The sequence below is a fragment of the Thermopirellula anaerolimosa genome (assembly GCF_054657335.1).
On record NZ_BAAHYX010000006.1, the window covers coordinates 1,787,817 to 1,845,487 of the forward strand.

General features: G+C 62.0%; 43 protein-coding genes and 2 tRNA genes (2 of these 45 cut by a window edge). 27 read left to right on the forward strand and 18 right to left on the reverse strand.

Annotated features, from left to right (window positions below; genetic code table 11):
- From ACYQ6J_RS12525 to ACYQ6J_RS12545, 5 genes are all read left to right on the forward strand, one after another.
- Positions 1 to 634, forward strand: the 3' portion of a protein-coding gene (locus ACYQ6J_RS12525; RefSeq protein WP_460184520.1) for a C45 family autoproteolytic acyltransferase/hydrolase. The gene continues 536 nt to the left of window position 1, outside the view; 634 of the gene's 1,170 nt are visible here — the last part of the coding sequence; the start codon falls outside the window, past its left edge; it ends in the stop codon at positions 632 to 634.
- Positions 635 to 698: 64 nt separating this feature from the next.
- A complete protein-coding gene (locus ACYQ6J_RS12530; protein WP_460184521.1) occupies positions 699 to 1,604 on the forward strand; it encodes a tetratricopeptide repeat protein in 906 nt (301 codons plus the stop codon).
- 229 nt (positions 1,605 to 1,833) lie between these two features.
- The gene (locus ACYQ6J_RS12535; RefSeq protein ID WP_460184522.1) at positions 1,834 to 2,952 is read left to right on the forward strand and encodes a glycoside hydrolase family 172 protein; all 1,119 of its coding nucleotides are present in this window, start codon (positions 1,834 to 1,836) and stop codon (positions 2,950 to 2,952) included.
- 247 nt (positions 2,953 to 3,199) lie between these two features.
- Entirely contained in the window at positions 3,200 to 3,952 is a 753-nt protein-coding gene (locus tag ACYQ6J_RS12540; protein ID WP_460184523.1) for an NfeD family protein, read from the forward strand.
- Positions 3,942 to 5,558 carry a flotillin family protein gene (locus ACYQ6J_RS12545; protein WP_460184524.1) on the forward strand — a complete coding sequence of 539 codons (1,617 nt, stop codon included), beginning with the start codon at positions 3,942 to 3,944 and terminating at the stop codon, positions 5,556 to 5,558. The genes ACYQ6J_RS12540 and ACYQ6J_RS12545 overlap by 11 nt, the downstream gene beginning before the upstream one ends.
- A 413-nt stretch (positions 5,559 to 5,971) precedes the next feature.
- Here ACYQ6J_RS12545 and ACYQ6J_RS12550 read toward each other — a convergent pair whose 3' ends face one another.
- Positions 5,972 to 7,408, reverse strand: a complete 1,437-nt coding sequence (locus ACYQ6J_RS12550; protein WP_460182922.1) for a transposase — start codon at positions 7,406 to 7,408, stop codon at positions 5,972 to 5,974.
- A 461-nt stretch (positions 7,409 to 7,869) separates the two neighbouring features.
- On the opposite strand from ACYQ6J_RS12550, the gene ACYQ6J_RS12555 reads away from it, so the two are divergent.
- Positions 7,870 to 7,942, forward strand: a tRNA-Ala gene (locus ACYQ6J_RS12555).
- A 633-nt stretch (positions 7,943 to 8,575) separates the two neighbouring features.
- Here the strand turns inward: ACYQ6J_RS12555 and ACYQ6J_RS12560 are convergent.
- Entirely contained in the window at positions 8,576 to 10,012 is a 1,437-nt protein-coding gene (locus tag ACYQ6J_RS12560; protein ID WP_460182927.1) for a transposase, read from the reverse strand.
- Positions 10,013 to 10,566: 554 nt separating this feature from the next.
- Between ACYQ6J_RS12560 and ACYQ6J_RS12565 the strand changes: the two genes are divergently transcribed.
- Both ACYQ6J_RS12565 and ACYQ6J_RS12570 read left to right on the forward strand, forming a co-directional pair.
- Positions 10,567 to 11,799 (forward strand): LL-diaminopimelate aminotransferase, encoded by a 1,233-nt coding sequence (locus ACYQ6J_RS12565; RefSeq protein ID WP_460184525.1) that lies wholly within the window; start codon positions 10,567 to 10,569, stop codon positions 11,797 to 11,799.
- Positions 11,800 to 11,842: 43 nt separating this feature from the next.
- The gene (locus ACYQ6J_RS12570) at positions 11,843 to 12,667 is read left to right on the forward strand and encodes a 3'-5' exonuclease (protein WP_460184526.1); all 825 of its coding nucleotides are present in this window, start codon (positions 11,843 to 11,845) and stop codon (positions 12,665 to 12,667) included.
- Positions 12,668 to 12,743: 76 nt separating this feature from the next.
- On the opposite strand, the gene ACYQ6J_RS12575 is transcribed toward ACYQ6J_RS12570, so the two are convergent.
- From ACYQ6J_RS12575 to ACYQ6J_RS12585, 3 genes are all read right to left on the reverse strand, one after another.
- Positions 12,744 to 13,409 (reverse strand): class I SAM-dependent methyltransferase, encoded by a 666-nt coding sequence (locus ACYQ6J_RS12575; protein ID WP_460184527.1) that lies wholly within the window; start codon positions 13,407 to 13,409, stop codon positions 12,744 to 12,746.
- Positions 13,410 to 13,754: 345 nt separating this feature from the next.
- On the reverse strand, positions 13,755 to 15,029 hold the full coding sequence (locus ACYQ6J_RS12580; protein WP_460184528.1) for a DUF6786 family protein: 1,275 nt from the start codon (positions 15,027 to 15,029) through the stop codon (positions 13,755 to 13,757).
- A gap of 38 nt (positions 15,030 to 15,067) precedes the next feature.
- The gene (locus ACYQ6J_RS12585) at positions 15,068 to 15,421 is read right to left on the reverse strand and encodes a 4Fe-4S binding protein (protein WP_460184529.1); all 354 of its coding nucleotides are present in this window, start codon (positions 15,419 to 15,421) and stop codon (positions 15,068 to 15,070) included.
- Positions 15,422 to 15,821: 400 nt separating this feature from the next.
- On the opposite strand from ACYQ6J_RS12585, the gene ACYQ6J_RS12590 reads away from it, so the two are divergent.
- The 3 genes from ACYQ6J_RS12590 (at position 15,822) to aroA (ending at position 19,788) form a co-directional block, all read left to right on the forward strand.
- The gene (locus ACYQ6J_RS12590; RefSeq protein WP_460184530.1) at positions 15,822 to 16,997 is read left to right on the forward strand and encodes a hypothetical protein; all 1,176 of its coding nucleotides are present in this window, start codon (positions 15,822 to 15,824) and stop codon (positions 16,995 to 16,997) included.
- 60 nt (positions 16,998 to 17,057) lie between these two features.
- Positions 17,058 to 18,338 (forward strand): outer membrane protein assembly factor BamB family protein, encoded by a 1,281-nt coding sequence (locus ACYQ6J_RS12595; RefSeq protein WP_460184531.1) that lies wholly within the window; start codon positions 17,058 to 17,060, stop codon positions 18,336 to 18,338.
- 145 nt (positions 18,339 to 18,483) lie between these two features.
- A complete protein-coding gene (gene aroA, locus ACYQ6J_RS12600; RefSeq protein ID WP_460184532.1) occupies positions 18,484 to 19,788 on the forward strand; it encodes a 3-phosphoshikimate 1-carboxyvinyltransferase in 1,305 nt (434 codons plus the stop codon).
- A gap of 216 nt (positions 19,789 to 20,004) precedes the next feature.
- On the opposite strand, the gene ACYQ6J_RS12605 is transcribed toward aroA, so the two are convergent.
- Positions 20,005 to 20,253, reverse strand: a complete 249-nt coding sequence (locus tag ACYQ6J_RS12605; protein ID WP_460184533.1) for a hypothetical protein — start codon at positions 20,251 to 20,253, stop codon at positions 20,005 to 20,007.
- A 976-nt stretch (positions 20,254 to 21,229) separates the two neighbouring features.
- On the opposite strand from ACYQ6J_RS12605, the gene ACYQ6J_RS12610 reads away from it, so the two are divergent.
- The 4 genes from ACYQ6J_RS12610 (at position 21,230) to ACYQ6J_RS12625 (ending at position 28,218) form a co-directional block, all read left to right on the forward strand.
- Positions 21,230 to 22,426, forward strand: a complete 1,197-nt coding sequence (locus ACYQ6J_RS12610; RefSeq protein WP_460184534.1) for a metallophosphoesterase family protein — start codon at positions 21,230 to 21,232, stop codon at positions 22,424 to 22,426.
- Complete coding sequence (locus ACYQ6J_RS12615) at positions 22,423 to 25,011, forward strand: hypothetical protein (protein WP_460184535.1); 2,589 nt, start codon at positions 22,423 to 22,425, stop codon at positions 25,009 to 25,011. The genes ACYQ6J_RS12610 and ACYQ6J_RS12615 overlap by 4 nt, the downstream gene beginning before the upstream one ends.
- A gap of 276 nt (positions 25,012 to 25,287) precedes the next feature.
- Complete coding sequence (locus ACYQ6J_RS12620; protein ID WP_460184536.1) at positions 25,288 to 26,295, forward strand: amidohydrolase family protein; 1,008 nt, start codon at positions 25,288 to 25,290, stop codon at positions 26,293 to 26,295.
- 75 nt (positions 26,296 to 26,370) lie between these two features.
- The gene (locus ACYQ6J_RS12625; RefSeq protein WP_460184537.1) at positions 26,371 to 28,218 is read left to right on the forward strand and encodes a beta-L-arabinofuranosidase domain-containing protein; all 1,848 of its coding nucleotides are present in this window, start codon (positions 26,371 to 26,373) and stop codon (positions 28,216 to 28,218) included.
- Between the two features lie 45 nt (positions 28,219 to 28,263).
- On the opposite strand, the gene ACYQ6J_RS12630 is transcribed toward ACYQ6J_RS12625, so the two are convergent.
- Positions 28,264 to 28,647 (reverse strand): hypothetical protein, encoded by a 384-nt coding sequence (locus ACYQ6J_RS12630; protein WP_460184538.1) that lies wholly within the window; start codon positions 28,645 to 28,647, stop codon positions 28,264 to 28,266.
- A 252-nt stretch (positions 28,648 to 28,899) separates the two neighbouring features.
- Between ACYQ6J_RS12630 and phoU the strand changes: the two genes are divergently transcribed.
- Entirely contained in the window at positions 28,900 to 29,565 is a 666-nt protein-coding gene (gene phoU / locus ACYQ6J_RS12635) for a phosphate signaling complex protein PhoU (RefSeq protein WP_460184539.1), read from the forward strand.
- A 52-nt stretch (positions 29,566 to 29,617) separates the two neighbouring features.
- Here the strand turns inward: phoU and ACYQ6J_RS12640 are convergent, their stop codons facing one another.
- Positions 29,618 to 31,777 carry a glycoside hydrolase family 2 protein gene (locus tag ACYQ6J_RS12640; protein WP_460184540.1) on the reverse strand — a complete coding sequence of 720 codons (2,160 nt, stop codon included), beginning with the start codon at positions 31,775 to 31,777 and terminating at the stop codon, positions 29,618 to 29,620.
- A gap of 252 nt (positions 31,778 to 32,029) precedes the next feature.
- Here ACYQ6J_RS12640 and ACYQ6J_RS12645 point away from each other — a divergent pair, with 252 nt between their 5' ends.
- Complete coding sequence (locus ACYQ6J_RS12645; RefSeq protein WP_460184541.1) at positions 32,030 to 33,076, forward strand: hypothetical protein; 1,047 nt, start codon at positions 32,030 to 32,032, stop codon at positions 33,074 to 33,076.
- A 38-nt stretch (positions 33,077 to 33,114) separates the two neighbouring features.
- Here the strand turns inward: ACYQ6J_RS12645 and ACYQ6J_RS12650 are convergent, their stop codons facing one another.
- From ACYQ6J_RS12650 to ACYQ6J_RS12670, 5 genes are all read right to left on the reverse strand, one after another.
- Positions 33,115 to 35,358, reverse strand: coding sequence for a BatA domain-containing protein (locus ACYQ6J_RS12650; RefSeq protein ID WP_460184542.1), 2,244 nt, complete (start codon positions 35,356 to 35,358; stop codon positions 33,115 to 33,117).
- A complete protein-coding gene (locus ACYQ6J_RS12655) occupies positions 35,355 to 36,254 on the reverse strand; it encodes a DUF58 domain-containing protein (RefSeq protein ID WP_460184543.1) in 900 nt (299 codons plus the stop codon). Before ACYQ6J_RS12655 ends, ACYQ6J_RS12650 begins: the two co-directional genes overlap by 4 nt.
- The gene (locus tag ACYQ6J_RS12660; protein WP_460184544.1) at positions 36,251 to 38,497 is read right to left on the reverse strand and encodes a glutamine amidotransferase; all 2,247 of its coding nucleotides are present in this window, start codon (positions 38,495 to 38,497) and stop codon (positions 36,251 to 36,253) included. Before ACYQ6J_RS12660 ends, ACYQ6J_RS12655 begins: the two co-directional genes overlap by 4 nt.
- A gap of 170 nt (positions 38,498 to 38,667) precedes the next feature.
- A complete protein-coding gene (locus ACYQ6J_RS12665) occupies positions 38,668 to 39,378 on the reverse strand; it encodes a hypothetical protein (protein WP_460184545.1) in 711 nt (236 codons plus the stop codon).
- A 417-nt stretch (positions 39,379 to 39,795) separates the two neighbouring features.
- On the reverse strand, positions 39,796 to 40,365 hold the full coding sequence (locus tag ACYQ6J_RS12670) for a hypothetical protein (RefSeq protein WP_460184546.1): 570 nt from the start codon (positions 40,363 to 40,365) through the stop codon (positions 39,796 to 39,798).
- A gap of 508 nt (positions 40,366 to 40,873) precedes the next feature.
- On the opposite strand from ACYQ6J_RS12670, the gene ribB reads away from it, so the two are divergent.
- Positions 40,874 to 42,085: a 3,4-dihydroxy-2-butanone-4-phosphate synthase gene (gene ribB, locus ACYQ6J_RS12675; RefSeq protein ID WP_460184547.1), complete on the forward strand. Its 1,212-nt coding sequence runs from the start codon at positions 40,874 to 40,876 to the stop codon at positions 42,083 to 42,085.
- Between the two features lie 309 nt (positions 42,086 to 42,394).
- On the opposite strand, the gene ACYQ6J_RS12680 is transcribed toward ribB, so the two are convergent.
- Positions 42,395 to 42,468, reverse strand: a tRNA-His gene (locus tag ACYQ6J_RS12680).
- Between the two features lie 331 nt (positions 42,469 to 42,799).
- On the opposite strand from ACYQ6J_RS12680, the gene ACYQ6J_RS12685 reads away from it, so the two are divergent.
- The 7 genes from ACYQ6J_RS12685 (at position 42,800) to rlmN (ending at position 50,349) form a co-directional block, all read left to right on the forward strand.
- Positions 42,800 to 43,795 carry a DNA-methyltransferase gene (locus tag ACYQ6J_RS12685; protein ID WP_460184548.1) on the forward strand — a complete coding sequence of 332 codons (996 nt, stop codon included), beginning with the start codon at positions 42,800 to 42,802 and terminating at the stop codon, positions 43,793 to 43,795.
- Positions 43,782 to 44,510: a PaeR7I family type II restriction endonuclease gene (locus tag ACYQ6J_RS12690; RefSeq protein WP_460184549.1), complete on the forward strand. Its 729-nt coding sequence runs from the start codon at positions 43,782 to 43,784 to the stop codon at positions 44,508 to 44,510. The genes ACYQ6J_RS12685 and ACYQ6J_RS12690 overlap by 14 nt, the downstream gene beginning before the upstream one ends.
- Before the next feature lie 433 nt (positions 44,511 to 44,943).
- On the forward strand, positions 44,944 to 46,260 hold the full coding sequence (locus ACYQ6J_RS12695; protein WP_460184550.1) for an ISKra4 family transposase: 1,317 nt from the start codon (positions 44,944 to 44,946) through the stop codon (positions 46,258 to 46,260).
- Between the two features lie 164 nt (positions 46,261 to 46,424).
- Complete coding sequence (locus ACYQ6J_RS12700; protein WP_460184551.1) at positions 46,425 to 47,549, forward strand: DUF1559 domain-containing protein; 1,125 nt, start codon at positions 46,425 to 46,427, stop codon at positions 47,547 to 47,549.
- Positions 47,550 to 47,695: 146 nt separating this feature from the next.
- Positions 47,696 to 48,187, forward strand: a complete 492-nt coding sequence (locus tag ACYQ6J_RS12705) for a hypothetical protein (protein ID WP_460184552.1) — start codon at positions 47,696 to 47,698, stop codon at positions 48,185 to 48,187.
- Positions 48,188 to 48,715: 528 nt separating this feature from the next.
- Positions 48,716 to 49,090 (forward strand): TraR/DksA family transcriptional regulator, encoded by a 375-nt coding sequence (locus ACYQ6J_RS12710; protein WP_460184553.1) that lies wholly within the window; start codon positions 48,716 to 48,718, stop codon positions 49,088 to 49,090.
- Positions 49,091 to 49,284: 194 nt separating this feature from the next.
- Positions 49,285 to 50,349 (forward strand): dual-specificity RNA methyltransferase RlmN, encoded by a 1,065-nt coding sequence (rlmN, locus tag ACYQ6J_RS12715; RefSeq protein ID WP_460184554.1) that lies wholly within the window; start codon positions 49,285 to 49,287, stop codon positions 50,347 to 50,349.
- A 209-nt stretch (positions 50,350 to 50,558) separates the two neighbouring features.
- Here rlmN and ACYQ6J_RS12720 read toward each other — a convergent pair whose 3' ends face one another.
- From ACYQ6J_RS12720 to ACYQ6J_RS12730, 3 genes are all read right to left on the reverse strand, one after another.
- On the reverse strand, positions 50,559 to 51,062 hold the full coding sequence (locus ACYQ6J_RS12720) for a hypothetical protein (RefSeq protein ID WP_460184555.1): 504 nt from the start codon (positions 51,060 to 51,062) through the stop codon (positions 50,559 to 50,561).
- Positions 51,063 to 51,389: 327 nt separating this feature from the next.
- Complete coding sequence (gene mtaB / locus ACYQ6J_RS12725) at positions 51,390 to 52,682, reverse strand: tRNA (N(6)-L-threonylcarbamoyladenosine(37)-C(2))-methylthiotransferase MtaB (protein WP_460184556.1); 1,293 nt, start codon at positions 52,680 to 52,682, stop codon at positions 51,390 to 51,392.
- 201 nt (positions 52,683 to 52,883) lie between these two features.
- Positions 52,884 to 53,240, reverse strand: a complete 357-nt coding sequence (locus ACYQ6J_RS12730) for an ATP-dependent Clp protease adaptor ClpS (RefSeq protein ID WP_460184557.1) — start codon at positions 53,238 to 53,240, stop codon at positions 52,884 to 52,886.
- Between the two features lie 291 nt (positions 53,241 to 53,531).
- Between ACYQ6J_RS12730 and ACYQ6J_RS12735 the strand changes: the two genes are divergently transcribed.
- Entirely contained in the window at positions 53,532 to 54,926 is a 1,395-nt protein-coding gene (locus ACYQ6J_RS12735; RefSeq protein ID WP_460184558.1) for a dipeptidase, read from the forward strand.
- Positions 54,927 to 55,031: 105 nt separating this feature from the next.
- Complete coding sequence (serS, locus tag ACYQ6J_RS12740; RefSeq protein ID WP_460184559.1) at positions 55,032 to 56,306, forward strand: serine--tRNA ligase; 1,275 nt, start codon at positions 55,032 to 55,034, stop codon at positions 56,304 to 56,306.
- A gap of 150 nt (positions 56,307 to 56,456) precedes the next feature.
- On the opposite strand, the gene ACYQ6J_RS12745 is transcribed toward serS, so the two are convergent.
- On the reverse strand, positions 56,457 to 57,671 hold the 3' end of the coding sequence (locus tag ACYQ6J_RS12745; protein WP_460184560.1) for a hypothetical protein. Its footprint extends 1,629 nt past the window's final position; the window shows 1,215 of its 2,844 coding nt (coding positions 1,630-2,844); its start codon lies off the right edge, out of view — the gene reads right to left on this strand; the stop codon is at positions 56,457 to 56,459.

Sequence of the window (57,671 nt, forward strand, 5' to 3'; positions counted from 1 at the left end):
CGCCTCGATCGGTTTTCCGGGCATGGTGGGATGTTTGAGCGGGATCAACGAGGCGGGGTTGGCACTGGCGGTCCATGAAGTGCATCTGTCTTCCGACGGATCGCCCTTCGTGGCCGAAGACGCCATGCCCTACACCATGATGTTGCGGGAAGTGCTGGAGACGTGCCGCAACGTCGATGAGGCCGCTGAATTGTTGCGGACTTCGGCACGCAGCACCCGACTGAATATCGTCATGGCGGACCCTCAGCGGGCCCAGGTGGTGGAGTTCACGCCGGCGAATCTCGCCGTTCGCGAACCCGAGGACGGCATTCTGGCCTGCACCAATCACTTCCGCACGCCGGAGTTGCGCAGCTTGACGTGGTGCTCGCGCTACCCGGTTCTGCGTGAGGCGGCAAACCGTCCGCATGTCTCCCGCTCCGACATCATCACCAAACTGGATGAAGTCAACATGCGGTTCCTGACCGTGCAGTCGATGGTATTCGAACCGGAGGCTCGGCAATTGTATTTGGCCCTGGGAAAGCCCCCCGTGACACGCGGCCCGTACCGCCGGATCGATCTGTCGCCGTGGTTGGCTCGCTCCCGGGAAACGAGCGGTGCGGCAGAGTCGCGTTTGCCATCGACCGCCGTTCGCTGAGGGAGTCGCCCCGCCAAGGGGGAAAGCAACCGCTGAAGCGGGTTCCCGGCATGGGAGATCGCCCATGGATTGGTCGGACGCCGAAAACTATCTCCTACAGGCGATCGCCGCGTTGGACGAAAACCAACCGATTCGGGCGTTGAGTTTGTCCGAGCAGGTGGTGACGGGCTATCCCGACTTGCTGATCGCTCGGTTGCTGCGGGCCGACGCCTTGCTGAGGTTGAACCGCGGCAAAGAGGCCCTGGAAGAGGCCGAATATGCGGCCAGGCTGGCCCCTCGGGACCTTCACGCACAAATGCTGTTGGCCCAGGCCGGAGAGGCGGCGGGACGTCTCGGTCGAGCGCAGCAGGCCTGGGAGGCCGCCGTCGAGTTGAGCCGCGAAAGCCCCGAGATCGTCCGCGAATATGCCCGCTTCATGACCGTGCACCGCGGTCCCAAACCGGCTTTGGAGGCCGCCCGCCACGCCGTCGAACTGCTTCCGCAAGACGCTGCGGCTTGGACCATCCTGGGCCAAGCTCAGCTACGCATGAAGCAATGGGCGGATGCCGAGCGATCCCTTCAACAGGCCTTGCAAATCGATCCCAACGACGTGCAAGCCCAGGCCGCGATGGCGGTCTTCCTGCATCTTCGCGGTCGGGAAGACTCGGCCTTGGCCTTGACCCGACTTCTCGAGGACCGAAAAGAGGCGGAACAAGTCGTCGAGACCATCCGCCGCGACGCTAAGAAGCGGCAATTGAATCGCATCCTGGTGGAACGGGGTATCCACCGACCGCCGGCGGGAGAAAACCCACCGGTTTCCCGCGACATGGTCATCCTGCTCGTCCTGATCTTCCTCACTTGCCTGATCGTTCCTTGGGTCCTCTTGGCTCTGTGGGGAATCGAACCGGACCAATCCTTGCTTCTTCTCACCGTGGTCTTGGCGGCCATTTTCGCCCTGGTCTTCACTCGCCAATGGTTCTTCCGACGCTAGGCCCGCCCCGTCCCGGGGGCAATCGCGCGGTTTTCATTCGGCTGTCTCGCGCTCGCTGCGTTGCTTGCAATTCGACCGCTCGATCGGCATGATGGTTTTGAACCGCGGCCCACGTTCTTGTGATCCAAGGCAGATTGGGAACGCAACGGTCCGCGATTCGGTGTCGGCCGCTCTTCTGCGAGTAAGGCGGCGGGGGTTTTTGTCGGTTCCAGTGAATGGAGAAGAAGTCATGAGAAGAATCGTGTCGAGACCTTGGTTTTCAGGCAGCCTCACCTTGCCGGCTGTCGCAGCAACCGTATGCTGGACCTGGGCGGCCCTCGGGCAGCAACCCGATGTGATTCATCAACCCTACCTGCTCGATACGGGACTGGTCTCGCGGTCGATCTCGTTCGAAAACCCCACGGGCGAACCGGGCAAGGGCGGTCAGGCCGCCAGCAATTTGGGAGTGGGACGCAAAGGGTCTCCCGCTCGCAACATCAAGCCCGGCGAAACCTTCCAACTGTGCGACATCGAAGGCCCGGGGACGATCCGTCACATTTGGCTCACCACGGATAGGGCGCCCGAGAATCTTCGCAGCCTCGTCATTCGCGCCTACTGGGAAGGCCAGGAACATCCCAGCATCGAGTGTCCTGTGGGCGATTTCTTCGGGTTCGCCCATGGGAAGGTCATGCCGTATTTTTCCGCCGTCCATTCCGTCGGCCCGACCGGGGGAATGAACATCTGGCTGCCCATGCCGTTCACGAAACGGGCGCGAATCACCTTGACCAACGAGACCCAAAGCGAACGCTCGCCCCCGATCTTTTACCAGATCGACTACACGCTGGGCGATAAGCATCCCGACGACGTCGGCCGATTGCACGTGGTCTTCCGCCGGGAAAACCCCACCACGCTCAAGCAGGACTTCGAGCTTTTGCCCAAGCGGACGAATAAGGGACGCTACTTGGGGACCGTCATCGGCATCCGCAATCTGCACCCGGACCAATGGTGGGGTGAAGGCGAGATCAAGGTCTACATGGACGGCGACACCGATTTCCCGACCATTTGCGGCACCGGCAGCGAGGATTACGTGGGACTGGCTTGGGGCATCCAACAGGTACCGCTGTTCTACCAAGGGTGCTCCCTGAATCAGAACAATTTCGTCTCCATGTACCGATGGCATCTCCCGGACCCCATCGCTTGGCAAAAGGAATGCCGAATCACGATTCAACAAATCGCCTGGAAGAACGGCCTGCAGGAGACGCAAGACGATTGGTGCTGTGCCACATTTTGGTACGAACCGGCCCCCAGCGCTCCCTTGCCGGCCTTCCCCAGCCTGGAAGAACGCATCCGGGACATCTGGAAGGATTAGCGGTGATCCGTCCGGCGCCGCACGGCCGAACCTTTTGGGCACGCGATGCCGGCATGAGCTACGCCCACGTGGGGAACGGCAGGCCTTCCACGTGCCTTTTTGACGGAAAACGAATCCCGCCGGGCGGGCGGCAAGATCGTCGCACGTCCGGCGAATATCCTATCAACGTAACCCCGGGCGTCGGTCGACGAATCGGGGTCTGTTCTTGGCACGTACGGCAGGCTCACCCCTGCCAAGGGGGTTAGTGATGTCGCTCATTTTTGCGATCAGCGCGGCCATCGGCGGAACGGTCCTTATCTGTCAACTGATTCTCGTTCTCATCGGTCTGGGAGGCGAGGTTTCCGACGTCGACGGCGCGGACGCCGGGGGGGATTTCGGCGGCGACTTCCACGGGGATATTTCGGGCGATGCGGGCGGCGCGGATTTTCACGCGGATGCCGCGGGGGGCGTGGACGCCGACACTCCGGATTTGACGCACGGCGCGGACGTGTCGGAGATGGCCCACGCGGGCCATGGGGCGGGACACCTGGATCACGGCGCCGCGCCGCACGCCTCCACGGTCGGAGTATTCAAGGTCGTCTCGTTCCGCACGCTCGTCGCCGCGCTCACCTTCTTCGGACTATCCGGCCTGGCCGCTCAAGCAGCCGATTATCCTCCCGCGCAATCGCTCATCATCGCCGCGGCGTGCGGATTAGGCGCGATGTACGGAGTGTATTGGCTCATGAGGGCCATTTCCTCTTTACGCAGCGAAGGAACCGTGCATATCGGCCAGAGCGTCGGGCGGCGAGCTATGGTTTACTTGAAGATCCCCGCCCGGCAGTCCGGTTGCGGCAAGATCCACGTCGACGTTCAGAATCGGACCATGGAGTATTTGGCGGTGTCCGCCGAGGACGCCATCCCCGCGGGCACCCAGGTGGTCGTGTTGAAGGTCCTTGGTCCGGATACCGTGTTGGTGGCGCCCCTCGCGGCGCAGGCTCAGGAGGCGAACCATGTCCAGTGATTTGGTGTTGGCCCAGTCCGGCGATTTCATCGGCAGTTCCACGTTTTGGATCCTGTTGATGGTGGTGTTCGCGGTCATCTTTCTTTTCCTGGGCATGGTGGCCTTGCTCAAGCAGTTCAAGCGTTGCCCCAGCAACCGCGTGCTGGTGATTTACGGCAAGTCGGGCCGAGGGCAGGCTGCCACGTGCGTGCACGGCGGCGCTCGATTCGTGATTCCCCTCCTGCAAGACTATGCCTGGCTGAGCCTTGAGCCGATGCAGATCGAAATCCCCCTTCGCGGGGCGCTTTCGATGGAGAACATTCGCGTCAACGTACCCAGCGTGTTCACGGTGGCGATCGGGACCTCGCCCGAGTTAATGCAAAACGCGGCCATCCGGTTGCTCGGATTGAGCAATCAGGAAATTAAGAAGCAAGCCGAGGACATCATCTTCGGCCAATTGCGTCAGGTGATCGCCTCGATGAACATCGAGGAGATCAACCGCGACCGCGAGGCGTTCCTCACGAACATCCAAAACTCGCTGGAACCGGAGCTGAAAAAGATCGGCTTGGTGCTAATCAACGTCAACATCACCGACATCACGGACGAATCGGGCTACATCGAGGCGATCGGACAGAAGGCGGCCTCGCAGGCGATTCAAAAGGCCCGCGGCGACGTCGCCGAAAACGAGAAGATGGGCGAGATTCGCGTCGCCGAAGCCGAACGCGAAAAGGCGATCAGCGTCTCCGAAGCCATGAAGTTCCGAGAAATCGGCACGCGACAGGCGGAGCGCGATCGCGCCGTCCGCGTCGCCGAGTTGGAAAAAGAGCAACGAGTCGGCGAGCAAACCGCCGCCTTCGAGAAGGATTCGTTGGTGAAAGAGGCCGAGCAGCAAATGCGCGTTCGCTTGGCCGACGCGGAAGCCAAGGCCATCGAGGGCGAAAACCTGGCCAAGGCCACGGTGGCTGCCTCGCAGGCGACTTTGCAAGTCAAGCAGGCCGAGGCGTATCAACTGGGTGAGACGCGCAAACGGGAAGCGGAGGCGGCGGTGCTGGAAGCCCAACATCGCGCCCTAGCCCGCGCCGCCTTGGCCGAGGCCGAACGCGTGGAAGCCCAGCGGCGCGCCGAGGTGGAGGCCCCCGCCAAGGCCGAAAAGGCCCGCATCATCGTCGAAGCCGAAGCCGAGGCCGAAAAGCGGCGGATCGAGGCCGAGGGCGAGGCCAAGGCCATGTTCTCTCGACTGGATGCGGAAGCCCGCGGACAATACGAAATCCTCGCCAAGAAAGCCGAGGGTTTGCGGCAGATCATCGAGGCCTGCGGCGGCGCCGACAAGGCCTTCCAGATGCTGCTCTTGGAACACTTCGATGCGTTGGTGAACGCCTCGGCTCAGGCCATTTCGAACATCAAGTTCGATAAGATCGTGGTCTGGGACGGCGGCCAATCCGCCGACGGCACTTCGGCCACGAGTCGCTGGGTTCACGACCTGGCCCGAGTCCTGCCGCCCATGATGCAAGTCATGAAGGACGTGGCCGGCGTGGAGATTCCCGAGACCTTGGCCGCCGTGGGCGAAGCCGCGGCCAAAGCGGTACCGGTCCCCTCATCCGCTTCGACGACGAAGTCGGCGGAATGACTTCCGTCGATGGCCCGCTCCGGGAAACCGATTGCGGCGTTTTCGTCCGAGTTTCCGGGCGGGCGACGGCCCTGCGTTTTCGCCCAGAGGTGTAACCTCGCTCGAAGGCGAGCCGTTTGCGTTGTAAACTTTTTGGCGGGGGAGTGAGTTAAGAGCGCGAGGCTGGATAGGTCAGGAAGAGTCGTGGAAGAGCGATCAAGTGAATACGTGGGGCGGGGAGTCTTGAAAAGAGGGGACTCTGGAGCCGGGAAGGCGGCACTCGAAGGAAGAAAAGGCGGCGTTCGAGGGAAGAAAACGCCTCAAAGCGGTCTTTGATCGGCCTTCCGCGCGCACTCCGCGCAGACCGTCATCCTGCGAGACGAGCTCAGCACCGACAAGATTCCCGATTCGTCCGCCGCTCTGGGGTAAAAAACCTAGGTGACCGCTACGGCGGGTTTTCCTGAAGGCTCTTGCTCAGCGGCGGAGCCGGACTCGGGATGTCCCGGGGCGGCAGGCTTGCCGTAGACTCTTTCCCGCAAGGCCTTGGAAATCGGACTGAGCCGCATCTTTCCCAACGTCCCCTCTCGACGCGGGGCCATCGCCAACAGCGTCGCAAACGCGGCGTGCACCACCATCACCGCCCCCACCTCCGCCGTAAACCGCCGGGCCCCGACGATGTTCCCGTCATCCACCCCCCAAAACACCTTCAGCCGGGCATTCACCCGTTCCACCGCCGTCCGCCCGCGGTACAACCGCTCAAACTTCCGCGTCGCCCGCGGAATCGCCGGAAATCGCCGCAAGTCGATCTCCCGCGGCACACGCACCGTCTTCCCATAGGACTTCCCCGCATTGCAAATCTTGCTCATCAGACACTCCCACCCCTCGTGCTTGGCCGGACACCGATACTTGATCGTCTCCCGCGACGGCTCATACCCGATGTAGGCCATCCGATACCGCACCATCGGTTGGCTCACCCGATCGTAACAGTACACCGTCCCCGCCTCGTCGTAGACGATGTTCGAGTTCCCATCGTGGCCGGGCAACATCCGCTCCGCCTCCTCCTTCCACAAACTCCGATTCTCGATCACCGCCTTGATCCCCTCCCGCGACAACAGCTCATGCACCGGATTCGTGTCGGCCGCCTTGTCATAGGCCAGACTCTTGATCCGACCTTGCGGCAGATTCCGTTTCACCTGCTCCAAAACCGCCGGCAACGTCTCGGCATCCCCGGCCGTACTCTCCGTGACCTTGTACCCCAACACCACTTCGTGCTTCACATCCACCGCCAGGTGCAGCTTGAACCCGAACCACTCCACCACCCGCGTCACGTTCCCGTCCTTGTCCGTGTACTCCTTGCGACCGCCCTTGGGTTGCGGAAGACCTTCCGCCTTCTCCTCCTCCGCCGCCTGTCCCTCCTTCCGCCGCGCCTTCAGCCCCGTGGCGTCCCCGGCCAGGTTCTCTCCCAAGTCCGGCACCACCTCGGCCAACCGTTGCACCATGGTGTTGAACATCTTTTGCAGGAGGCTGCGAAACGGTTCCCGGCCCAGCAGCTCCATAAACCGCGACATGTTCCAGGCGTTGGGAACCTGATCCTCCGATTCGATCCCAATCAGCTTCCGCAGCTCCGCGTTCCGCCTCAGTTCGGCCAGGCACGACTCCACGGTCGGATGCCGCAAGGCGATCTTCAAAAGCCACGTCCCCCAGAGCACACGGACCGGGTAGTCGTTCCGCCCCTTGCCCCGGGATCTCTCCAGAGATGTGAGAAACTCCTCGTCGGGAATGGACGTTAGAAATTCCCGCAGGGTGCGAATGGTGGGACTATCTTCCAGGGTATCCCAGGCGAAGAGAGGTCGGAGGTTGGGGATTTGCATAAAGGTCTTCCTGAGCCGGAGAACAAGGGATTCAGCCAACGCTTTGCGTGCTTTGCAGGGAAAGTTCTTGTTCCGCACCACCCAAGGGGCTTTGGATCAAGCCGATCCTTGTGAAAGCACACCCTTACTACGCATGCAATCCCCGCTTGTTCGCAGGCTTGGTCGAAAAATCGTGAAAAATCGCTCCATCGCGGGAAAAACCGCCCGTTTTCCGCACATCCTGCGGGAAGGCCCTTTCCAGGCCCTTCCTAACTTCAATCCATCACGCGAGATGGGAACAACGCAAAGGGCTCTTTTGCGCCACCCGCCTTTGACATGCCGTAAGAGAAAACATAGAATCAGTCTCTAGGTCGCATGAGAGAACTCGTGAAGCTTTTGGGCGGCGACCGCAAGGCGAAACGCGCTGCTTCCTTACGGAGTTTCGGCGACGTTTCTCGGCGGGACAACCGAAAAGATTGTGCGGGGCGGTAGCTCAGTTGGGAGAGCGCTAGAATCGCACTCTAGAGGTCGGGGGTTCGACTCCCCTCCGCTCCATTTTTCGCACAGTCCGGACATCCTTGGGAGTCCGGACTTTTTTTATGAATTAAGAAAAGGCCGCACGGGTGCGACCGACGCCTGCGAAGGTCGCGGCCGGTACGGGTTGTCTCGCACGGCGCGAGCGACGGTCACGCCGTGCCTTTTGCAGCAGGCGGCTGCCGTCGAAGCGATTGCCGTTCCAGCCGCCCTCTTGTCGCCGCTCGAGCGGGAACCAGGTCACGAACGTGAGGCGGCCAAACGACGCGGATGCTTGCCCCAAGAGTCCGGAGCAACGTCAGGCGTTCGGATGCGGGGAAAGGGTGGGACCGAGGATCATGGCGTCCAGCGAGCCGTTTGCGTTGTAAACTTTTTGGCGGGGGAGTGAGTTAAGAGCGCGAGGCTGGATAGGTCAGGAAGAGTCGCGGAAGAGGGATCAGGTGAATACGTGGGGCGGGGAGTCTTGAAAAGAGGGGACTCCAGAGGCGGGAAGGTGGCACTCGAAGGAAGAAAAGGCGGCGTTCGAGGGAAGAAAACGCCTCAAAGCGGTGCTTTGGCGGCCTTCCGCGCGCACTCCGCGCAGACCGTCATCCTGCGAGACGAGCTCAGCACCGACAAGATTCCCGATTCGTCCGCTGCTCTGGGGTAAAAAACCTAGGTGACCGCTACGGCGGGTTTTCCTGAAGGCTCTTGCTCAGCGGCGGAGCCGGACTCGGGATGTCCCGGGGCGGCAGGCTTGCCGTAGACTCTTTCCCGCAAGGCCTTGGAAATCGGACTGAGCCGCATCTTTCCCAACGTCCCCTCTCGACGCGGGGCCATCGCCAACAGCGTCGCAAACGCGGCGTGCACCACCATCACCGCCCCCACCTCCGCCGTAAACCGCCGGGCCCCGACGATGTTCCCGTCATCCACTCCCCAAAACACCTTCAGCCGGGCATTTACCCGTTCCACCGCCGTCCGCCCGCGGTACAACCGCTCAAACTTCCGCGTCGCCCGGGGTATCGCCGGAAACCGTCGCAGGTCAATCTCCCGCGGCACACGCACCGTCTTCCCATAGGACTTCCCCGCATTGCAAATCTTGCTCATCGGACACTCCCACCCCTCGTGCTTGGCCGGACACCGATACTTGATCGTCTCCCGTGACGGCTCATACCCGATGTAGGCCATCCGATACCGCACCATCGGTTGGCTGACCCGATCGTAACAGTACACCGTCCCCGCCTCGTCGTAGACGATGTTCGAGTTCCCATCGTGGCCGGGCAACATCCGCTCCGCCTCCTCCTTCCACAAACTCCGATTCTCGATTACCGCCTTGATCCCCTCCCGCGACAACAACTCATGCACCGGATTCGTGTCGGCCGCCTTGTCATAGGCCAGACTCTTGATCCGACCTTGCGGCAGATTCCGTTTCACCTGCTCCAAAACCGCCGGCAACGTCTCGGCATCCCCGGCCGTACTCTCCGTGACCTTGTACCCCAACACCACTTCGTGCTTCACATCCACCGCCAGGTGCAGCTTGAACCCGAACCACTCCACCACCCGCGTCACGTTCCCGTCCTTGTCCGTGTACTCCTTGCGACCGCCCTTGGGTTGCGGAAGACCTTCCGCCTTCTCCTCCTCCGCCGCCTGTCCCTCCTTCCGCCGCGCCTTCAGCCCCGTGGCGTCTCCGGCCAGGTTCTCTCCCAAGTCCGGCACCACCTCGCCTAATCGCCGCACCATCGTGTTGAACATCTCCTGCAGGAGGCTGCGAAACGGTTCCCGGCCCAGCAGCTCCATGAACCGCGACATGTTCCAGGCGTTGGGGACCCGGTCCTCCGATTCGATCCCAATCAGCTTCCGCAGCTCCGCGTTCCGCCTCAGTTCGGCCAGGCACGACTCCACGGTCGGATGCCGCAAGGCGATCTTCAAAAGCCACGTCCCCCAGAGCACACGGACCGGGTAGTCGTTCCGCCCCTTGCCCCGGGATCTCTCCAGAGATGCGAGAAATTCCTCGTCGGGAATGGACGTTAGAAATTCCCGCAGGGTGCGAATGGTGGGACTATCTTCCAGGGTATCCCAGGCGAAGAGAGGTCGGAGGTTGGGGATTTGCATGGAGGTCTTCCTGAGCCGGAGAACAAGGGATTGAGCCAACGCTTTGCGTGCTTTCGCAGGGAAAGCTCTTGTTCCGCACCACCCAAGGGGCTTTGGATCAAGCCGATCCTTGTGAACGCATACATTTACTACGCATGACATCCCCGCTTGTTCGCAGGCTTGGTCGAAAAATCGTGAAAAATCGCTCCATCGCGGGAAAAACCGCCCCTTTTCCGCACATCCTGCGGGGAAGACCCTTTCCAGGCCCTTCCTAACTTCAATCCATCACGCGAGATGGGAACAACGCAAAGGGCTCCTCGAAGGCCCGCGAGGCAAGGGGCGCCTGCTTTCTGACATCCTGGGAAAGTGTTAGACTGAACGGACTACAGCTTGGGATGATGGGCTGATCCGGACCGGTCGGCGACCGCATCCCACTCTTTTGTCTTTTTCCGACTTCCACCCAACGCGGGGTTTTACGGACCGATCTCGTCGCGCGGCGTTCCGATGGACGGAGTCCTTCCATTTGCCCGCGCGCCTTTCGGCGTGGGAAAACGGCTTAGAATTCGCGGCTTGCCATGAGAGATCCCTACTTTCAACAACTGTTCGCCGATCGCATCGGCGGCGCCAATTACGGCAAAGGAACGGACATCTACAAGTTCGAAAAGATCAAGCGGGCCAAACGTAAAGCCCTTGCGGAACACCCCGAACGTCGCTTGATCGATTTCGGCATCGGCGAAAACGACGAACCGGCGGATGCGTTGGTCCGCCGGGTGATGGCCGAGGAAATCCACAAACCCGAAAACCGCGGTTATGCCGACAACGGCATCCTCGCCTTTCGCGAGGCGGTCGCCCGTTTCATGAAACGCGAGTTCGACGTCGAACTCGACCCGCTGACGGAAATCAACCACTGCATCGGTTCGAAGACGGCCTTGGCGATGCTGCCGGCGGCGTTCATCAATCCGGGCGACATTACCCTGATGACCGTGCCCGGCTATCCCGTTGCCGGTACGCACACGCGGTATTACGGCGGGCAAGTCTATAAGCTTCCGCTTTTGCCGGAGAACGACTTCTTTCCCGACCTGGATTCCATTCCCGGCGACGTGTTGCGTCGGGCCAAGATGCTGGTGATCAATTATCCCAACAGTCCGACGGGCAAGACGGCCACGGTGGAGTTTTTCCGCCGCGTGGTCGATTTCGCTCGCGATCACGAGTTGGTGGTGGTCCAAGATGCCGCCCACGGAATGCTCGCCTACGGTGCGCCGCCGCTGAGTTTTCTCCAGATTCCGGGTGCGCGCGACGTGGGCGTGGAGGTACACTCGCTATCCAAAGGCTGGCACATGATTGGATGGCGGTTGGGCTGGGTTTGCGGCCATCCCAAGATCGTGCAAGCCTTCGCCGACATTAAGGACAATTGCGATTCGGGACAATTCATCGCAATTCAGAAGGCGGGAATCGCCGCGCTCGACAATCCCGACATTCCGCGGCGGGTGCGCGCCAAGTATCATCGCCGTTTGACGAAACTGGTGGCAACCTTGCGAAAATGCGGATTCCGCTGCGAGATGCCCGGCGGAACGTACTTCTTGTATACCCCGGCACCCTTGGAAGTCGCCGGTCGGCGATTCGCGAACGCCGAAGAGGTTAGCCAGTACTTGATCTCGGAACATTCCATCGTTACCGTGCCATGGGACGATGCGGGGCCCCACTTGCGGTTTTCCGTGACCTATCAGGCCGAGACGGAAGCCGAGGAAGACGAATTGATGGCCGAAACGGAACGTCGTTTGGCGGCGCTGCATCCCGGCTTCGATTGATCGCGGACGATAGTCCGCCTCTCACCGGTGAAAGGCGTGCGATATGAGCGAAGACGTTCGCTATTTCGTGTTCGACGTGGAGAGTGTAGCCGATCCGAAACTGGTGGCGAAATTGCGGTATCCGGGCGAAGACATCTCTCCCGAGCAAGCGGTCGCTCGCTATCGCGGCGAATTGGTCGAAAAGTACGACAACGACTTCATCCCCTACACCTTTCAAGTTCCGGTGTCCGTGGCCATCGCCAAGGTGGCCGCCGATTTTCGACTCCTCGACCTGGTCGTCCTGGATGAACCGCAATTCCGCCCGCACGTCATCACGGAATACTTCTGGCGGGGTTGGGAGAAGTACGGACAACCGACACTGGTCACGTTCAACGGTCGTTCCTTCGACATCCCTCTGCTCGAGCTTGCCGCTTTTCGCTTCGGCGTGAGCGTGCCGGGGTGGTTTCGAAACGGCGCGGCCCGCGGAGGCGGACAACCGCGCAACCGGTACAACACCCAGTCGCACCTCGACCTTTGCGAACTGCTGACCAATTTCGGGTCCACGCGGTTCGTCGGCGGTTTGAACTTGGCCGCCAATCTGCTGGGAAAGCCGGGAAAAATGGAAGTCGCCGGCTACATGGTGCAGGACCTGTTCGACGCCGGAAAACTCGAAGAAATCAACGCCTACTGCCGGTGCGACGTCTTGGACACGTACTTCATCTTCTTGCGGACCCGCGTGCTAGTCGGCGAATTGAGCCTGGAAAACGAGCACAAGCTCGTTGCCCAAACCCGCGACTGGATCGAGGCGCGGTCGCAGCGCGATTCCGCCTGCCGACTCTACCTCGAACATTGGGGCGACTGGCCCAATCCCTGGGAGGCGCAAACTTAAAGGTGCTGCGGGCGTCGATCTTGGCGCACAAGGACGCGACGCAAGACGGCCCCTTCCCGGCCGACTCCGCGGACGGTCATGCTTCGGGCTTTCGGGCCGCCCAAGTCCAGTGGCGATCGCTGGTCGCCCGAACGCCGTCCGTGCTCAACCCCAAGGAGGCAATGATCTCGCGAACCTCCTCCACCGTCAGCGCGGCCTGCAACGAATCGGCGAACATCTTCTTCTGATGAGGCGTGGCGCTTCCGGCATAGCGTTCCACAAGCTCATGCAGCGTCGCGGCATCCGGCGGTCGAAAGAGGTCGCGGAAGAACACGATCCCGCCCGGCCGAAGCACGCGCCACGCTTCTCGAAAAATGAATTCCGGTTCCGCCACATGGTGAACGATGCTGTTCGAAATCACTTGCGGGAACGAATCGTCGGCAAAGGGTAGTCGCTTGCCGTCGACACGCACCAGCACGATGCGATCGTCGGCTTTTCTTCGGATGATGTTTTGCCGCGCGATGCGAAGCATCTCGCCCGCGTAGTCCGCTGCCACGACGCGCACGTTCGGCCAATGCTCGCACAAGACCAGGGGAATGAGCGCGGTCCCCGTGCCCAGATCGAGCGTGACCTCGGGTTTGCCTCCCGCCTCCGCGAAATCCCGCACGAAGCGATCATTCACCTCGGCGTGATCCATGGCATCGTATTCCTCGGCTTCCAGAGCGGTGTCCATCGCCTCCGTTTCCAGAATGCGTTGCAGCATGGCGCGGTTCTCCCGGCGTCTGGTGGTTCGGTCGCGGAGTCTCGCCCGAAATGGGAGTCGCGTCCCACCGCGACGACTCCGCCGAAAAAGCAATCAACGCGAGAAAAAAGAAGCCGAGCCGCAACCTCCCAACGCCGCGACGCATCCTTACGCCGCCGGCCACCTAGGGCTTGGGGAGCATACGGCTCGGCCCGTCCGTCGTTCCTATGATCGCGGGACGCACGAACTCCGTTTTTGATTGTGGCAATGCAACGCGAATCCGACAAGCCCGCTCAGCGATTTCAATCGCCTCGTTTACATAGCGCCCTCGACTGCAAGCTTGCCCGAGCCGCTCATGCTTCCATGTTATTTCGGGAGCATCGTGTCGCGAACTTCGTCGAGATCGACACCCAGCACTTCTTTCGCCACGGCTTGGAGCACGGCGTAATCGCCTTGCACGTGGACCGTTCGATGGCGGTGTTCCAAGCGACCGCCCGTGGGCAACGCTGCCGCCGGGGAAAGCGATTCGATTTCGTAGAACGGGCCCAAGCCGGGCTTGTCCGGTCCGGCGGGGCCGTCGTTATAGCTGTTGGCGACGTCGCCCACGTACGGTTCCTTTTGCGGCAATTCCCACATGTTGTTCATGTAGGGATGGGCCGTGGGATCTTCCGGCATGGTGAAATGCACCAACGTCAGGACGCCGTGGACGAAGTCGATCGAACCGGCGACGTTCCGTGCTCGCTTTTGCGACGTACCGATCTTGGACCGATAGTTCCCGTCGCCGAGAAAGAGAATGGCGCTGGGAAGAATCTTGAGTCGTTCCGGCGGAATGGTCCCGAAATAATCGGACTTCACGACCGGCCCCAATTCGCTCTCGTCGCCGGGACGGTAGGGAACGATCACGACGGTTTGCGGTCCCGCGTTGAACATCCCCAACACCCAAATCGACATCAAGCCGCCGTCGCGGGTCCATTGCGGACCAAGGTTGATCACGCGATTGACGGTCTCGTAACCGACGACCTTGACGGTGGGTTGCTTCAATTGCTCGGCCGCGCTTTGCCCGAACAACTGCGCCATGTCCTCGCCGCTCAGCAGTCGCACGTCGCGGATCACGTCCAGTTCGAATTGCGTGCCCGATGCATTGACGAGCTTCATCCGCTGCGTCATGCGATAGAAGGGATCGTTGGGGCCGGAAATCACCCGCCAAGCGCCTTCATTCAGAGCGGGCGGCGTAAACCAGTTGTCCAAGTTCTGCTCGGCGCCCTTGGCGAACCAAAGGCTGAATTGACCGCCCTCGGGAGAGAGCCAGAATCGGTCCTCGCCGCCGTAATTGTTGAAATGGGGGTTCGGCTGACCGGCGTCGATGAAGCCCGAATTGATGAACCCGAAGCTCAACCCCTCCGGACCGCCGCAAGTCGAGGTCATGACTCGGCCCTGCCATTCCGGGCAAATCAAGACCCTCGCGCCGTGTTCGTCCGTCAACTCCAGGACCTTGGTGTGTTGCACCAAATAGTCTCGCGCCTGCGCGTAACTCATGGTTTCCCCTTTCGTCGCCTCTTCGGCGAGAATTCTTTCGACCGTCGCCCAAGAGAAAACCGCCGCCAATCCCAGGGCAGCCACAATTCCAAAGCCGGTCTTCATCTTATCCCTCCAAGTCAAAGGACGCACCGACGGCGGACTCACGGGCCGTCCGTGCATGGAACCAGTTCGATCGCTTCCCAAGGACAGATTCGCAAAAGATATCCCGTCTCTCGGGGACGCGGCAAGCGGATGCACAAGCGGCACCCGATGCAACGCTCCTCTGCGATGCGGCAGACGCAACGCACATACCCGAATGCGTCATCGCGTCGGTCAAGCGCGATGCAACCGACGGGACATACCGCGGCGCACGCTTCGCAACCCGTGCACAAATCGGGATCGATTCGGGCGACGAGCGGAGGGCGTGGACGATGCAGCGCGGACAAGGCGGCGGAATCGTCCCGATCTTGCGATAGCGAATGCATCATGCGTGCGAACCGAATTGCGCGAGGCATCCCCGGTTCGAGATGCTCGCTAACCTTTCCGACACGAGTCGCTCTTCTTATTCGCCTGCACTCATGCCGGTCCGTCGGCGTTCTCACGTTCCCTCCCGCACCCTGCGCGACATTATAACGTCCGCTTTCGCACGCGCTAAGTGTTCGACGAACGATCGCTGAAGAGTCTTATCTCAAGCGAAACTCCGTCGCATAAAACGCGGACAGGCCCGTGACAAAGATCGCACCTCATGCGATCCCGCTTGCGCGTTCCGTGCTTGACAAGCCGCGGCGCGCGCCTCAAGATCAGCAAAGCGAAAGCCGGATCACCTCGCGCGACGGGGCGGGACTTTTTACGTACGGTGACGAATCTCGGTCCGGCGTATTCGGCAACAGCGGCTTCGTAGGGAGTGTCGGCCCCATGAATGCGTCCAACCGCCGTCGGATGATGCTGGCGACGATCGTCTCGGCCCTGGTCGCCGCGTCGATTGCGACTCCGCTTTATGCCGCGGAGGAACCGTGGGGAGCGGAGATTCGCGATCTCTTGTCGGCCGATCGCAACGGCGTCGGACAATCGCAGGCCGCGGCGGCATACGATCGCGTCGTTGCGGCGGGTTTGCCCGCCGTGCTGCCGCTCCTCCGAAGCGCGGATGAAGCGAATCCCATCGCACTAAATTGGATTCTCTCGGCGGTGGATCGCATTTTGGCCGACGCTCGGCGGAGCGGCGCTGCCCTGCCGCGCGACGGCTTGCAAGCGTTTGTGTCGGACCGCTCGCAGCGCGACAAAGCTCGATTCTTGGCCTGGGATTGGCTGCGGCGAATCGATGCGACTTCGGCGCGGCAACTCGTAGAGAACATGCTGGACGATCCCGCCGGTCCCTTGCGGCGCGAGGCCGTCGAATTGCGACTCGCGGAACTCCCGGACGCTGCTGCCATCGGTGCCGCCGCAAGCGACGATCCGCGACGCGAAATCTGGCGCGATGCGCTGAACGCTCTTTTCCATGCCGCGCGAGATCGCGATCAATTGATAAGAATCACCGACCGCCTGCGCGCCCTGGGCGAATCGCCGGACACGGCGGCGCACTACGGATACGTCAGGACATGGCACGTCGTCGGACCTTTCGACAACACGAACGACTCGGGCTTCGATCGCGTCTATCCGCCGGAGGAACGCCCCGGCAGGCCCGACTTGTCGGCCTCGTTTTCCGGCAAGCACGGCAACGTCGCCTGGCGGGAATACGTTTCGCACGACGAGGTCGGCTTGATCGACCTCAATGCGGCGGTCGGAGAGGAAAAAGGAGTCGTCGCTTACGCGGCGGCGACGGTGATCTCCGATGCGGCCCAATCCGCCCAAATCCGCGTTTCCACGCCCAACTCCTTCAAGCTCTGGGTCAACGGCGAGGCAATCGCGTCCTACCACGTCTATCACTCGGGATTCGAACCGGATCAATACACGGTGCCCTGCCGATTAAACCAGGGCGAGAACCTGATCTTCATCAAGGTGTGTCAAAACGAACAGACGCAAGATTGGGCCAAGCCCTGGGCCTTCCAACTCCGCGTTTGCGATGCCCTGGGCGGCGGGGTGATACGTCCATAATCGCGGCCCAAGGCAACGCCCGACCGAACAACCGGGCCTGAGACACAGGTGGCTTTCGTCATGAACATGAAGCGGTCTCTCAACGTTTTGCGAATCGGCATGCGAGACGGCGCGGCCATGCTCGTCGCGCTCCTTACCATCGGCGTATCCTTTGCGCCGGCGAGCGAATGGCGGCACTTTCGCGGGACCGATCAAACCGCCGCCTTTCGGCCCGGCGAGGACGTTCCGCCCGTTCGGTCGCTCGATCAACTCGCTTGGAAAACGGAACTGCCCGGGCGCGGACCGTCTTCGCCGATCGTCACGGCGGGTCGCGTGTTCGTGACCTCCGCCATGAACCCGAAACAGGAGGAATTGCGGCTCTCTTGTTTCGATGCCGCATCGGGCAAGACCGTCTGGGAGACGCGCTTTTGGGCCACGGGTTCCACCGTCTGCAACTCGTTCGGCGGCGTGGCAGGTTCTACGCCCACCTCCGACGGTCGCCTTATCGTCGTCCAATACTCCTCGAATGATCTGGCGTGTTTCGATTTGGACGGACGACCGCGATGGTTTCGCGGACTGGGCCTGGAGCGGCCCTTTTTGAGAAACGACGTCGGCATGGCATCCTCGCCCCGGATTGTGGACGACGTCGTGGTCGTGCAAGCCGAAAGCCTTCTCGACGCGGTCGTGACGGGACTGAGCCTGCAAGACGGTCGAACGCTGTGGCAGATCGACCGCCCCAAGCAAGCGATGTGGTCTTCGCCCGTCGCTTTTCCCCCCGGCGAATCGGCCGCTTCCGAATCGGACGCCGGCCCTTGGGTATTGATCCAATCGCGAGAGGACTTTGCGCTCATCGATCCCAAGACCGGCCGCACGGTCGCCTCGTACGGGCATTGGTGCGACACCGTCCCCACCGCCGCCGTCTGGGGTTCTCACGTGGCGCTTCCCGCCGCGGGAATTCATCTCCTAGCCTTCGACTCCGCCAAGCGGACGCTGAATGCGAACTGGATCTCCGACCGCTTGCGAGTCGCCAACAGCAGCCCGTTGCTGTGCCGCAATCGCCTGTACACGGTAAAACCGCCGAATATCTTGGTATGCGCGGACGCCCAGGACGGTACAATACTGGGTCAGATGCGTCTCGGCGGTTCCTTTTGGGCCTCGCCCGTCATAGCAGGGCGAACGCTCTACCTGCCTTCGTACGAGGGCACGCTGTACGCGGTCTCCTTGGATGAGGACGGCGTGCCGCGGCAACGGGAGGAAATCGAATTGGAGTCGCAAATTCTGGCCAGTCCCGCCGTCGACGAATCGGGCCTGTACATCCGCACGCGATCGTATCTTTGGAAATTCGCGTTCGGTTCCAAATAGCGCCTGAAGTGTCGCGCTGAAGCGGCGGTTGCCCCGCACATATCGTGACGCCCGGGAAAAAGACGCTGCACGACCGCGGCGTGCCTGACCGGCCTGGTGGAATGCCGAATCCCCGGCCTATTGCGGTACCTCGCTCGGAGAAAAAATGTCGCAATCAGAAGCCTACCGAGTTCCCACTTGCGGGCCGATTCAAGGTTCCATCCGCCCACCGGGTTCCAAAAGCATCACGAATCGTGCGTTGATATGCGCGGCCTTGGCCGAGGGCGAATCGGAACTGACGGGCGTCCTCGACAGCGAGGATACCCAGGTCATGGCCGCCGCCTTGAACCGGTTGGGGATCGCGGTCGCTCGCTCTGAAACTTCCGATGCCTTGCGCGTGTCGGGGTGCGGCGGACGAATTCCGGCTCAATCCGCCGAGCTTTTCTTGGCCAACAGCGGCACCAGCATCCGGTTTCTGACGGCGGCCTGCTGTTTGGGGACGGGAACCTTTCGCTTGGACGGCGTGCCGCGGATGCGCGAACGCCCGATCGAGGACCTGCTGGAGACCCTGCGGCAATTGGGGGCCGACGCCCGCTCGGAATTGGGAAACGGTTGCCCGCCCGTCATCGTGCAGGCTCACGGTTTGCCCGGCGGCACGGCGGAAATCGCGGGCACGATCTCGAGTCAATTCCTTAGCGGTGTGTTGATGGCCGCTCCCTGTTCGCACAGCGGCGTCGTCCTGCATGTCCGCGGCGACCTGGTCTCCAAGCCTTACGTGGACATGACGATCGCCGTGATGCGGAGTTTCGGCGTCTCGGTCCGAAGCGAAGACTACCGCACCTTCACGATCGAGGGCGATCGCCGCTATCATGCCGTGCGATACGCGGTCGAACCCGACGCTTCGGCAGCCGGCTACTTTTTCGCGGCGGCGGCAGTCACCGGCGGCAGCGTGACGGTGCATGGGCTATCTCGCCGGAGTCTGCAAGGGGACGTCGCCTTCTGCGACTGCCTGGAACGGATGGGCTGCCGCGTCGTTTACGGCGAGGATTCCATCACCGTCCAAGGCGGCCCGCTCCGCGGCATCGACGTGGACATGAACGCCATTAGCGATACGGCCCAGACCTTGGCCGTCACGGCGCTCTTCGCCGAGGGGCCGACCACGATCCGCGGCATCGGACACATCCGCCATAAGGAGACGGATCGCATTCGCGCGATGGTCGCGGAATTGAGGAAGCTGGGGACCGACGCGGAAGAGCAAGAGGATGGCTTGACAATCCGACCCGGCCCGTTGCGGCCCGCCGAAATCGCCACCTACCGCGACCACAGAATGGCGATGAGTTTCGCCATAGCGGGCTTGAGGTTGCCGGGCGTCGTGATTTTGGATCCCGGTTGCACCGCCAAGACCTATCCCGGTTTCTTCCAAGACCTCGAGCGTTTGATCCAAGGAAGCTCGGTCGAAAAACGCCCTTGACGCACTAACCGAAAACCCCGCGAGATATTCATTCGGTTCGGAGAAAGGGCGGCGAAAAGAGACGGGCGAAGACTCGGATGGCGGCGGGAAATGAACGACGGATCAGCCTCTTAGCGGTTCCCAGGGATGGCGGCATCACGACGCGACGCCTTAACCCCGCGGAAACTCGACTCCGGCGGCGGTCGTGCGCGCTATGTCGGGGCGGCGAAGGCCGATTCAGCGACCACTGGGCGGCGCAAAAGGCCAAGGCGAGGAAAGATTCGCTCCCATCCGCTGCACAAGATTCGGCGTCCGTTGCTCGAACGGGAAATCTTCCACAGCGTCTTCCCGCGCGTAGCCGTCCGTCGCCATGAAGGTAGCTCGGCAGTGATGGCAGGTGACGGCTTTGCCCAAGTGCTCGATCCGAATCTGCACCTTGCGACCGCAGGTTGGGCATCCCTGAACGAAAAACAGTGCGTGCGTCATCCTTCGCACCTCCTCCACAATCGGAAAAGTCCTTCCACACAGTTGATGTTAACGAGGCACCGACTGTTGTTCAACACCACCCACAAGAGCTAGAACGCCTTTCCAAGTCTCCCCATCGTCCCTTTTTAACCGGCAGAACCTTAAAAATGACCGATTGAGGGATCGAAAAGGTTCGCGGTATTCGGAAACTTGAGTTAATAGATTCTCTTTCTCTAAAGAAAATCGATAAGAGGTAGTCGGGAATCCGGCGAAGAAAAGGCGCTAGCCCGCCGGGCAACAATCGCGACCGGCCAAGCTTCCAATCCTTACGCGATGCCGACCGGTGTCGGATCGCGTCAGAGCCGAAATAAGACGCGAAATAAACGCTGAACCTTACGGATTATGTGGGCAAACCCCCTAGTTCGGGTCAAGTTCATACCGGCCTGCCGCTCGCGTCCGTTGGCGCAGGTCGCTCCGCTCCCCTATAATGGGTATTCTTGTCGCCGTTTCGGCCGCCACGATACGGAAGGGCGTTTGGAATCGTCGCGCGGCATCATGGGCACACGGCGGAAACGAACAAGACTCCCAGGGCGAACCCGCTCCGGCTTAAGTACCGGCGGAGAGCCTACGACCTCCGAGCTAGGGAAGGATACAAAGGATGCGATCACGACCGCGAACCAAGTTCGTCCTCAAGTTGAAGAAGAGAGTCTGCCCGCGCTGCGGCACAAAACTCAACACCCAGCGCACGCGCTGTAAGCGCTGTGCACAGGTGGTCGTCCGACCCGGCAAGTGAGAAACGGCCTACCTCCCCTTCGGCCGAGCAACGTGAAAGTCGCGACCGGTTACGCGGCCAAGTGGGTGAGCGGTTCTTTTTCGAATCGGGCAGAGTTCGGGCGACCGACGTCATCGCCGCCGGAATAGCGTGAGGGAGCGGCGTGTTCCGCACCCAGCGACAAGTCGCTGTCCGCGACTCTCTCCGCAATGTAGAATCGGGGCAATGCGAAACCGAATCTTGCACCTGGCCGACCTGCACCTGGGGGCGGCGGTGGACGGCGATCTGCCGGATCATGCCGCCCAAAAGTTGCGAGACTGTCGCGACGGATTCCTCGACCGCCTGGCCGATTATCTCGCTCAACCCGATTGCCCGATCGGCTTGGTCCTCATCGTCGGTGATTTGTTCGATCGGCACGACCCGCCGGAGGAACTGGAGACGCGGATCAGGCGCGTCGTCGCAGCATCGGCGCGAAGCGTGCCCGTCATTACGGTGCCCGGCAACCACGACGAACTCAGTTATCGGGATTGTCCGTACCGCCGCGGCGATTGGCCGGGGGTATTGGTCCGCAATTCCCTGCCCGAGGTCGTTTGGCACGGGCCGATCGAACCGGACGGATACCTCGTGGTCGTCTCCGCTGCTTATGAGGCCGGAAAAACTCGCCCGGGAACGGAATTGCGGTTTCCGATCGTCCGTGAACTCCGCGCGAGCCACGCCTTTCCCGAACATGCTCGCTTTGTCGCCGCCGCTCATGCGACCGTCACCGACTACTTCGGCGGACGCGTTGTGGAAGGCGAGCGATGTTTTCGCGTATCGCACCGTCACGTCGCGGATGCCGGTTACGACTATCTCGCGTTGGGGCATATTCATCGTTCGCGGAGTTGGCGCGCCGGTTCCTGCCAGGCCGTCTATCCCGGTCCCGTGGTCGGGCCGACCGCTTCCGATCCCGGCACGGGCACGTGGGTGAGCGTCCGCGTCACCCCAACATCATTGATCGCCGAAGCATCCCCGGCACCGCCGATGGTCGTTCCCACGCGGTGGAACGTCGTCGAAGAGCATATCGTGCCGGAGGAGCCTGTACCGTCCATATTGGAGCGAATCACGCAACGAGTCGGCGGGGCGGGAGACCATCCCGCCGTCGTCCGACTGCAAGGCCGCACGTCTCATTCCGACCTTTGCGGCGAACTGAGACGGGGACTCGCCGACGCGGGTCTGTCTGCCGTCATTCGCGACGACGACCTGGAGGTCTTGCCCGAGGCGGATGCCGATCAACTCGCCCGCGAGGAATCGTTGACGGGTTGCTTCGTCCGCAAATGGCGGGCGTGGGTCGAAGCGGCAAAACCCGACCAATCGTTGGCCTGGGCCGCCCTGCTGGAAGGCCTGCACGCGCTGGGCTGGAAAGAGGGAGGCGACGGTCCATGATCCGCGTCCGCATCTTGGCCGTCGAAATTCGCAACTGCGGCCCGTGGCAGGGGGCTTGGCGGCTCGATATCCCCGATGCGCCCGTCGCGGTCCTGTGCCTGCCCAACGAAAAGGGAAAAAGCACGCTGTCTTCGGCGATTACCGCCGTATTCTGGGGCGAAGGAGCGCCCTCCAAGAATTGGTTTGCCGAGGACGAGGAATACGCCGCCGCGGTAGAGTTCCAACGCGAGTTGCGCGATCCTACGGGCCGACTGCTGTCCCAAAAGTCGTACCGTGCAGTCCGCCGGTTCGGGACCGACCGCGTATCGCTGGCGGAACTGCGGAATGATGCTTGGCACACCCTCTACGAAAGCCGCCACAAAGCGCGAGGGCGAACCGCCGACAACGCCAAGTGGCAAGAGCTTCTCAGCGATTGCTGGGTCGCCGTGTCGCCGCAAAGCTTTTGCCATGTGGCCGTGCTCTCGCAACCCGCCGAGTGGCAAGTGGAGGCGGCTAGCATTCAGAATCTGATCTCGGGCAGCGGCAACGCCACGGCGGACGAAGCGCGCGATCGCTTGCTGCAACGATTCCGGGAAGTCTCTCGATTCAGCAGACAGGCCGGGCTTTCCTCGGCCGATGCCCGGAATGACGGCGCCTTGGAGAAGGCGATCGCTCGCCGCGAGTCCCTTCGAAAGACCATTCGAGACGCCCAAGAGACGCTCGAGGTCGCTCAGAACCTTCGAGAAGCGTGGGAGAAGATCGAAGGGGAAATCGCCGAATGCGCCGAGGATTTACGGAAGATCGACGCCCAAAAAGCCTTGGTGGACGAACTGCGATCCCTCCGCCGACGATTGGACGCGGCGGAGCGCGATCTGGAACGATGGACCGCGGCGCATCGCGAGAGTGAACAAGCGGCGAAGAAACTGGCGGATCTCCGCACGGAACTGGCCGCTGCACCGAGTTTCCTCGCCCAGGCCGAACTCCCGACGCTCGCGGCGGCCGCGCAGGCCCTCGAAAAGGCCCGAACTCTCCTGGAGAGCAGGATTCCCGAGGATCAGCTTCGCGAAAGCCTCGGGCGAATCGAGCAGGAATACGCATCGGTCAAGGATTGGCCGGCGGATGCGGCGGAGCGGATCGCCGAACTGCAACGACGGGAACAGGCCGCCCATCAGGCGGATGCGGCCTTGATGGAGGCGGAAAGGGCGGCGGCAAGCCTGACCCCGGTCCCCGACGTCCGCAAGCGCTATCGGCTCATCGGCGTGTCCGCCGTCGCAGCGTTCCTGCTGGGACTGACGCTCGGCGGGTTGGCCGTAGGTTGGGGCTTGGGTGTTGCGGCGGGCATCCTTTTGGCTGCCGCCGCGGCGACCTCCGTCGCCCTGCTCTACCACCCCACGCGCGAGCATCCCGACCGCCCCAACGCCGACGCCCGACTTCGCCAGGCCGCGGACCTCCGGCGAACCGCGCACGACTCCCTGCGGCAAGCCCGGGACGCCGTCGCCGCTTGGGCCGGTTCTTCTCAAGCCGCGGAATTGACCCAACTCCTTCAAGCATGGACCGTCTATCGGGAACAGATTCGCCGATTCGATGAGGAAACCGCACGGCAAGCGCAACTGCGGGAAGCGATCGCCGTCGATCGACTTCCCCCGGTCGCGGCCGACCTGGTACGGACGCTCGCCGAGAAGGACGGTCGAAACTCGACGCTCGTGGAACCCGACGCCGAGTTACTCCAACGCGCCCGGCACTTGATCGACGGCGTCATGGACTTCCGGCGCAAGGTACAGGCAGCCGAAGACGCCTTCCGCAATCTGCTCCAATCTCACGCCGTCCAAGACGTGGAGGAATTGGCGGAGCGGCTCCGTCAGACTCAGCGGGAACACAATGCCGCCTTGCTGCGGTTCGATCAATTGAAAGAGGGGTCCGCTCTCGCCGAGGAGTTGGCCCGGGGAAACAGCGTTGAGTTGGATAACGCGGCGACCCAGGCGGCGGAGCGTTCATCCTCCTTGCGGCGCCACGCGGAGGAGTTGCGGACGCGGCGGAACGAACTCGAACGCGAGATCGCGCGGCACGAGGGCGGAAAGGTCGTGAACGTGGCGCAGTGCGAATGGGAACTCCGCGAAACGGAAGCCGGGATCGCGCGACTGGAGCGGCGGCGAGACGCGATCCAAATCGCAGCGCAACTTCTGAACGAAGCCCAGGCCGAATTCTCCTCGCAACACCGCGAGGCCATGCAGCGATCCGTGAACGAACTGATGCGCACCTGGACGGGACCTCGGGACGCCGAGTTCGAACTGGATCAGAATTTCCTTCTGTCGTTGAGAGTTCCGGCGATCGGTTCGCAATCCGATCCCAAGTTGATCGACGGCTTGAGCCAAGGCGCCCGGGACCAACTGGCGCTGGCGGTACGGACAGCGGTCCTCGATCGCTTGGCGGGCGATACCGTGTTGCCCCTCCTGCTGGATGACCCCTTCGTGACCTGGGATCATCAACGGCGGGAAAGCTTTAGGCGAGGGCTGAACGCAAACGGTGCGGTCCGCCAAATCATCCTGCTCACGCACGATCCCTCGTTCTCGTCCTGGGGACCTGCAATCACGGTTCGCCGCATCTGACGGGCTTTCCGTCGTTTTCCCCCTCATTGCTGATCCCAGCGAATGTCCGACTTGCTCTTGAGCGAGGCGAAGCCGAAGCGTTGCCGACCGAGCGGCTGTGACCAGGTTCGCGCTTCGACCTCCGCACCCGGTGTCGGCGGACACTTGCCACTGCTTTGCCGAACCGGATAAAATGCCCCCTGCCCCGATCGGGAGCTTTTCGCCCTTGCTGTGATTCGCTTGCCATGGGCGGGAGGTCGGTCGTCATGCACGTCCCTTGATACGAGAACCCTGTCCATGATTACGCGCCGACGACTTCTGCAAGGCGGGACGGCGGCGGTCGCCGCGGCGAGCCTCGCTCGACTTGACGGGGGGATTCTTGCCGACTCAACGACCGCGGAGCCGGCCGCGGAAGAGGCGATTCCCATCGTCGATACGCACCAGCATCTCTGGGACCTCAGCAAGGTGCGGTTGGCTTGGCTGGCAGGCGTGCCGGCTTTGAATCGCAACTTCTTGCCGGGCGATTACTTGGAGGCGGTGGACGACCTCCCCGTCAAACAAGCGGTCTACATGGAAGTGGCCGTCGTCGAGGAAGACCTGGTTCGCGAGGCCGAGTACGTGATCGACCTGTGCCGCCGAGGCGACGGGCCAACCACGGCGGCGGTCCTGGGCGGACGTCCCGCCGCGCCTGATTTCGCCGATTACCTGGATCGCTTTCGCGGCAATCCGTACGTCAAGGGAATCCGTCACATCCCGCCGAATACGGAGGAAGGCCGCGCCATGTTCTTTTCTCCGGCCTTTTCGCGCGGACTGGCCCTCTTGGGAGAGCGCGGTTGGTCGTTCGATATTTGCGTGCCGCCGGATTGGCTGGAGGAGTCGGCGGAGATCGTGGCGAAGTGCCCGGCCACGCGGTTCATCGTAGATCATTGCGGCAATGCCGACCCGAATCAATTTCGCGCGGCTCGCTTGGGAGCGGCGGACGCCGTCGCCTATTGCAAGAAGTGGCGGACGGGGATGCAGGCCCTGGCCGCGCACGAACGAGTGGTTTGCAAGATATCCGGCATTGTCTCACGCATGACGCCGGGCCGATGGACGCCCGACGATTTGGCCCCCGTGGTCAACGCGTGCATCGCGATCTTCGGGGAGAATCGCGTCATGTTCGCCGGGGACTGGCCCGTCTGCACCAAGGGCGGGACCCTGCGCGAATGGATCATGGCGCTGAGGACGATTACGGCGGATCGGCCGATCGCGTTTCGCCGTAAGCTTTTCGCGGAAAACGCCGTGCGGTTCTATGGTTTGGGATGATCGCGTCAAACCGGCAGCGGCAGGAGCGGTTGTCGGTGTGCGCCTCGGCACCCCCAAGATAGGAGAGTTTTGCGGATGCGATACCTCGGTTGCAAGAACCTCGCGATATCGGCTTTGACGATCGCTTTTTCGGCGTCCATGCATGGGCTGCCGCTGCCTGCCGCCGACGTCGATCCCGTCTGGCGTCAACCGGGCCTGCAAGATGTGCGTCTGGAGGGCGGGGAGATCGATCGCCGAGTCGCCGTCACCATCGAAGGAAACATCTTGAAGCTGAACACGGAGGACGACTTTCTGCGTCCCTTCCGGCAGCGCAACGCCTCCGGCGGTTACGTGGGTCTGGGAAAGCTGATCGATAGCGTTGTGAGGTTCGCCGCCCATACGCAGGACCCCCGCTTGATCGAATTGAAGCGAAAATTGATCGCCGAAGCGACCGCCACGCAGGAACCCGACGGGTACATCGGCATCATGAAGCCTGAGGCGAGAATGTGGGGCTTGTGGGACGTGCACGAGATGTCGTACATCGTCTACGGGCTGACCTCCGATCATCAGTTCTTCGGAGAGGAATCCTCGCTGGACGCGGCGGAACGACTGGCCGATTACATCATGAATCGCTGGCAGGCGGCACCGGAGCGAAAGCCCGGCGGGGGCGACATCACCGTCTACATGGCGGTGACCGGCCTCGAAAACGCCTTCCTGGCGCTGAGTCGGCAAACCGGGGATGACAAGTATCGGGACTTTGTCGTCCGATTCCGCAAACTGCCGGAGTGGGACGCCCGCATCGTCGTCGGCAGGCACGGTCCCATCGAAGGACACATCTACGCCTATCTCTGCCGTTCCATCGCCCAATTGCGATTGAGCGACTCGTTGCCCGACGAACGATTGTGGGGACCCAGCCAAGCGGCCTTGGATTTCCTGCTGCACCGCGAAGGCATGGTCATCACCGGTGAGTGCGGAGACCACGAGTGTTGGCACGACACGCAAACCGGGACGATCAACCTGGGGGAAACGTGCGCCACGGCCTACCTGATCCGTTTTCTGGATGAAGTGCTCCGTCGCACCGGAGACGCCTCGTACGGCGACCTGATGGAGCGCGCAATCTACAACGCCTTATTTGCGGCGCAATCGCCGGAGGGGCGAAGAATCCGCTACTATACGCCCTTCGACGGTCCGCGATCGTATCACTCGGGAGACACCTACTGCTGCCCCTGCAACTATCGCCGCATTGTGGCCGAGTTGCCGGGCATGATCAGCTATGCCGCGCCGGACGGCATCGCGATCAATCTTTACACGCCGTCCGTCATCACGCATCGTCTGCCGGACGGGACCGCCGTCACCGTGAAACAAGAGACGGAATATCCGCACAAGGGTGAGGTTCGTTTGACGATCACGCCGGAGCAACCCCGGGAATTGACGTTGAAACTCCGCATCCCGCGATTCTGCGAGACCGCCGTGATTTCCGCCCGCTGGTTGGAAAAACCGCTGGAGAAGTCGGGCGGCGGATGGGCGGAAATCCGTCGCGTGTGGCAACCCGGCGACACGCTGGATTTGACCTTGCCGCTGAGCCTGCGATACGTGAAGGGACGGAGATCGCAAGTCGGGAGCGCGGCGGTGATGTACGGTCCGCTGGTGTTCTGCCTCAATCGTGCGGCCCATCCCGAACTGAAGGACGTGGACCTGCGGCTATTGACTCTCCAACCGGAATCGTTGGAGGGTCCGTTTTCCAGCGACGCAGTCCACCCGGGCGGGCTCGCGTGCCGCGTCAAGGCCTGGGGACCGGGCGATTGGTATCCCCACGCCGCTCCGCGATTCACGCTGACTCTGACCGAGTTTCCCGACCCGCAAGGCGAGGCGGTCTACTTCCACGTGCCCGACCCCTACGATCCACGCCTTGCCGACGACGAATTGATCGTCCCGGCGGATTGAGCGGCGATTCGCCGTCGCCGAGTCGCTTCTTGCCGAACGGACCCGTTAACCGGTCGGGTTTTCGATCCACCGGCGGTAACAGGTTGCGCAAAGATAGAAGCTGAGTCGCCTGTAAACTTGATCCATGGCCTCTTGAGCCGAAAGCTGCTCCAACTCTTGCAGCACTTCGCGAAAGGCCCGATTCAAATCACCGCCGAACTCGGAGGGGTCCAACAGAGGCGGCGTCGGGTCGGCTATGGCTTCGACGCGGATCAGGTAGGCCGTGCCGCTTCCCAAACGCAGTTCCACGCCGCAGCGGTGACACGACACGGGGCAAAGGAAAGGATCCGGTTCGCTCATGCCCGCCATGATAGAGGAAAAACCGCCGCCCGGGCAATGCTTGCAGGACATCGCCGCGTCCGAGTCGCCCCGCTCTTGCGAAATCGGCATTCCGCAGACTCGGCCCTAATCTCGCCCGGTCGATACGCCCGATCTATCGAGTTTGCCCGGTCCGCCGTATAATAACGCTGGAAATCGCGTTTTGAGTCGGCGTCCGCCGCAAGGGCGCCGCGGGAGCGAGACGCGAATCGCATTTGCGGGCGAGTTGACGACGTTGCGAGTGGACGGGCAACCGGCTTCCGGCTTGAAAGCCGGAGTCAACGGAACACCATTCTCGGCTCACGGATGCAAGGAAATCGTGCCATGTCCATCCACATGCATCGAGAAATCGATCAGCTCAAAGCCTCCCTTTTGGAGTTGTGCGGCGTCGTTCAAGAGCAGTTGGCCGACGCCGTTCGCGCGGTGCTCGACCGGGACCCCAATTTGGCCGATCAGGTCGAACAACGGGATCCTTTGGTTGATCGCAAAGAGATCGAGATCGAGGAAGCGGCGCTCAAGCTGCTGGCCCTCTACCAACCGGTGGCGCTGGACCTCCGTTTCGTCATCGCGTTCATCAAAATCAACAACGATTTGGAACGCATCGGCGACTTGGCCGTCAACATCGCCCGCAAGGCCCGCAACTTGGCCCAATTCGAGCCGATTCGGCTTCCCATCGACGTGGACGCGATGTGGCAGAACGTCAAAGGCATGATTCGCGACAGCGTGGACAGCCTGGTGCAAACCAACGCCGAGCTGGCCTCGGATGTGTGCCGCCGAGACGAGATCGTCGATGCGCAGAAACGCGATTTTCGAATCACGATCGAAAAAATGATCGCGGCGCAACCGGAGGCCGTGCAACCGTTGCTCCAGTATCTCGCCGTTTCGCGCAATCTTGAACGGGCCGCCGACCACGCCACGAACATCGCGGAAGACGTCATCTACTTGGTCGAGGGACGGATACCGCGTCACCAAGCCGCCGGAAAGCTGTGACGCGCCTAAGAGGTACCCGCGCTGCGTGCGTCTTCGTCCGCGCCGCCGCCGGTCATTCTCCCTGATCCGATACTGTGAAAAGGCGATAACTCCGCGCCGGCGTTTCGCCGTCGGCCAAGGTCACTGCGGAGATTTCATACGTGCCGGGCGTCCCGCAATCGGGAACGTCGCAGTTGACGGATTCCGCGCCGCATGGGGGCACCGAAACGTTTCGCCGCTCCTCGTGGATCACCCGTCCGTCGCAACTCCACTGCAAGCGCAAATCGACGTCGGCGGGACGGTCACGGTCGTTGATCACCACGATTCGCAGGCGATCGGTCGGTGCCGCCGTCTCCTCCCAGAAATCGACGACCGCCAAGACGGGCGCGAACGCATCGCCGACGAATCGCTGGAAGTACGGGTCCAGGATCAGTCGCTGCAAGTCGATGAAGTGATCGCTGGTTTGGCCGTCCGGACGGGAATACCCCAAGCCGCAAAAGTGCATCACCCCGGCAGTTTGGCGGCGACTCCGCCAAAACTCCGTCATCATGGCGAGGTATCGGGCATATAAGCGACGTCGCTCCTCCGCGGTGTTGCGATCGCCCAAGAAACCCTCGTAATTCGCACGCGAGAGTGTGCAGGGATTGCCCTCGCGCGTCAGCCAAAGCCATCCGTATTCGTTGATGATAATGGGATTGTCGCCCTCGTTCTTCAGCGGGTTGCCGGATAATCCGCCCGGCACGTTCGGTTTGCCGGGCAACTCGCCGAATCGTCGAATGCGGAACTCGCTGGGACGGTCCTTGCTGTAGAACGGGTAAGGGTGGCACTCGAACACGTCGAGCGGGTCCTGCGGGCGTCCCCAACCGTTGTCCCACGGGCGACGGGATCGATCGAGATCGCGGACCCGGCGAATCGCTTCGCCGGTCTCTTCGGTGGTCGATTCGTTCTGCGCATCCCAAATGACGACGCTGGGATGGTTCCAACGATGACGCATCCACTCGCGGTACTGTTCGACTAATGCGTCCGCCTTCAGTTCCGCCGGCCATTGACCCAGGTACCAAATCGGAAACTCGTCCTGAATCAGGATACCTTCTTCGTCGGCGATGTCGTACCAAAAGTCCGGCGGGAATCCGATGCAATAGCGAGCGGAGTTCCAGTGCATGCGTCGAAACAATCGGTGGAGATTCCGAACCCAAGTTTCGTCCCAAGGAAGACCGCCCCTGGCCACGTCCTCGAAAAACCGCAGGATGGTAACGTTGGTGCCGCGCAAGGGATAAGGCTTGCCGTTGAGCAGTGCCATCTTCGTTTGGGGATCGAACCGGAATTCGCGCATCCCGAAGCGCGTGCGAAAGTCGTCGCCCGCCGTCGTCACGCGCAAACCGTAAAGGTGCGGATCTTCCGGCGACCACAGGCGGCAATTCGGGATGGTCAAGACGGCCTCGATGACCCGCTTCTCGCCCTCCGCCAAGGTCATTTCACCAAGATTCGCGGTCACGATGTCTTGCTGCGTGCCCAGATCGTAGATGCCGACCTTCACCGGAGAACCGACGGTCGGACCGGCATTGGCCAACTCGATGACGGCGCGAACGGTTTGAGCGGCAATGTCCGGCACGATCTGCACGTTTTCCACATAGGGGTTGCCGGTTTCCAAAAGCTCGACCGAATCATAGATGCCGGGGATGTAGCGAACCTTCTCGAAGTCCCAACCGTCGGGAAGGCCCTTGGGCACGTTTTCGCGATGGGCGCCCACTCGGATGAGGAGTTCATTCTCCGCCCAGTTGCCGCGGAGAAAGCGCGTAATATCGACGACGAACGGAGTGAAGCAACCGGCGTGCTCGCCGACTTCTTGGCCGTTCACAAATACCGCCGTGGTGAACATGGCCTTGCGAATGCGTAGACGCACGATGGGAGGCGCGGGGCCGAGTTCGCCGAAGATGCGACGATACCAGAAAAAGCGGCGATGCTCCGAGCTTTTTTCGGTCCCGACCTCGGCAAAGGCCGGGCTTGCCATGTCCGCCAATCCCGGCACGGGGACCCGCGCGGTGAATTCGCTCGGCGGCATTTCGTCAGAGCTTTCGGCGATTTCCCACTCGCCGTCCAGACTGGTTTCGGAGCGGCGGATCGTCTCTGCCGTCTCGGCCGAGGCTTGCCGACACTGGGTCGCCACGCACGGCATTAGCCCTGCCCAACAACCCAGCCAAATACCCCAAAGCCTGATGGACGGTGCTCTCATGGCGATCGACTCCCGAGACGCATTTCAGCGGAGACGGTAAGCGTTACACGAAGAACGAGCGTCATCGCACACTTGCGTTTGTTCGGCGGCGCAGGGCGTCGGGCGATGCAGGACACGGACCGCAACCGCCGCCATCCTTGACCGCTGCGGCGGTTTTGTCAAGATAGGTGCTGTCAAGTGTTCGCGTTGTCGCTTGCATCAACCCTCGCCGCTGCGCCGGGCGAATTCACTCAAGCAAAAAAGGAGGTCCGCATGATGGGATCCAATCGCCAAGTATGGGTCGCGCTGGCCGCGTTGGCGGCGACACTGGGGAGCAGCGGCACGCTTCCCAGTCGAGGCGCCGAAACCGCCGCGATTCAAGTAACCGAGGACGATCAGGCCATCCAAATCGTCACGCCTCATCTGGAATTGACCATCAAGAAGGAAGGCTACGTCAGCGGGATCGCGGGAGGCTCGTTCGTGGATCGGGCCACCGGGTTTCGCGACTTGGGCTTCGGTCTCGATATCGCCGACTTTCTTTTGGAACCCGGTTCCGACGAGACTTACCGCGATCAATTGCCCGCGGAGTTGCGATACGATTTCAACAACCTCTATCACGGCAAGCGGGCCAAACGCTTGGTGGAAGGACCGCAGATTTGCACGCAAGCGAAACGTCTCTCGCCGAAAGTGGTGCGGGGTGAGAATTTCGTGGCCATCGGTCAGACTTTCACCTACCACTTGGCGGCCCCCGAGCGGCGGACCGGCTCGCAATGGACCCAATGGATCGTGGTCCCGGGCGATCGTCGCTACGTGTTTACCATGGACCGCGTCGACTGCGTCAACGAAAGCCCGGCCTTGGCATTGCGGATCGACATGCCGGGCCATATCCGGCACAGGGAAGGCGACGGCTTCGATCTGGTCTATCTGTCTTATCGCGGGTTCTTCCCCTCCGCCCTATTCCGCGAGGATTTCCCCCCGGACGAGAAGTTCGACTACGTTCGCGGGCGAGATCCGCTGCCCGACCGCTTCATCCGCGCCTATCGTCCGCTGGACGCGTCGGGACGTCCGGGACCTTGGTTGGCGGGCATGACGCTGGATCCGGCGGTCGTCTCCGAGGCATGGTGTCACCAGCGGGGTTACGTGTGCATGATCGAAGAGATCGGCGGTCGCAGCGTCGCCCCGGGCGATTCCTTCAGCGCAGCCTTCATTGTGGGCTGGTTCGACAACGTCGGCCAAATGCTGCAAGTGTACGATACCTACCACGGAGCGCGAGCGATCGAAGTGGACGAGACCGCCCGAACGTGGCGATTGATCCCTTAAACCGCGGATGCACGAACGCTGGGCGGCGAGCGGGGGCTTCAGAAAGGGGACAACCGCCGTGTGGGACGATACGCCGTGAGAACTTTGGGCCCGGTTTCCTCTTTGGGGCTGAACCAATTGGAGACGAACGTCTCGAAGATCAGGCCGATCAGCACCGCACCCAAGAACCATTCCGACAGGCTCCGTCCCTGCCGCAGCAACGCGAACGTTCCGCTCAGGTCTTCGGGATTCTCGGCGAAGATCACCGGCGTCCCCTCCAGCAGCTTTTCCAAATCCTCCCGCGAGACCGCGGCGGGATCGGCCTCATCGGCATCGCAATTAACGGCGAAGGCCGTTTGGCTGGGCCGCACCGATTCCAAAAGGCGGAACACGTAAACGCCGACCTGGTGCGTGTCGTCGTAACGGAACTCTTTGGTACCGCCCGTCTTCTCGCTCACTTGTACGCGACTGAGCGCACCGCTGGGCGGTAGGACCTCGACGGCGGTGGGCGGTATGCGACCTTCGAACGGCAGCACGATCACGCCGCCCGCATCCGCGTTGTACCGCGCCGGTTCACCGCCCGCCAAATGGAACGTCAGCCGCGCGATCAGGGGAACGAAAATCGGACGCAAGGGGAGGTTCGTCCAGTCCACGTGGACGTTGGTGGCGAGGAACAGCGTGCTGCCGTCACCCACCTGCCGCTCCATCAGCCAGGGATCGCCGTCGCCGTCGAATCGGCCGATGACCGTGACGTCGGGGACGCTCGCCGCATCCGCCTTGACGTACTTGTACGCCAGGACCGAACGATACAGCGACGGTGGATCCACCAGATGCGTCGCGGCGGGATACTGCTTATCCAGGGATGCCACGTACCAACTGTCTCGTTCCTGCGAAGGATCCGGGGATGCGACGCCCGACAGGGGAGCGGGCAGCAAGCGTCCGCCCGCCGCCGCATTCATGGCGTTATAAGCATCCGCGTCGACGGCGGGACCGGCGATCCAGACCAGATGCCCGCCGTGCTCCACGTAATCCGCCAAGCGTTGGGCTACGGCGGCATCCAAGGCCGGAACATTGACCAGGTAGATGACGCGGTAGTTCGACGCCGGTTCCGTCGCCAAGTCCGCCGCCGATAGGACGGTCGTCTTGATCGCCCAATCCTCCTCGTCCAAGGGCTGAAGCGCTCGTTCCAAATAGAACGAATCGTTCAGATAGGCGATCTCGTGCCTTTCTCCGCACACGACCGCCACGGGGATGCCCGCCCCCACCTCGATCGTGAAGAATCGCCGATCGTCGCGCGGATTGCCGTCTTCACCGGCCAGTCGCACCTCGCCTTGATGCAGACCGCCCCTGGGCACCGTAAACACGATCTCGACGGTGGCGGACGTTTCCGGCGGGATGTTCAATTCCGGGCTGGAACCGATCTTGGTCCCGTCCAGGTACAGTTCCAACAACCGCTGCTGGGCCACCGACGAGGCGTTGAAGACCTCGGCCACCGCTTTCATGGGAATCCCCGCCACGGGGATCACGGTCTGAATTTCCACGCGGCGCACCGCGACGTTCGGCTTGGGCGTGCGCCGGCAATCGACGATGATGATCGGGATCTCACGTTCCTTGCGGACGGTTTCCGGGTCCGCGTCGGCGACCGCGCCTGCATCCGCCTTTTCGTCGGCTTGCTTCAAACCCTGCCACGCGGCGGCCTGATTGTCCGTAATGACGAAAATCTGACGGTTCGCGGCGGTGGCGGCTGCCAGTTGCCGCCGGGCCTCTTCCACCAGCGTCCCCACGTCGCCCCGTTCGTACGTGGCGCCCGCCTGACCGACCTGCGCCAACAGTTGCCGCACCTTGTCGTGCCCGTCGTCGAAGACTCCCAACTCCGGGTAGCGGACGCCGGAGGTGGTCCACAAGGCGACTTGATCGCCGTCTCCCAATTCATCCAAAATCTGCTCGGCGGCGCCCACCGCCCACTCGAAACGCGGACGCCCTTCGTCGATGGTCGCCATGCTGGCGGAGTTGTCGAGGATGAGGGCAACCGCCGCGTCCGCCCCGCCGAAGAAGTTCCGCAGTTTGCTCACGGTCGGGCGGGCCAGTCCCACGGCGATCAGGATCAACACCGCCATCCGAAGCAGCATCAACAAAATGTCATGCAGTTGCCGGCGACGCCGCGTCTTTTGCACGCTGATGCGCAGAAACCGCAGCGTGCTGAACGGTAACTGCTTGGCACGGCGGCGGTTGATCATGTGCAGGATCGGCGGAATGACCGCCGCCAACGCCGCCAAGAGGAATGCCGCTGCGCCGAACGTCATAACTGGTTACGCTTCGTCAAGTATCGGGAAAGCATGAAGTCGTAGGGGACCGAGGTATCCGTCATCACGTAGTCGATCCCGCTCTCGGTGCAGGCCATGCGGAATTGCGACAGGAACTCGGCCAGCAATCGCTTGTATTCGTCGCGGACGTAAAGCGGGTCCACCTCCAATCGCTCGTCGGTTTCCAGATCCTCGAAGACGGTCAGATCGTCGAAGGGGAACTCCACCTCCGCCCGGTCCAGCACTTGGAACACGATGACCTCGTGCTTGCGGTGGCGGAAATGGTGCAGCGCCCGAATGATCGGATCGACTTCATCGTACAAATCGCTGATGAGTACGATCAGACAGCGTTTCTTGAAGCGATTGGCCAGTTTATGCAAAACGTCCGAAAGCCGCGTGACCTTGCCGGGCCGCAAAGCCTCCAATTGCCGCATCATTTCGTTGAAGTGCCGGGGGGAACTCCGCGGCGGCATATCCAAGCGGACCGCATCGTCGAAGACCGTCAGCCCGACCGAGTCCTGCTGCCGCGTCATGAGATAGGCCAGGATGGCGGTCAGATAGCAACCATACTCCAACTTGCTGATTTTCGCGTCGTGGCGATAGCTCATGGACCCGCTGGCGTCCAGCAGGACCTGAACCCGCATGTTCGTCTCTTCCTCGTATTGTTTGACGTAAAGCCGCTCGGTCCGAGCGAGCATTTTGTAGTCTAAATGACGAGGATCGTCGCCCGGCGTGTACTCGCGGTGCTCCGCGAATTCCACGCTGAATCCTTTGTAGGGACTGGCGTGCAAACCGCTGATGAAGCCTTCCACCACGCCCCGGGCCACGACCTGGAGGTTCTTGACCCGCGCGAGGGCCGACGGTTCGACGTAGCGATAGCTGCTCTTTCCGGTCATCGCATCTGAAACCTTCGGCGGAGGAACCATTCGGTCGTCACCGCGACCGCGAACAAGAGCCAAAACAACAGCGGCGAGAAGAGCGGTTGCTCCAAATAGATTCGCTTCTTGCGCTCCGCCCGATTCAGTTGCTCCATGAGGCTGTCGGCGGCGCTGATGTGCAGGTACCGACCGCCGGTATCCGCCGCGATTCCGCTCAGGGTTTGCTCGTCGAGGTCGAGTTTTTCGAATTCCAGGTAAGGTCGTCCCACTTCGATCACGAGCTTTTCCGCGGCCAGTTTTTGCCCCTCCAGTTCCGCCGCGACTTCGATTTCGAGCGTCCCGTTAAGCGTGGGTTCGTAGGAGGCGCCGTAGTGCCCGCCCGGTCCGGGGAGGCTCGTCAGCGTCACCCGCTCGGCGGCGCCCGACTTCGCCCGAATCACCGCCTCCACCTTGGCCTTGTCGGTACCTTCTCCTCGTTGGTCCCGCACCACGGCGGCCAACTGGACGACCTCGTCCGGTTCGTAATAGGCCTTGTCGGTATTGGCCGTAACGCCCGCCTTCGCTTCAACGTCCTGCTCGCGTCCCGCCGCCCAGCGCACCAGTTGTCCCCAAAGTTGCAGGAAGGGCGACTGTTGATCCAGCACCCGCGGTCCTTGCTGCCATTTGCGCGTGGTATCCACGGGAAAGACGACGCTGCGACCGCGATCGACCGGCATCACGGCTAAGACCGGCATGCGGTCGGGGGTGACGGGGCAGACCGCCAGGACCGAAGCCCCCGGACGAGCGCCGAGAACTTTCGTGCATCCGTCCAACTCCGGTAGGCCGGCGATCTTAGGCCCGCCCGTCGCCGTCGGAAAAAACTCCGTGATGTTGGCGAAAATCGGGTGCTGCCTCCCCTCGGCGGTGAGTTCCGGGAGGAATGGGTCGGTCACCTGGCCGACGTCGCGATCTCCCAATTCGACGGGCAAGACGGCGGCCAAGGGCGTCGCGGCGTATCCGCCCGGCCCCAAGGCCCGATATCCCCCCAACATGATCAACCCGGCACCGTTCCGCACACGCTCGATCACGGCCTCTTGCTGAGCCGAAGTCAGGTAGCTGCTGTCCAAGTCCCCGATAATGAACACGTCGAACTGCGCAAGCGAATCCGCATCGGAGGGAATGCCCGAAAACTCCAACCCCTCGATATTCGTTCGCTTGACGAAAACGTTTCGCCGCGTCTGCACCATGGCGTAGAACTCGAGGTCCGGATCCTTGGACAAAAACCGGTCGACCAAGGCCCCGTATTCGGCCCGCAGCGTGCCCTCCAAGTAAAGGATGCGGATGCCCGGTTGAACGACGATGGCGGGCGCGGAACGAACGTTGTTTTCCTCGATCTTTTCTTCGCCGACCGGCGGAATCTTGACCGCGTACACATGCCGCCCCTTGACGGTCGGACGAAACTCGAATGTCAGGTCTTGCGGTCCGGGTTGATCGTCGAGCACCACTTCCTGCGAGGCGATCGCCTGATCATCTTCGTACAGCGTGACGGTGACGACTCGGCCCGCCAATCCGACGGCCTCCACCGAAGCCTTGATCCTGCCCAGGTTGTTGACGAGGAATCGCTCCGGACAATCCAGTGCCGTCACTTGAATGTCGCGATAGGAGGCGCTGCTGCGAAGCCCCGCGCCGACTCCCACGGAAAACACCCGGGTCTGCATCTTGGACGATACCTCGCGCGGACTCCGTGCCGCGTTGTGGATGCCGTCCGAAAACAGGAAGATCGCTTCCAATTCGGATTTGGGAGCGGCCTTGACGGCGGCCACCAAGGCTCGCGACAGCGATGTCGCCTGCCCCTCCGGTCGATATTGACCGATTTCCGCGATCGAGGCGACGGGAAACGCCCGCTCCGCGAACGGTATCAGCAGCAGGTCGAAGTCGGTCCGCAGCTTTTCGCTCCAGTCCAAGATGCGGCTTCGCGCCTGCTCGAAGCGCGTGATCCCGCTCGTATCGTCGGCGATGTTCATCGAGGCCGAGCAGTCCAGCAAAAAGACCAGAGACGGGCGCTGCGTCTTATCCCGGTAAAAGCGGACCACCGGTCGAAAAAGGAGTAGCACCACCAAGACGACGGCGACCAGTCGGAGGGCAAGCAGCGTCCGCCATTGGCTGGGGCGGAGTTGCCCGAACTTGAGGTAATAGAACACCGTCACCAGTACCGCCGCGACGAGCAGGACCAGCAGCATGGTGAGCGGGCTTGCGCCTCGAGCTAGGGAAATCTCCGCCACGAGCGTCTCGTTGCCTCTTCTCCGCGACGATGAATCGAATGTCGTAATCGCCTGTTCCGGTTGACGGCGGACCGCACGCGACCGCCGCCGATGCAATATCCGTCCTCTCCGCCGACCGACCGGTCGACGGCATCACCTCAAGCGGCGGTGAGGGACTCGTTCCAAAGCCTTCACTTCTTGGGCGACGGCACGTAGGGCCGTGCCGCGGCCTTTCTCTTCCCTTCCGCCAGGGCTTCCTCGCCCAATCGAATCCGCTTGACGTATACCAAAGATTTCAGGTCTTCGCCCACCTCGCCCTTTTCTCGCTTGTGCAACAGAAATCTCAGCGGTTCGGCATAACGACCGGAACCGCCGCCCGATCGCGAGTCGCCGCCCACTTCAGGCTCGATGTAGATGACTTCCGCCAAAGGCCCTTCGATCTTGCGACCGTCGCCGAGCGTCACCGTGTGGGTGTACTCCCGGGCCGGATAACTCCTGCCCGTATATTCCTTCTCGTCCTTGGCCAACTCGCGGAATCGCCACTCTTTTTCCATCCATTCTTTTAGCACGGTGCATTCGATTTCCTGGATGCGATTCAGCGGAATCTCGCGTTGTCGTTTCAATTCTCCGTCATAGACCTTGACTCGTTTATCCCGAGTCATGTAGAGCCTACCCGCCACGACCTGCCCGTTCGATAGCTCGATGTACCCCGGCACCGCGTCCTCTCGCGTTTGAACGGTCGGCCCAAAGGGATTGAGGGCGGGCGGTTCTTCCGCAGTTACCCCGAGTGCCCCGATCAACGCCGCCGGCATCGCCGCCAGAAACACCGCCGACACCAAGGAACATCGCAACGTTCCCAAGGTATACGACGACAAGCAACGCTTGACAACGCCCGGTCTCATCGAACGACTCCTACCATCATGCACCACCTGCGCTAAAGGGGGCGACGACGTGACCCGACGAAAAGCGTCGCGTCCCTTATCCCCCAATATAACTCCCCGCGGTGCTCCGGTGAAATTCCGTGCCGTCCCAAAGAGTCGGGCCGAGACGGCGGCATTACCGACGGCGACAAGAAGCGCTGCCGCTCAGAGAGATGTCGCTCTGGGAAAGCAACGCGAGCGTTCGCGGTTGGCGCATTGTGAACGGTATTGCCACGACACTTACGCCGCCGCTAGCCGGAGAATCACCGACAAAGGCGGTCGCCCAGGCGGGAGTCTGGACCGTCAAGCCGAGGAACTTGCCCTGCACCGAGAGCAGGCCCGCCCGAGGGTTGGTTCAGCGATCCCAAGAATCGACTCAACCGCCGAGTCGTTGCCCGTTCACCGCCGCGCGGCGGTCGCGACCGGTGCGCTGGAGGCTTCGGCATACCGCTGTCCGCGTTCTACGGATGAACGGAGAGCGGCACCCGTTGGACCAGCGGCAGGCACCGCGTGTTGCGAGATCGACTGCCGACAGTGCGGACAAGGCGCCGGACGGGGGACCGATTCCACGGACTCCGGCACATCCGAAAGAACAGGGCGAGCATATGCCGCTCCGCCGCCCGTCCAGTTACCGTAATCGTCGCAAGCCTCGCAGTTGGCAGGCTCTCCGCCCCAGTCGCCCCAATAGCGCGGCCCGCAATCTCCACACGAGGGGCCGATGCCCAGGATTCGAAACACGCCCGACAGCAGGCCGGGTCGCTCGACGACCACGCCGTCCGAGCACGCGCCACACCGTCCGACCCCGCAACTTCCGCCCGCGCACCCGCCCGGGCCCACGAACGGAGCATCGGCACGGTACGGTCCCGGCACGGCACAGCAGCCCGCGCCGCACAGAAACACGATTCCGGCGTAAACGGGAATCATTTCCCGAAGACCAAGCCCGGCCGAGATATGCAGTCGAGATTTCATGACCGATTCTCTTCCTCTTGTGGGCAACCGCGGACCGAAAGCAAGCGGCGTACAGGCCACTCCGTCCGGCGATCTCTCTCTATGCTCGTAAGAGCTTTATCGGCCATTCAATCGATAAAATCGGAATATTTTCGCCATTCCGAACAATTTCCATGCATCTCGCCGGCCTGAAGACACGCCGCTCGGTCTGCGAGATTCGCGAAACCGTCCCCGACACGGCAGGGAACTCTCGGCGCGGCGGCAGGCGGTTCGGCACCCGCGCGCAAGTCGAGCGCCGGCCTCCCGGGTGAACTCCGCCGTAATCCAAACGTAAAAATAAGAGAAATCGTCAATTACGAACGATCCGCCCTTTCGCGACGTTGGAACACCCGAAATGTCCCTGCCTGAATCGGAATCAAATCCAACGCGGCGGTTTGCGCCGACTTGTCGTTTCGACTACAATAATGGGGAGTTGAGGCCGTCCTGCGTCGCGAAGGTCGGACCCTCGACCCTGAATCCGAGGTCCGGTATGGGCGATGAATTCTCCACGATCGAAGCGGCCATCGACGCGATTCGGCGCGGCGAGGTCGTGATTGTCCTCGACGACGAGAATCGCGAAAACGAGGGAGACTTCATCTGCGCGGCCGAAAAGACCACGCCCGAGATCGTTAATTTCATGATCACCGTGGGCCGTGGTCTGCTCTGCACGGCGGTCTTGCCGGAGGTCTCGGAGCGACTCGACCTCCCCTTGATGGTCCGCAACAACACCTCCCCCTTGGGGACGGCTTTCACGGTCCCGGTCGATCACCGTTCGTCGAAGACCGGCATTACCGCAGCGGAGCGGGCGCGCACCATCCAGGCGCTGGTAGATCCCGATTGCAAGCCGGGCGATCTGGTTCGTCCCGGCCATGTCTATCCGCTGGTGGCCAAAGAGGGGGGGGTGCTGCGTCGAGCCGGTCACACCGAAGCGGCAGTCGATCTGGCCCGTTTGGCCGGTTTGAAACCCGCGGGAACGCTCTGCGAAATCCTCAACGCCTCCGGAGATCGGGCTACCGCCGCCGAATTGATCGAACTTGCCCGAAAGTATCACCTCGAGATCATCACCGTTGCGGATCTGATTCGCTATCGCCGCCGCCGCGAAAAGCTGGTGTACCGCCTTGCCGAGGCTCAGCTTCCGACGCGATACGGACAAGGCCGGATCATCGTCTACGGGGTCAAGTACGAATCGCAGGAACCGATCGCGGTCGTTTTGGGAGAACCCCCTTCGCAAGGCGTGCCGTTGGTGCGACTGCATTCGTCGTGCTTTACCGGCGATTTGATTGCGTCGCTCCGTTGCGATTGCGGCGACCAACTCCACCTGGCGATGGACGCGATGGCCCGCGAAGGCGGCGGCGTGCTCGTCTACCTGCCGCAAGAGGGGCGCGGGATCGGCCTGGCGGAGAAGATCAAGGCCTATCACCTGCAAGATCAAGGGATGGATACCGTCGAGGCCAATTTGGCCCTGGGACATCAGGCCGACAGTCGCGATTACGGCATCGGCATTCAGATCCTCAAAGACCTCGGCCTGAGCCGCATTCGTCTACTCACCAACAACCCGAAGAAGACGGACGCCTTCATCTACGGCGGCTATGACCTGGAGGTCGTGGACCAGGTGCCGATCCTGGCTCCCGTCAACGAGTTCAACGCGAGGTACCTGGCGACCAAGCGTGAAAAGATGGGCCACCTCTTGCCGGACCTGTAGCCCGCGTTGCCTGGGCCACCCTAATTACCTATACCACCTCGTCCGGCCTTTGCGCGCTCCGCAACGGCGCAAGTGCACCCTCCAAAATAAACAGCACCGGTGCTCCGTTTCGGTCGTACCGGCCAGGCCGAACCGGCCCTGTAAGTCGCCAATCCAGGCCGCGTGTGTGGCGGTAAACCGCGTGGGCCGAAACTTTCCGGCAACGCTCAAGAACACCCCGTCTGGAGCCTTGCCACGCCGGCGGATGAGACAGGCAAGTTCCGCCCCCCGATCGAAAAGGCGGCAGATATGGGGCGAAAGTTCACCGAGGGTGGCTGAGGGGACTCGAACCCCCAACACCCAGATCCACAGTCTGGTGCTCTAACCGATTGAGCTACAGCCACCGTGAGTTTCGAGACGCACGGCCCGGCTCGCCCCTCGCCGCCGCCGGACAAGGCCGCCCGTGGGGACTTGCTCGCCGTCGTCCGGCGCCGCGCTAGCCGATCCAGCCTTCAGTCTAATGGTGCCTGCGCCTCGGGTCAATGACGCCCGACGCCGCAAGAGAGTTGACAATGAAGCAACCGACGGGCCAAAATCGCCTAACGAGGATCCACCACCGGCGGGTCAAGCCCCCGCTCGGCAATTACCGGTAACAGGCGGAAGCTTCCGATAACCAAGTTCAGAGTTTGGGGAAAGCCCGCGTATCGTACCGGACATGATTGCAAAGCGCCTCCCATGCTGAAGACTATGGTACATGACCCCGACAACTATCTCCCATCGTCGGTTGCTCGACTGGAAAACCCGCAAACGGACATTCCTCGCGTTGCCAAGAACAAGAGACTCATGGCCGAAATCGAGGCCGCCGTGCAACAGATACCAACGGAACACCGTTTGGTACATGGCGATGCGCGCAAGCTGTCCTTTATCGAGGATGAATCCGTTCATTTAGTAGTCACCTCCCCGCCCTATTGGACACTGAAGAAGTACCGAGATCACGAGAACCAACTCGGAGACGTGGAAGATTATGAAACTTTTCTTCGAGAACTCGACAAAGTCTGGGAACACTGCTATCGCGTCTTAGTACCAGGTGGGCGTTTAATCTGCGTGGTCGGCGATGTCTGTCTGTCTCGTCGGAAGAACGATGGAAGACATACGGTCGTTCCACTCCATGCATCCATACAAGAACATTGCCGCAAGATCGGCTATGACAATCTCGCGCCAATTATTTGGCACAAAATAGCAAATGCGGTTTTTGAAGCATCCGGCAACGGAGCCGGGTTCTTGGGCAAACCCTATGAACCAAACGCGGTAATCAAGAACGATATCGAGTTCATACTTATGCAACGCAAGCCGGGCGGTTACCGCAAACCAACTATCCCAACTCGTGTGCTCTCCGTTATTTCAGAGGACAATCACAAGCAATGGTTTCAATCAATCTGGTCCGGAGTGACTGGTGCATCCACCCGAAATCACCCGGCCCCTTATCCCGAAGAACTCGCGGTACGGCTTGTTCGTATGTTTTCTTTCGTGGGAGATACCGTGTTGGATCCGTTCATGGGGACCGGCACTACGACCGTAGCAGCCGCAAAATGGGGTCGCAATTCAATTGGAGTTGAAATTGACCCACACTATTTCGCGATGGCAGAGAAACGAATTCGGCACGCAACGGTGTCGCTGTTCGCCCGCGCCGAAATAAAAACCGAAAAACAAGGCACAAATGATGGATTATAGAAAGCGAGTTTCGAAAGCTGTCCGATACTTCTGGGAGGTAAGAACGCGACAGCACGAAAAACAGGGGGCCGCCACCGGCAAAAAAGACGCAGGTAATCGAAGGGCAGTTACAGGAGGGAAGCACCTTGACGGTTTCATCAACCTATTGAGGGAGTTGCTCGCTGAGGCCGGACTGCCGGACACCGCGATACACACTACGACAACAACCTTGCCCGGTTACTTTCGTCCAACCAAGAATTGGGACTTGGTTGTGGTTGTGGAGGGCGCCCTTTTGGCGTCAATTGAGTTCAAGGCTCATATCGGTCCGTCTTTTGGCAACAACTTCAATAATCGCGTTGAAGAAGCCTTGGGTAATTCCACTGACCTTCTTACCGCGTATCGCGTAGGAAAGTTCAGGCCGTCGCAACGGCCGTGGCTCGGCTGGTTGATGTTGCTGGAGGATGCCCCGCAGTCCACGACGCCGGTTCGCGCAAATGAGCCGCATTTCGAGGTTTTCGACGAATTCAAGAGGACATCGTACGCGAAGCGTTACGAGCTTTTCTGCGAGCGTCTGATGAGGGAGCGATTGTACGATGGGACCTGCCTTATCTTGTCTGATAAGATTGGAGGTCTGAAAGGCACTTTCCGTGAACCAAATCCGGAATTCAGTTTCGCCACGTTTGCGACTTCATTAACCGCGTATGCGACGGCTTATGCCAAATTGCGCAAGGGGTGAGACGCCGAAAAAGGCGCCCAAGCGGACGCGACCGAGGCGGCGTGCCGGTTAGCTTGCTCGTTCTGCGACTTCGCCACTTTCCCCCACTCCCGCACGAACGCCACGCGCTCCACTCAATCGTCTGTCCTGTCCTTGGGTCATCGCTCGCAGCGCGGCTCCTTCCGGGGAGATTGGCCGGCGGCGCGGCTCGGGCAGGCTCGCACGTTCTTGGGATGTTCGTTGGAATGTTCTTCGGACTCGGGCGGCGCGCTGAGGCACGGAACGCTCTGCGAGGTTGTCATCCGTCTGCTGGGGCGCTGAGGCCGAGTCTGGGTAGCACCGCCGCTTATGGGTGCGGCTGAAATGCTGTTGCGCGATTGGGGGGAATAAGTAAAACAGGGTGTTAGAGGTTTGCGTTGTTGGAAGTTCCCCTAACACCCTGAAAGGAATCGTGATGAGGAGTGTACTCAGCGCAGAGCAGCGTCGTCAACTGCACGAGAAGTTTGACAGCGTATTGGACGCGATGCCGGTCAAGGTGGACGACTTCGAGAAAGCGGAGCAGGTCTTGAGCGAGGGCCTCCACGGCCTGGGCAATCAAGCCTTGCAGGCGTGGGCGGATTCGGCGAACACGTCGGATGCGTTGCCGAAGTGTCCGTGTTGTGGGGAGTCCATGCGGCATCGCGGCTGCCCGCCTTGCACGGTGGCGACGACTTTCGGCGACGTGAAATGCCGGCGTCCCCGGCGGCGTTGTGATCGTTGTGAAGAGGAATGGTATCCGCACGATGCGCGGTTGCGGTTTGCCGGCCACGGCGTCAGTTGGCCGTTGGCGAAAGTGGTGGCCCGGCTCATGGCATGGATACCGGCGGAACAAGTGCAGACGGTCTTGCGTGCGGACCACCGCGTGGAACTGAGCAAGCAAACGATCCAGCAGATCGCGCACACGGCGGGTGAGATGCTCTTGGCCCAGGAGGACGCTCAACGCCAGACGTTCTTTGGGTTGTCGCCCGCGGAGCAAGCCCAGAGGATGCCGCAGTCCACGTGCCATGCTCCCGTGGTGGCGGTGTATGCGGATGGGGCCATGATTCACGCGGAAGGCGAGTGGCGAGAGATTTGTGTCGGTCGGGTGCGGGCCCTGGACGGGGAAAAGAACACCCTGGCGCAGAAGACGTTCGCCCGGTTTTTGTCGTTGGAGGAGTTTGGCCGGCAGTTGTTTCTGGAGGCCTATCGCACCGGCTACGGCCAAGCGTCGCAACGTGTGTTCTTGGGCGACGGCGCGCACTGGCTGTGGGAATTGGCGGCCTTCCACTTTCCCGAGGCTGTGCCCGTCTTGGACTGGTATCATTTGAGCGAGAACGTCCACCAAGCGGCCCATGACGTATTCGGTGTGGGGACGGAGGAAGCGAAGGTTTGGGCGAAGGAGCGGCTCTTAGAATTGTGGGAAGGCGGTCACCGGCAGGCGCGCGTGGCGATCGCCGCCTTGCAGAAACAGTTGCGTGCGCCGAGCAAGCGGGAGGCGTTGCGGAAGCTGGGAGTGTATCTGAAGAACAATGCGGAGCGGATGGATTATCCCCGCTACCGTGCGGCGGGGTTGCCGATTGGCAGCGGCCCGGTCGAGTCGGCCTGCAAGTGCCTGGTGGGGGCACGCTGTAAACAGGCCGGGATGCGCAACTGGCGTCGTCGTCGGGCGGAGGCCATCCTCCGCCTCCGCGCCGCCCTTTACGACGGCCGCTTCGACGCCCTGTGGTCCGCCCATCTCCAACAAGCCGCCTAAACTTGCCACGATCTATCAGCCGCACCCTGATGTATTAAAAGCTTGCACTCGGCGCCACGAAATAGTATCGTACATGTTGGTCCTGAGGCTTGGCCGGTCTTCAAGGCGGTCCATGCCCAGTTCGACGTCCTTTTGTTCTTGTTTTTCGATGAAGGAGGTCTGTCGTGAAACACTCTCGATTTCGCAGGTCGGCTCCACACGGGTTCACGCTCGTTGAGCTATTGGTGGTCATCGCCATCATCGGCATTTTGATCGCTTTGCTTTTGCCCGCCGTTCAGGCTGCCCGCGAGGCGGCACGACGCTCGCAATGCACCAACAACCTCAAGCAGATCGGTTTGGCCCTGCACAATTTCCACGATGTCTATGATCGTTTGCCCGGCAGTTCGCACGATCCCATATTCCAAGGCCTCACCAACCCGCGCGGGTCGGGACAGTGGTATCGCTGGTCGTACCTGGCGTGCCTATTGCCGTTCGTCGAACAGAAGCCGTTGTTCGATCAAATGGCGTCGAACAATTCCTTTGCTCAGTGGCCCGACGGCACCACGGCCCCGAGCGCGAAGACTATGATCAGCGCTTTCATTTGTCCGTCCGACATGGGAAGCGTCAAATCGTTATTCACTTCTTCGGGCAACGCCGCCCCCGGCAACTACCATTGCAACCGCGGCGATCAATGGCTGAATTGGGATTGGTACGAAAGCCGCGGGGTTTTCGCCCGCGTCGACAAGAGACCGACGAACTTCGCCATGGTGTCGGACGGGACGAGCAACACGATGGCGGTTGCGGAGGTGATGGTGGGAGTGCCGGGCAGTCGCAAGGTCGGGGAGGCGGCGGCCCTGAACGTCGGCGCCTACAATAGCGCCCCGCCGTCTTTGTGCCTGCAATTGGTCGGCCCCAATAAGAGGTTCTTGGACAGCGTTACGGTGGAGACGCGGGGGTGGTTGCACTTGGGATCTCGCTGGATGTGTTCCTCCATCTATACGACTTGGCTGCCCATGCTGCCTCCCAACGGCCCCACGTGTGCCAACGGCCACACGGAAGACTGGCTCATGACGACGGCCACCAGTCGGCATCCGGGCGGCGTGAACGTTCTCTTTCTGGATGGAGCGGTGAAGTTCATCAGTGAGACGATCGACGCAGGAGATCCGACGCGCACGGCGACCTCGCCGCCGCCGGGTTTCCCGCCGTTGACGGATACCGGTCGCCCGCAAGATTACTCCGGGCCTTCGCTGTACGGGGTGTGGGGCGCCCTCGGCAGCATCTCGGGCGGCGAGACCGTGCAAACGCCGTGACGCCCGAACGATTCGCCGACTTCCGTTCGCTGCAACGCGGCGGAGGAACCGGCCTCGGGCCCCGCATTCAAGCACCGGCAGGCCTGGGCGTAGGGCTTGCCGGTCGGTTTTTCAACCCAAGATCTAAACACGGGAGGAAGTTCCGCATGAAGAACATCTTCGGTTTCTCGGTCTGCACATTTGCCGCAGTCGGCCTGGCCGTGTTGACACTGCCGGGCTGCGGCAAGGGAAAAACGTCCGTCCCCAAGACTTACCCGACGTCGATCAAGATTACGTACCGCGGGCAACCGTTGGAGGGGGCGAGTGTGACGCTGATTCCGCAGGATCAGTCGGGCCGCGGCGCCTCCGGTGTTACGAACGCCGAGGGTGTCGCCAAGTTGGCGATCCCAGGATTGGCCGAGGGTGCCGTGCCGGGCAAGTACTGGATCACGGTTTCCAAGGTAGAAGGAGGCGGGGCCGCTACCGCGACTACTGCGGAAGAGTTCTATAAACAGCAGGAGGCCGGGGCCAATGCCGCCCCCTCGGGGCCGAAACAGGTTTTGCCCGTCAAGTATCTTTCGGCTCAGTCCAGCGGCTTGGAGTGCACGGTTGCCGAGCAAGAGGGCGAGCAGGTATTTGAGTTTAACCTTACCGATTGAGTTTTCGCGATTGCTAAGCACGCAATCGTTCCCGGCAGCGAAAGAGCCGTTCCTCCGCGAACGGCTCTTTTTTATGACGGCCCGGCGGCTTGACGGTTCATCGCCATATGGCGGAGAAGTTTGACGGGCGAATGCCAGAGCAGCATTGACGCGGGCGCTGGTGCGATCGGGCAAAGCACGGATGCGAGTGCGGGCCGAAACGGCGCGGCGGGATCGTTCGGCGAGTCCGCGGTGCTTACCGCGAAGCATCGCTCGCAGCGCGGCTCCTTCCGGGGAGATTGGCCGGCGGCGCGGCTCGGGCAGGCTCGCACGTTCTTGGGATGTTCGTTGGAATGTTCTTCGGACTCGGGCGGCGCGCTGAGGCACGGAACGCTCTGCGAGGTTGTCGTCCGTCTGCTGGGGCGCTGAGGCCGAGTCTGGGTGGCGCCGCGATTATGGGCCGTTTGACACCGCCGGAAGGCTCGCCTAGAATCGAAAGTTCGGGTGTGCTTCGACACAATTCCTTGCGCGGACTGCGAGGCGTGGCATATGAAGAAAGAGGAACTCGAGGGCTTTCGGAAGGATCTCCTGGCGCTGCGAGAGCGACTGGTGGGCAACATGCGCTACCTGTCGGAAGCCGCTCGATCTCAATCCGAGGAGAACGGCTCGACGCGGGGCGGCGCCCCCATTCATCCCGCCGAATCCGGCAGCGACAGCTACGAACAAGAGTTCACGATGTCGTTGATGGAGAACGAGAATCGTTCCCTGGAAATGGTGGAACATGCCCTAAAACGGATCGACGAGGGGACCTACGGCACCTGCGAAGCGTGCGGAGACCGAATCCCCAAGGCGAGACTCAAGGCGATTCCGTTCACGTCCCTGTGCGTGAAATGCGCCGAGGCGGACGAGAAGGGCGAGGGCTGAGGGGCGTTCAAGATGCCGCATCAGGGCGGAAAACGATGCCGGCGATAGCGGGGACGCTGGATCAGTCGGCAAAGGGCTTCACCAAGGGCAAGGACTGGATTCACGGGGCAAGCATGCGATAATGAAGTGGGTGGACACGAGGGCCGAAGCCGTTCCTCTCGTCTTATCTATTTGTTGCCGCTCTTCGTCTTGCCATGAAGCACTTTCTCGATCTCCGCGTCTCGGAATTCAAGGAATGGTTGACACGGCATGGGCAACCCTGTTTTCGCGCCGGTCAAGTCGGCCATTGGGTGTGTAACGCACCCGGCGTGCCGTTCGAACAAATGAGCGACATCCCCAAGGTGCTGCGCAATCTGCTGGCCAGGGATTTCTACATTTGGTCCATGGAGACGGTCGCCCATCGAACCTCGCCCGACGGAACGGAAAAGCTGCTGCTGAAGACCGCCGACGGCGAGCACATCGAATGCGTGCTGCTGCGAGATGACAAAGGGAATCGCACGGCCTGCATTAGCACCCAGGTGGGCTGCGCGATGGGGTGCGTCTTTTGCGCCAGCGGCTTGGACGGTTTGGTCCGCAACTTGACGGCGGGCGAGATCTTCGAGGAATTGTTGCAACTGCGGCGACTGCTGGGGCCCGACGAAAGGTTGAGCCACATCGTCGTGATGGGGATGGGTGAGCCGTTGGCGAATTTGGAGCGCCTGCTCCAAGCCCTGAACTGGGCCACGCGGCGGGACGGTCTCAGGATCAGTGCTCGGCGGGTCACCATCTCTACGGTCGGCGTCCCCGGCGGCATTCGACGATTGGCCGATCGCGGTGCTCCCTATCATCTGGCGGTGTCGCTGCACGCTCCCAACGATGAACTCCGCAGTCGCATTGTGCCCACCAACGAAAAAGTCGGACTGCGGGCGATCCTGGAAGCCGCCGACTATTACTTCGAAAAGACGGGACGTCGCGTGACGTACGAGTACGTGCTCTTGGCCGACGTCAACGATCGCCCCAGCCATGCCGCGGCGTTGGCCGAATTGCTGCGAGGCCGCAACGCCCTGGTGAATCTGATTCCCTTCAATCCCATTCAAGGGTTGCCGTATCGCACGCCGCACCGCGGCGACGTGCGAGAGTTTGCCTCGATTCTCGACTCGGCCGGCGTGCAAGTGACGATCCGCCACCGCAAGGGCGACGCCATCGATGCGGCTTGCGGTCAGCTTCGACGGATTCGAACCGAAGCCGTGAACCACGCCATCGTCCAAGAGACCGCGTGAATTCTCGAGCCGGAAAGTTTCGGTCGAGATCGCTTGCACACTGCGAGGACCCGCGTTCGCAACCAAGGCGCGCGAAAAATCGGCGAGCCGATGGCCCACGCCTCGGCCCGCCGTGCTGCATGTTCGAATTACGGAAGGCTCCTAAGACGGCGCCGCCTCACGGGAGATTATCGCGGTAAGTCTCCGCGCCAACCCTCAAACCATGTGGTTCATTGTTGAGGGGCGGGAGCGGGTTGCTCGGCCGGCTTTTCGGCGGGAGCAGGTTGCTCAGCGGGCTGCTCGGCCGGGGCGGGTTGCTCGGCCGGTTGCTCCATCGCAGGTTGCTCGGCGGGCTGTTCCGCGGCAGGGGCCGGTTGTTCTGCCGCCGGCGCAGGTTCCGCCGCCGGCGCAGGTTCCGCCGCCGGCGCGGGTTGCTCCATCGCGGGCTGTTCCGCCGGAGCAGGCTGCTCGGCCGGGGCTGCCGGCGGCGTGCTCGGGAACTCGATCTGCGGCACCGAACCCGGGGCCGTTGCATCCGCCGGTTGCTCTTGGGCCGGCTGCTCGGCCGGTTGCTCCACCGCGGGTTGCTCGGCCGGTTGTTCCGCGGCAGGGGCCGGTTGCTCCTGCGCTGCCGATCCCGCCTCAGGGGCCTTCGGTTCTTCGGCCTTCTTCGGACACCCCACCGCCAAAGTCAACATTCCCAAAACCGCCATCAACGCCAATAGTCGCTTCATGATGCGTTCCCCCTCTCCAAACCGGTTCCAAAAAGAATCTCACATCCGCCGATCGGACGGGACGCGGGTTCGCATCCCCGATCAAGCGCCAATGACTGCCGCGTAAGCGGCTCAAGCCTATTCGAACGCGCGGGGATTGGGTTGTCAAGTCTCGCAGACCACCGTGAAGGGGCATTATTCGAGGCCGATCCGACGCGGCGTCATAGACGCTTCGGTCGCTCCGCGGACGTTGCGCGGCACTTATTCATGAAGGCAAGCCGCCTGGTCGGCGGGCGTTCGGTTGCTCAATACCGGTCGGTCGCTCGGGTCGCGTTGATCCGCCGATCGTCACGCGCAGCGGTTGGCGACCAAGACGCTCCCGTGCAAGAATTCGCCGTCCCAGCCCGTCAAGCGAACGGAGACCAATTCGCCGGGCTTGCCGGCCCCGGCGGGCAAAGCCGTCGGCACGTATCGGTCGGACATGCCCAGGACGCGGTTGGGGCATACCGGCGAGGTCAGGTCGGTTTCGTCCTCCAGCAAGACTTGCACCTCCGTATCCAGAAGTCGGCTGATGTAGCGACGGCGCGATTGCTGGGCCGTTTCGTCCAACCGGCGACCCCGCTCGCGTTTGATTTCCTCGGGTACCTGATCGGGCATGTCGGCGGCGGGCGTCCCCTCACGTCGACTGAACCGAAACACGTGCACTTTGACGAAGCCGATCCGCTCCACCGCGCGGCAGGTGGCCTCGAAATCTTCGTCGGTCTCACCGGGAAAACCGACCATGGCGTCGGTCGAGAGGGCGGGAAACGGGAGCGACTCCTGCACTCGGGCGCAACGATCGAAGAAGTACCCCATCGAGGCTCGCCGCCGCATCCGCCGCAACACGGCGGGCGAACCGCTTTGCAGGGGTATGTGCAAGTGGGGACATACCCGGTCGGGGTGGGCCGCCATCACCGCAAGCAACCGATCCGAGACTTCGTTGACCTCCAAGCTGGAAAGACGGATGCGGAAGCCTTCTCGCACGTTGATCAGGCGTTCCACCAAGCCCGCCAGGTCGATCCGCTCGTCGCGCGGCTTATCGTGACCGAAAAGCCCCAGGTGCACGCCCGTCAAGACCACCTCGCGGTAGCCCGAGTCGGCCAGCCTGCGCACCTCATCCTCGATCTCCGAGACGGGACGACTCCAGACCTCGGGGCGGACTTGAGGGATGATGCAGTAACTGCACGGCAGGAAACATCCGTCCTGAACCTTGACGTAAGCGCGGTGCCGCCGCGCAAACTCGGAGATGCCGGTGGGAACTTGCACCAGTCCGCGCTTGGCCAGCACGTCGGCCATGCGACGTTTGTCGGTGACGACCTCACTGACGCCGGGTAGCCCGCGGACCTGGTCTGCCGCCTTGGTCGCGTAGCAGCCCATCACGATGATTTCCCCGGCAGGATTCTCGCGGGCCAAACGGCGAAGGATCTTGCGACACTCGGCGTCGGCTTGATGCGTCACCGTACAAGTATTGAAGATGTAGAGGTCGGCGGGGTCGTTCTCTGCTGCGTCCCGGTAACCCAGTTGCAGAAATCCCTGGCGGAGATACTCCGTTTCATATTGATTGACTTTGCAGCCCAGCGTGATGGTTTTGAGCGTCGGCATAATGAACGATCGGATGAGCGAAAATCGAATCGAATGAACGAAAACAGAACAAAGGGACCGCCCACCGGATCTCGGCTGTCCGCGTATTTGGCGGTCGGGTCGGATTGCGCGGATGCGGTCCCGATGAAGGGTCGCCGGATTCCCCGCGGCGGCGTGCCTCCCTTATGCGTCTTGCCCGCGGAAAATCGGCGCCGATTCCCGTCACTCGGCCGGTTCGACGGTGGCGGTCATGGAGCCTGCGCATCCCCGAACCAGGGGATCGCGACCAAAGGCGTGGATCTGATCCCGCTTCAATTCCGCATGTTCCCGGGTCGTGGTCAACACGATGCATCGTCCCCGGGTATCCACCTCCTTGGCCATTTGAAAGGCCGTTTCCTTGGTGTGCCCGAACAGCGCCGTGAGCATGCGGATGACATACTGGTACGTGTGATCGTCGTCGTTCCACAAAACCACATGGTACCGCGGCACCTTTCGCGGCTTGGTGCGATCCGCCTCCTTGGGGTCCGGTCGTGACTCCACGGCGACCGGGGCTTCTTCGGCGTCGGCTGCCCGATTCACGTCGGCCTCCTCGGCTATTGGCGCGGTTCACTCCGTACCAACGCATCCGTAACCGCGGGGGATCGGCCACCGCGCGGGCGATTCCCCGTGTCCCGATAGTCCAAACTCCACATTCTCATTATAGTGATGTTTTTGCGGCTTCGAGGAGTTCCTCGGGGTGGGGCCTCTCGGCGGGAGTTGCCCGACAATCGCCCGCAGACGGCATTTTCGGCGAAAATCTCGCCGCCTGAAAGCCTTGTGGTCTTCGTTCCGGTGGACACTTTTCCCCCACGGCAGGGAATGGCGGAATCCATGAGCGACATTGATCAAGTCTTGCGATATCTGGAAGCACATCGGGCCGAATGGGACGACTTGCTTTGTGAATACCTACGGATTCCCAGCGTCAGCGCCGATCCCGAACATGCGGAGGATGTCCGCGAGGCCGCGCGGTGGACCGCGCGACTCTTCGAGGTCATGGGGTTCTCCGTGGAGCTGGTGGACGGCGAGAATCGTCCCATCGTCTACGCTCAGTCGCCGCGGGTGGAGGGCGCCCCGACGGTGTTGGTGTACGGGCATTACGACGTGCAGCCTGCCGAGGATCCTTCGCTGTGGGATACGCCGCCTTTTGAGCCGAATATCCGCAACGGGGCCTTCTTCGCCCGCGGGGCTTGCGACAACAAGGGGCAAATCCTGCCGCACATTTTGGCGGTTCGGGCGTGGAAGGAGGCGGTCGGGCGATTGCCGCTCAACTTCAAATTCGTGGTGGAAGGCGAGGAGGAAGTCGGCAGCCACCTTTTAGAGCGATTCATCGATCAGGCATCGGATCGTTTGGCGTGCGATTGCGTGGTCATTAGCGACACCGGGATGCCCGGTCCGGATCAGCCCGCCGTCACCTACGGCCTTCGGGGCATCGCGTATTTCGAGATCCGACTGACCGGTCCGAATCGCGATTTGCACTCCGGCTCGTTCGGCGGAGCGGTAACCAACCCATGCAATGCATTGGCCGCGATGCTGGCCGGTTTGACGGATGACAACGGCCGAATCCGGATTCCCGGTTTCTACGACGACGTCGTGCCGTTGAGCGAAGACGAGCGGGCGAGGATTCGCGCCGTGCCCTTCGACGAAAAGGCCTATTTTCGGATGCTGGGCGTGGAAACGGCGGTGGGAGAGAAGGGCTACTCGGTGCTGGAGCGTCGCTGGGCGCGGCCGACCTACGACGTTTGCGGCGTCTGGGGCGGCTATCAGGGTGCCGGCGCCAAGACCGTCATCCCCAGCCAGGCGGGGGCGAAGCTCAGCTTTCGGTTGGTCCCGCACCAAGACCCCGCCAAAGTGGCCAAGGGTTTGGAGATCCGCTTGCGGCAACTCTGTCCGCCCGGCATTCGACTGGAAATCATCGACTTGCATGCGTCGCCCGCCGTGTTGACGCCTCTTGACAGTCCCTACATCAAGGCGGCCCAGCGGGCGCTGGCGGCGACGTTTCCCAATCCGCCCGTCGCCATCCGCGAGGGAGGATCGATCCCGATCGTGGCGCGTTTCCAACAAAGACTGGGCGTCGACGTCCTTCTGATCGGTTTCGCCCAGGAAGACGACAACGCCCACGCTCCCAACGAAAAGTATTCCGTGCAGACCTACCACCGCGCGATGGCGGCCTCGGCGCGACTGTGGGAGGAGTTGCGACGGGAAAGCGACGGCGCTCGGACCGCCTGAGTCGCGGACGCCGCAACCGGCGTTCGTTAAGCGCCGCAACCGAAAGAACGAAAGGCCCGGCCGAGCGAAAGGAGGTCGGCGCCCCATGAAACGGAGATGTGCGCGATGTTGGATCGACGTTGGGTCGTGGAACACCTGGACGACGTCAAGCGGAACTGCGAGCAGCGCGGCGTTCGCGTGGACGTGGACCGCTTGGCCGAGTTGGAAAATCGGCGGCGGGAATTGAGGACGCAGTTGGACGCGAGCAATCGCCGGGCCAACGAGATCGCCAAGTCGTTGGCGAAATGTCGCGACGAGGCCGAGCGGCAGGCCAAGAAAGAGGAGGGTCGGCGTTTGCGGGAAGAGGCGGCGCAGACGGAGCGCGAGATGAGCGAGGTCGAAGCCGAGGCCGAGGCCTTGCTTCGCTTGATCCCCAACTTGACGCATCCCGACGCCCCGCGCGGGGGCGAGGAAGACGCGCGGGAAGTGGCCCGCGGCGCCGCGCCGATCCCCAATTTCGACTTTGCGCCCTTGGATCACGTTCAGTTGGCGGAGAAGTTGGACCTGATCGACTTCGACGCCGCCGGTCGCGTGACGGGCCACGGCTTCTACTACCTGAAGAATGAGGCCGTCCTGCTGGAGTTGGCCCTTCAGCGTTACGCCATGGATATCTTGCTCCAGGACGGCTTTATTCCGATGACCACGCCGGACTTGGCCCGCAACGACATCTTGGAGGGCATCGGGTTCCTGCCGCGAGGGCCCGAGACGCAGATTTACAGCATCGAAAACTCGGACCTCAGCTTGATCGCCACAGCCGAGATCACCTTGGGCGGTTACTACGCGGGGCGCATCTTGGAGGCCGATGTGCTCCCGATCAAGATGGCGGGCATCAGCCACTGTTTCCGCACGGAGGCGGGCGCCCACGGTCGAGCCACTCGGGGCATCTACCGCGTCCACCAGTTCACCAAGGTCGAGATGTTCGCCTTCACCTTGCCCGAGCAGAGCGATGCCATGCTTGAGCATCTCCGAGGGTTGGAGTGCCGCATTTTCGACGGCCTGGGTATTCCGTACCGGGTGATCGACACGGCGTCGGGCGACTTGGGCGGGCCTGCCTATCGCAAGTACGATCTCGAGGCTTGGATGCCCGGTCGGGGCGACTTCGGCGAAATCACCAGCACCTCCAATTGCACGGACTATCAGGCTCGCCGATTGGACATCCGTTATCGCGTCAAGGGCGAGAAGGGAACCCGATTCGTTCACACGCTCAACGGCACGGCGGTGGCCGTCAGTCGGGCCTTGATCGCCATCTTGGAGAATTACCAGCAAGCCGACGGTTCGGTGATCGTCCCCGAGGTGTTGCGGTCTTGGGTGGGGAAGGATCGCATCGCCGCCCGGACTTGAGCGACCGACGCGAGGGTTCCAAAGCGCCACATCGGGAATACGCCGCCGGGACCGGTCTCCCGCGTTTTTTCGGCGCCGGGGCTTCTCGGCGCCCGGTCGACGAATGGCGATGCTGCGCCGCGCGGCCCCGTGGACGAATCGCGGTGCTGATCATCGGATCAGGTCGTCGTCCTCGTCGTCGTCATCATCGGGCAGGAAATCGTCGTCCTCGTCGGAGTCCTCGTCGTCGCCCGCCATTTCCTCGGCGATGCGTTTCAATCGCTCCTGGGTTTCTTCGTCGTATTCGTCGGGGCATTCCCGCGCCCCTTGCCAGACGACGCCCGGTCGATCGCGAAAGCCGGTATCCGCCTCGTCGCAACTCATCAATGTCGGCGGCAGGACGTAACAGCGCTGCTGGGCCTGGATGACGTAGTGCTCGGCCTCCTCTTCATTCCGCGCCAGAACGCCCCAGGAGGCGTAGTATTCTCGCCAATTGATTTGATGAGCCATGCAGGCCGGATGATTCGGCCAAGCGTCGTCCAGCGGTTGTTCCACCGCGCATTCGTAGTATTTGAGTCCCTCCGTGATGGGCCGTCGCGCCCTCTCTTCCTCGAAGTAGTCGTCGGGAACCATCCCGGCCTGGAACAATCGTTCGATCAACTCGCCCTGGAGCGGGTCCTCCGCCGGGAGGTGATCCTTGACCACACGCCACAATTGCCGCAGGATCTTCTCGATGCCCAAGGGGGTAAGGTCATCCACCTCGCGAAGCGGGACGTCGAGGATGGCTCGTACGATGTCGCGGACGGTTTCGGTTTCGCCGCGGATGGCGGCCAACCAGGCCCGCAGCGCCCGGGCCGCAAAATGGTCCGGACCGTGCAACTCCGAGAAAACGTCGATCTGCGTCTCGGCTTCGTCCGGTCGCTTGGTTTCCAGCAGGGACCAGGCAAAGTAGTAAGGCAGCCAAGGTTGTGCGCTGCGCCACTGTCCGGCCAGGTTGAAGTACGTCGCGGCCTCGGCGTAGCGTTCCAAACGAAAGGCCGCCAAACCCGCCTCCCAGGCCACGTCGGCGTCCTCCACCTTTCCTTCGCGCAAGCAAAGATCGAGCACGAAAAGGGCGTCCTCATCGCGCTTCGAGTCGGCGTAGACCTCGGCCAAGGCCAGGGCGGCGGCGGCCTGGGTACGGTCCAAGGCGAAGCTTCGGGCGAAACACCATTCCGCGTCGCCCTGTAAACCCAAGACGTGAAACAGCACCCCGGCGCGATAGCAGTGCCGCGGATGATCGGGTTTCAAATCGAGCGACTTCCGCATGAGGTGTTCCAAGGTCTGTTGGTCGGGAAGGTTCGGATCCGGCGGGCCCTCGGGGGCCTTTTCGGTGGGCGTCTCGTC

What these genes read in the sequence shown, in the direction of transcription:
- ACYQ6J_RS12530 (WP_460184521.1), top strand. Translation starts at nt 699, where the DNA reads ATGGATTGGTCGGACGCCGAAAACTATCTCCTACAGGCGATCGCCGCG.
- ACYQ6J_RS12535 (WP_460184522.1), top strand. Translation starts at nt 1,834, where the DNA reads ATGAGAAGAATCGTGTCGAGACCTTGGTTTTCAGGCAGCCTCACCTTG.
- ACYQ6J_RS12540 (WP_460184523.1), top strand. Translation starts at nt 3,200, where the DNA reads ATGTCGCTCATTTTTGCGATCAGCGCGGCCATCGGCGGAACGGTCCTT.
- ACYQ6J_RS12545 (WP_460184524.1), top strand. Translation starts at nt 3,942, where the DNA reads ATGTCCAGTGATTTGGTGTTGGCCCAGTCCGGCGATTTCATCGGCAGT.
- ACYQ6J_RS12550 (WP_460182922.1), bottom strand. Translation starts at nt 7,408, where the DNA reads ATGCAAATCCCCAACCTCCGACCTCTCTTCGCCTGGGATACCCTGGAA.
- ACYQ6J_RS12560 (WP_460182927.1), bottom strand. Translation starts at nt 10,012, where the DNA reads ATGCAAATCCCCAACCTCCGACCTCTCTTCGCCTGGGATACCCTGGAA.
- ACYQ6J_RS12565 (WP_460184525.1), top strand. Translation starts at nt 10,567, where the DNA reads ATGAGAGATCCCTACTTTCAACAACTGTTCGCCGATCGCATCGGCGGC.
- ACYQ6J_RS12570 (WP_460184526.1), top strand. Translation starts at nt 11,843, where the DNA reads ATGAGCGAAGACGTTCGCTATTTCGTGTTCGACGTGGAGAGTGTAGCC.
- ACYQ6J_RS12575 (WP_460184527.1), bottom strand. Translation starts at nt 13,409, where the DNA reads ATGCTGCAACGCATTCTGGAAACGGAGGCGATGGACACCGCTCTGGAA.
- ACYQ6J_RS12580 (WP_460184528.1), bottom strand. Translation starts at nt 15,029, where the DNA reads ATGAAGACCGGCTTTGGAATTGTGGCTGCCCTGGGATTGGCGGCGGTT.
- ACYQ6J_RS12585 (WP_460184529.1), bottom strand. Translation starts at nt 15,421, where the DNA reads ATGCCTCGCGCAATTCGGTTCGCACGCATGATGCATTCGCTATCGCAA.
- ACYQ6J_RS12590 (WP_460184530.1), top strand. Translation starts at nt 15,822, where the DNA reads ATGAATGCGTCCAACCGCCGTCGGATGATGCTGGCGACGATCGTCTCG.
- ACYQ6J_RS12595 (WP_460184531.1), top strand. Translation starts at nt 17,058, where the DNA reads ATGAACATGAAGCGGTCTCTCAACGTTTTGCGAATCGGCATGCGAGAC.
- aroA (WP_460184532.1), top strand. Translation starts at nt 18,484, where the DNA reads ATGTCGCAATCAGAAGCCTACCGAGTTCCCACTTGCGGGCCGATTCAA.
- ACYQ6J_RS12605 (WP_460184533.1), bottom strand. Translation starts at nt 20,253, where the DNA reads ATGACGCACGCACTGTTTTTCGTTCAGGGATGCCCAACCTGCGGTCGC.
- ACYQ6J_RS12610 (WP_460184534.1), top strand. Translation starts at nt 21,230, where the DNA reads ATGCGAAACCGAATCTTGCACCTGGCCGACCTGCACCTGGGGGCGGCG.
- ACYQ6J_RS12615 (WP_460184535.1), top strand. Translation starts at nt 22,423, where the DNA reads ATGATCCGCGTCCGCATCTTGGCCGTCGAAATTCGCAACTGCGGCCCG.
- ACYQ6J_RS12620 (WP_460184536.1), top strand. Translation starts at nt 25,288, where the DNA reads ATGATTACGCGCCGACGACTTCTGCAAGGCGGGACGGCGGCGGTCGCC.
- ACYQ6J_RS12625 (WP_460184537.1), top strand. Translation starts at nt 26,371, where the DNA reads ATGCGATACCTCGGTTGCAAGAACCTCGCGATATCGGCTTTGACGATC.
- ACYQ6J_RS12630 (WP_460184538.1), bottom strand. Translation starts at nt 28,647, where the DNA reads ATGCCGATTTCGCAAGAGCGGGGCGACTCGGACGCGGCGATGTCCTGC.
- phoU (WP_460184539.1), top strand. Translation starts at nt 28,900, where the DNA reads ATGTCCATCCACATGCATCGAGAAATCGATCAGCTCAAAGCCTCCCTT.
- ACYQ6J_RS12640 (WP_460184540.1), bottom strand. Translation starts at nt 31,777, where the DNA reads ATGAGAGCACCGTCCATCAGGCTTTGGGGTATTTGGCTGGGTTGTTGG.
- ACYQ6J_RS12645 (WP_460184541.1), top strand. Translation starts at nt 32,030, where the DNA reads ATGATGGGATCCAATCGCCAAGTATGGGTCGCGCTGGCCGCGTTGGCG.
- ACYQ6J_RS12650 (WP_460184542.1), bottom strand. Translation starts at nt 35,358, where the DNA reads ATGACGTTCGGCGCAGCGGCATTCCTCTTGGCGGCGTTGGCGGCGGTC.
- ACYQ6J_RS12655 (WP_460184543.1), bottom strand. Translation starts at nt 36,254, where the DNA reads ATGACCGGAAAGAGCAGCTATCGCTACGTCGAACCGTCGGCCCTCGCG.
- ACYQ6J_RS12665 (WP_460184545.1), bottom strand. Translation starts at nt 39,378, where the DNA reads ATGAGACCGGGCGTTGTCAAGCGTTGCTTGTCGTCGTATACCTTGGGA.
- ACYQ6J_RS12670 (WP_460184546.1), bottom strand. Translation starts at nt 40,365, where the DNA reads ATGAAATCTCGACTGCATATCTCGGCCGGGCTTGGTCTTCGGGAAATG.
- ribB (WP_460184547.1), top strand. Translation starts at nt 40,874, where the DNA reads ATGGGCGATGAATTCTCCACGATCGAAGCGGCCATCGACGCGATTCGG.
- ACYQ6J_RS12685 (WP_460184548.1), top strand. Translation starts at nt 42,800, where the DNA reads ATGCTGAAGACTATGGTACATGACCCCGACAACTATCTCCCATCGTCG.
- ACYQ6J_RS12690 (WP_460184549.1), top strand. Translation starts at nt 43,782, where the DNA reads ATGATGGATTATAGAAAGCGAGTTTCGAAAGCTGTCCGATACTTCTGG.
- ACYQ6J_RS12695 (WP_460184550.1), top strand. Translation starts at nt 44,944, where the DNA reads ATGAGGAGTGTACTCAGCGCAGAGCAGCGTCGTCAACTGCACGAGAAG.
- ACYQ6J_RS12705 (WP_460184552.1), top strand. Translation starts at nt 47,696, where the DNA reads ATGAAGAACATCTTCGGTTTCTCGGTCTGCACATTTGCCGCAGTCGGC.
- ACYQ6J_RS12710 (WP_460184553.1), top strand. Translation starts at nt 48,716, where the DNA reads ATGAAGAAAGAGGAACTCGAGGGCTTTCGGAAGGATCTCCTGGCGCTG.
- rlmN (WP_460184554.1), top strand. Translation starts at nt 49,285, where the DNA reads ATGAAGCACTTTCTCGATCTCCGCGTCTCGGAATTCAAGGAATGGTTG.
- ACYQ6J_RS12720 (WP_460184555.1), bottom strand. Translation starts at nt 51,062, where the DNA reads ATGAAGCGACTATTGGCGTTGATGGCGGTTTTGGGAATGTTGACTTTG.
- mtaB (WP_460184556.1), bottom strand. Translation starts at nt 52,682, where the DNA reads ATGCCGACGCTCAAAACCATCACGCTGGGCTGCAAAGTCAATCAATAT.
- ACYQ6J_RS12735 (WP_460184558.1), top strand. Translation starts at nt 53,532, where the DNA reads ATGAGCGACATTGATCAAGTCTTGCGATATCTGGAAGCACATCGGGCC.
- serS (WP_460184559.1), top strand. Translation starts at nt 55,032, where the DNA reads ATGTTGGATCGACGTTGGGTCGTGGAACACCTGGACGACGTCAAGCGG.